This is a genomic window from Paraburkholderia sp. (genome assembly GCF_035656215.1).
GTDB lineage: Bacteria > Pseudomonadota > Gammaproteobacteria > Burkholderiales > Burkholderiaceae > Paraburkholderia.
The window spans coordinates 1-50154 of the sequence record NZ_DASRSY010000129.1 but is presented as its reverse complement, the minus strand read 5'-3'; the positions used below and the strand labels follow the sequence as shown (position 1 = coordinate 50154).

Here is a 50154-nt window from a genome sequence, read left to right as displayed (position 1 = left end):
CATTTTCTTCGGAAGGGCAATGCGGTAACGATCGTCACGATGGCCAGCACCAGCATGCCGTTAATGCAGGAGCGGTTCCCGGGCAGCCAGGCGTTTAGCCGGCCGGGCTCAACCTTGGGATCATCGCTCGCGTGCGACGGTATCATTCAGTTGTCCGTGCGCGGCGATGCTTTCTGTCATTTCCGGGCCTGCAGCTAGACGCCGGGCCGGCGCGTGAAAAAGATTGCGGATCCGACGATCATGGCCCCTCCAATCACAGCAGATATGGCCAGTACTTCGTGCAACACCGACAATCCGAGCAATGTGCCGACTATCGGTTCCAGATTGAGGAAGGCCCCGGAGCGTGCTGCCGCCATCCGGGCAAGTCCCCAATTCCAGAAGAGATAGGCTCCGGCAGTTGCCAGGACTCCTTGCGCTGCGACCGCCCCCCAGACCTCCGGAGAGAACCGAAACCGCAAGGGTTGCCGGAATGCGGTCCAGAACAGCAGCATGACGGTTCCTGTGACAATGATCGCCACCGTCACCTGTAGTGGGTCGTGCCCATCGATCAGGCGCTTGGAAAGCAGAATCATGGCGGCGGCTGCCACCATCGAAAGCAGAACGAGCAGGTCTCCGCGGGTCGTCGGCTGTGGACCTGTCGGCGAATAACTCGACAGTGCGATCAAAGCAGCGCCTATTGCCGAAACGAGAAGCATGCCCCACTCGAAGACAGTCAGGCGTTCGTGGAGGAATACTGCAGAGCCAGCAGCTAACAGCATCGGCAAAGTGGCAACAACGAGGGAAGCATGCGAGACAGTAGTCAATCGGAGTCCCTCGAACTGCACGAGAAACTGCACGGGAACTCCGATCACCCCTGCCAGCAGAAGCAGTGAAAGCTCCTTGAGGCGAAACGGTCTGCGCCGCTTAAGAAGGAAGGGGAATAAGACCACCGAGCCGAAAAGAAATCGGAAGGTGACGTTTTCTGTGACGGACATCTCCTCAAAAGCAATTTTCCCAAAGAAGAAACCTGTGCCCCACAGGCAGCCAGCAAATGCCAGAGACGCGGCGGCCAATCGAGATCCACGGATTCTGGTTCGCATGACTCTCTCCAAGACTTCTTTTTCGCTAGGCCCATCCGCGAGTTGGGAGCCGGTCGTCCCTCGCGAAGGTGACTATCGGCTTCGCCGATAAATATGATATGAAATAGCGATTTTTCCTTTGTCCCCATCATTCTTACGGTACTAGCTAGGTCAGGTCGTGAAGGTCTTTGGCTTGTGGCGGTTCGACGCTGAATGCCGAAAAATCAACCGCCAATCCGCCGCGCTTCGGGCTACAGCAAACAATACCGACGAAGTAACTACCCGATGCAGGGAACGGCGCCAGGCGAAGCAGAGGCCACGTTGCGCCGTCGGTTGAAGACTGAAGTTTCAGCACGCCTCGCTCGACAGTGGCGCGAAGCCAGAATCCATCAGCCGTCGTCATCGGCGATCCTAACGCCCAGTCTGACTGTTCGAGCGTGATCACACTACTCGTTGTCAAAACGCCATCGGTGAGCTCTACGCCTGCCTTTGCCCAGTTCCGCTCGTCGATACGAATCATCAATCCCGCCTGGTCATAAAGCGTTTCGAAGTCTCCACACACGTGGACCTGCGCGGTGAAATCGCCATTCGTGTGGATTCCGTACGAATGTCCGGAATCGTGAATGAAACCGTAGTACGTGTCGCGCCAGAAGTCGGTTTCCGGGTCCGTCACGACGCGCAGGCGATCAGCGTTCAAATTCCAGTTAGCCGGCTCATTCAACCATTGGCAGCGTTCGAACATCGTCTCTCTCCAGTCGTTGTGACCGAACACGTTCGTCCCGCCAATTTCGGGGCTTTCGAGCGCGGTCGCATTGTCATTCCTGGGCGGTCAGTGTTTTCTCTGGCCTTCCGCAGCGGCAATGATGGCCCCAACGCGGTGCAACCGTAAACCCTGGGTACATACGGCTTGAACTCGGTGGGTGCATCGCATATTCTCTGAAACGTTTCAGTCGCTTCTCAATGGGTAATCCATGAGCATTCCTGAAAGGTCGCTTCCAACGCTGCGCGACGTCGCCGACGCCGCGGAAGTGTCTGTTGGCACGGCCTCGAAGGTTTTGTCCGGCGCACCGGGGGTGAGCGCCACGCGCGCACAACGGGTATGGGAGGCCGCGCGCAGCATCGGCTACCGGCGCAATGGTATCGCAGCAGATTTGCGCAGCGGGCGTCCGACATCCATCGGTTTCGTACTGCCGGATCTTACGAATTCATTTTTCATCGATATCGCCCGTGCGCTCGAAGATCACGCGCTGGAAAACGGCTATCGGCTGCTCATGGCGCACGCCAACGAAGACCCGGAGCGTGAACTGGAGCGCATCCGGTTCGTGATGTCGCGCCAGGTGGCGGGCATGATCATTATTCCGTGCAGCGGCTACCTGCATGCGATCGAAGAGGCACGCGAATGCAACGTACCGCTCGTGATGGCCGACAGGGTCGACGACACCTTCCCGGCGAATACGGTGACGACCAATAGCCGCGGGGCGTCGGCGGATGGTACCGCGCATCTGATCGAGCTCGGGCACAAACGCATCACGTTCCTCGTCAACACGCTCGAACTCGTCAATTCGCGCGACCGCGCCGACGGCTATGCCGATGCGATGCGGCGTGCGCACCTCGATCGTTACATCAAGGTTGTCGAATGCGGAATGACGGCTACGCAGATCCACGCGGCAACGCTCGAAGTGCTGAGCGGGTCGGTGCGGCCGACGGCCCTTTTCGCGGCGGGCAACGTAACGACACTCGGTGCGCTGCGCGCCATTCGCGATGCCGATCTGCGCCTGCCTGAAGACATCTCGCTGTTGTCATTCGACGATGCGCCCTGGATGTCGGTGCTTCGCCCGCACCTGAGTTCGATTCGACAGCCGGTGGAGGCGATCGGCCATGCGATCTGGCAACTGATGCTGAAATTGCTCAACGGCGAGCAGAACGAACTGGTGCATCTGAATTTCAAGGCGGAATTGCTGGTGCGCGAAAGCACGACGCGCGTTCCCGCCGAAACTTCCGTGTTGAATCCGCTGTGAACTGGAACGTTTCAGTATTTGGGCGGAATACGACGTGGCTGAAATTGCAGGGCAGGAGGAGATAACCGCGCATCACGTAGTGACACCAGACAGACAAAGGAGACACTGATGAACCGCAACCGTCGCTTGATTACTGGCGCGCTTGTCTCGGCGCCATTTGCAGGGCTCGTTCTCAGGGCAGGGAACGCGTACGCGCAGGGTAAAAAGTATCGTTTCGGCTTTTCACAGGTCACGACGGTTGAACCGTGGCGAGTCCAGTTCAACAAGGACATGCGAGCTGAGGCGGCCAAACACCCCAATGTCGATCTGGTGATCGCGGACGCCGCCGATCGCACCGACAAGCAGAACGCCGACATGGAGAACTTCATCGCACAGAAGATGGATGTGATCTTCATCTCGCCGAAAGAGTCCTCCGGACTGACGGGGGTCGTCGAGAAAGCCTTCAAGGCGGGTATTCCCGTTTTCGTCCTCGACCGCTCGGTGAACGGAGATGCCTATACGCAGTTCATTGGCGGCGACAACGTGTTGATCGGCAAAGGTGCGGGCGAATTCATCGTCAAGACGCTGGGCGGAGCGGGCGCGGCGAAGGGCAACATCGTTGAAGTGTGGGGCGGCTTCGGTGCCCAGGCGTCGCACGACCGCCACGACGGCATGATGCAGTCGGTCGGCAAGGAAAAAGGGCTCAAGCTCGTCGGGCAGCGGGTGGATTGCGACTGGAAGCAGGACAAGGCCTACGACTACATGAAGACGGTGCTGCGGGTCAATCCGGACGTCTCGCTCGTTTTCGGGCACAACGACCCGATGGCCTATGGCGCGTATCTGGCCGCCAAGGACGCGGGCCTCGAGAAGAAGATGAAGTTCGTCGGCGCAGACGGGCTGCCGAACGAAGGGGCGGTATGGGTCGAACACGGCATCCTGACTGCGACCTTCGTGTATCCGACACCCGGCGCGGAAGGCATCCGGCAGGCGCTCAAACTGCTGGCTGGACAGAAGATCGAGAAGAAGGTGATCTTGCCGACGCAAGGTATTTTCCTGGAGAACGCGAAGCAGTTTGTTGCAGCGTGAGCCGCCGTGGACGCGCCTTCAGGAGAGGGAACTCCGAGGGCGCAAGTCGTACAGGAAGCTATCCATGATCTCGTCTGCAGCAGGCAGTACGTCCGCAGTTACGGCGCCGGTGAAGATCTCGCCGCAGGAAGACAGAGTCCCACTGGTTGCTGCGTCTCACCTGTCGATCGCGTTCAGCGGCAGCATGGCGCTGAGCGATGTCGATTTCGATATCCGGGCAGGCGAGGTACATGCGCTAGTTGGCGAGAATGGGGCTGGAAAGTCCACGCTGATGAAGATTCTGGGCGGCCTGTTGCAGCCGGATGCCGGCGCGATCTCGGTAGACGGCGCGCCGGTGGTGTTGCGCTCCAGCGCGGACGGCATGGCCGCGGGCATCGCGATCATTCATCAGGAGTTGAACCTCGTCGACAATCTGTCGGTCGTCGACAATCTGTTTCTCGGCAAGGAAATCACCACCCGTTTCGGCTTTCCGGATCATCCGGCGATGCGCGCGAAAGCGCGTGGGGTGCTCGCACAGCTCGGCTTCAGGCCGGCGCCGGACACACTCGTCGGGCCATTGCGCATCGGCGAGAAGCAGCTCATCGAGATCGCGAAGGCTCTGCTTGCCGAGGCGCGCGTATTGATCATGGACGAGCCGACATCCGCGCTATCAGACACTGAAACACGTGCGCTCGCCGTTCTCGTGAATGCGCTGCGCGCGCGGGGAATGGGAGTCGTGCTGATCAGTCACCGGTTGCAGGAGGTGTTCGATCTGGCCGACCGCGTGACGGTGCTGCGCGACGGCCGGCACATCGCCACGCTGCCGATCGGGCGTGTGGAGTCGGCCGAGCAACTGGTGTCGATGATGATCGGCAAGAACTTTGTCGCGCCGCATCGCGGTGAAGACGCGCTGCGCGCAAGCGCCGGGACGATGATCGCGGTGCGCGATCTCACGCTGCACGCAGAGCACCGGCCGGTTGTCGATCGGGTGTCGTTCGAGGTGCGCCGTGGCGAAGTATTCGGTTTATCCGGGCTGCTCGGTGCGGGCAAGACGGAGATCCTGGAGATGCTGTTCGGCGTTTCGTCGTATCGCGTCGAGGGAGCGATCGAGATCGGCACGGCGCGGCGGCGTGCGTTCACGACGCCTGCCGCAGCAGTGGAAGCAGGCATTGCGTTCGTCACGGAGGATCGCAAGAAGGACGGCTTGCTGCTCGATCAGTCCGTGGAGGCGAATTTCATACTGCCGAGCCTCGCGGACATCGACGGTTTCCCATTCTACCGGCGCCGTGCCGTGGCGTATCGCACGGCGGCCCAGGCGAAGGCGTCGAACGTCAAGTACCGCAGCATCGAGCAGACCGCCGCGACCCTCTCGGGCGGCAACCAGCAGAAATTGATCATCGGCAAATGGCTGATGACGCGTCCCGCCATCCTGCTGCTCGACGAACCCACTCGCGGCGTCGACGTCGCCGCGAAAGGCGAGATCTATAGCCAGATCGTGCAGGCGGCGCGCGACGGATTGACCGTCGTCGTCGCAAGCTCGGAGATCGATGAGTTGATGCTGATGTGCGACCGCATTCTCGTGCTATGCGAGGGGCGTGCGACGGGTGTGCTCAAGAGGGCGGAATTTTCCGCTGAGCAACTCGTCAAGCTTGCCTCGCCTTGATCCGGAGAACTAAATCATGTTGAAAGCGGATGAATCGGCCATCGACACGATGCCCGATACGCGCCAGCAGCGCCTGCGGGCATGGCTGACGAACGCCAAATACTATCTGGGACTGGTCCTGCTGATGGCGATCGGTACGCTCACCTCGCCGCATGCAGCTGATGGCAGCAATATCTTCCTCTCGGCGGCAAACTTCTCTGACGTGTTTCGCCAGGTGGCAAATGTAGGCGTTATGTCGATGGGAATGACGCTTGTCATCATCACGGCGGGAATCGATCTGTCGGTCGGTTCGGTGATGGGTTTCGGCAGCGTGCTGACGGCGATCCTTCTGACTACGCCGGGAAGTAATCCGGCCTCGTGGACTGCGCTCGGGCTCGACGCCGTGAGCATTTTTATCGTGGTGTTCGCATTCGGCGGGATCGTGCTGCGCCGGTCTCGCCGCACTCGGCCTGCGTCCCCGGCGACTTTCGGTGCGGGCGGGCAGGGCGCGCGACGCGGTTTGCGGGCGGCTGTTGCGCTCGGCTGCGCTCTGTTCGCGTGTTTCTTCGCCTGGCATCGGTTGCCGCTCAAGGTATCGCTACTAACGGTACTCTGGATGGTGCCGCTCGCGGGACTTGCGATCGGCGCGCTCAACGGCTGGATTATCACTCGTGGGCGCATGCAGCCCTTCATCGTCACTCTGGCAGCAATGGTCGGGGTAATGGGCGTTGCACGGCTCGTCGCCGGGCAGGACACCGCTGTTTATTCGATCTACAGCGGCACCAATGCGACGACCGACATCGAGTTTCTGCGGGCGCTGCTGTTTGGCGTGGTGCCCGTGCCCGCACTTTTCTTCGTTGTGATCGCTCTGATCATGGATTTCGTCCTGAACCGCACTGTGTTCGGCAAATACCTGTATGCAATTGGTGGCAACGAGAAATGCGCGCGAATTTCGGGCCTGCAGGTCGACCGCCACAAGATTGCCGCATACGCCATTTCAGGGATGCTGTCCGCGCTCGTCGGCGTGCTTTACGCGGCGCAATACCGCCAGGGCAAGGCCGATGCGGGCGTCGGCTGGGAACTCGACGCGATCGCGGCGGTGGTGATCGGCGGCACGAGTCTCATGGGGGGAGTCGGACGGATTGCCGGGACGGTGGCGGGTGTGCTGATCTTCGGATTTCTCGGCAATATCCTGCTGCTCAATAACATCGACAGCAACACGCAACTCGTGATGAAGGGCGTGATTATCGTGGTCGCGGTGTTTCTGCAGCAGACGCGCATGAATCCACGGATGATGCTTGCGCGTTTGCGCGGGCGTCGCGTTTCACTCGGGGTGCCGAAGCAGCGGCAGGGGGGGCGACAGGCGGGAGATTAAGGGCTTGTATTGCCAATGAGTAGAACCGTTAGCAACGGACTGACGGGTCCTGTTGACGCGGTGCGTCCGCCTTTTGGCGATCACGTGTATGACTTCGATCCCGCTCAGTTGAATTCGGGCACAGTGAGACTCTGACCTCCAACGTGGGTCGCGTGCGGCGCTTGATCGTAGAAGACCCTGCCCAAATCGGCCGCCGCGCGTGCATCCAGCCGCCAAACATCGGTGATGTCGGCTCCGGACTCCAGCCCGAACCAAACGTCAAAGCTGCGAATCGAGCAGCGCGGCAGCGCGTTCCAGCAGCTTTTCGAGGAGCGGACGGCGGCGCCAGTCGTCAAGCATGATGCGTTTCGCGTAGACAACGTCGCCGTCGAAAATTGCCGTCTGCTGGCGCGCGAAATTGCGGTCGTAGATGTTGAGATTGGCCTCGTCATTGAGCTTGAACGAGCGGCTGTCGAAGTTAGTCGAGCCGACCGACACCAGATACTCGTCGACGACAATCAGTTTGCAGTGGAACATCGTCGGCTGATACTCGTACATCTCAACCCCCGCAGCGAGCAGGTCGCCCCAGCACGCACGCGACGCCTCGCGCACCGTGTGGGTGTCGATGCGCTTGCCGGGCGTGATGATGCGCACCTTCACCCCGCGCTTCGCCGCCTCGATGATCGCGTTGATCGTCAGCTTGTCCGGCACAAAGTACGCACTCGACAAGTGGATGGAATGCGTTGCGGCGGTAATCGCCATGAGGTACATCAGCTGCATGTCGTCGCTGCCGCCGGAAGGCGAGCTGCTGAACATGTGCGCGAGGCCGTCGCCTGCGGCGTCGATCTCCGGAAAGTATTGCGGGCCGTGAAGCACATTTCCCGTCGCCTTGACCCAGTTGTCCATGAAGACCGCCTGCATCTGTCCTACCGCCAGGCCTTCGACGCGAAAGTGTGTGTCGCGCCAGTGCTTCTCGTCCTGCGCGTGCCCGGTCCATTCGTCAGCGATACCGACGCCGCCCGTAAAGCCGATGCGTCCGTCGATCACGAGCAGCTTGCGGTGCGTGCGGTTGTTCATGCGACCGAGACCGGTCCAGTGCGGCTTGTGATACTGGATGACTTCCACACCCGCCTCGCGCAGCATCCGCAGAGCGCGCCTGTCCATCTTCGACGAGCCGACCCAGTCGAGCAGCACATGCACCGCGATACCCGCACGCGCCTTGTCGGAGAGCGCACGCGCGATTTCCTCGCCGATCGCGCCGGACCAGTAAATGAAGGTTTCGAAGGTGATCGTGTGCCGCGCCGAGCGGATGCCCTCCAGCATCGACGGGAAGATCTCATCGCCGTTCAGGAGCACCTCGAAGCGGTTGCCCCAGACGACGGGCGGCCCGAGCAGCAGCCCCATCGAGCGGGTGAACTGCGGATCGTCACTTGCGTACAGACGTTCGATCTTGTGCTCGATCTTCTTCTCGCCGCTCGTCAGGTTCGCGATCACCAGCACGACGACGAGGGTCATCGCGACCGTCAGGACAATAATGGCAATGGTCGACATGCGCGGGTCTCGCGTAGCGGACATTCGTCCGGAACCAGTAGTGTACTGGTGTTCCGGACCGCGGATGGATGTGCGTGCAATTAAGGTTTCCTTATCGATGTACGGTGGTTGCACACAACCCTCGGAGCAATAAAAACTGGGTGGACCCACGCTGCATTCAGACGCTGGCGCGTATCGCAATTTGCGAATCGGCCTTTGCGGTATTGGTGACCGGCGATCATAACCACGACATCGCTGCGGCACGTTTCCTGCTCTACTGAAAGCACGACCATACGTGCGCCGGATATCTGTTTTCGACTGGTGCGTTGGTCGCACAGCCAAGCGGACAGTCCCATGACGACAGCCCTTCCTCGCCATTCAACGCCTGAGGCGCTCACCGAACTCCTCCGGCGCGTCGCTAGCCAGGATGCCGCGGCATTGCGTGCGCTTTATGATCTCGCATCACCACAACTGTTCGGTATCGCACTGCGCATTTTGCAGAGACGCGAATGGGCGGAAGAAGTGCTGCAGGAAGCATTCGTCAATATCTGGCGATATGCGGGCACCTTCCGGACCGGCCGTTCGACGCCAATGATCTGGATGGCGGCGATCGTCCGCAACCGGGCATTCGACCACCTGCGCCAGCAGAAAGCCTACGGTGCCGAGGCAGAAACGCAATGGTCCGACGCATTCGAGGACATTCTGCGAACGTCAGATGCGGGGCCGCCAGATCTGCTGCTCGTGAGTCAGCAGGCACGACAGCTGACGATCTGCATGGCACGCCTGCGCGCATGCGAGCGCCACGCGGTGGCGCTCGCCTATCTGCGGGATCAGAGTTATATCGAAATAGCCGATGTCCTGAGCGTGCCGGTTGGCACGGCCAAATCACATGTCCGGCGTGGGCTACAAAAACTCAGGGCATATCTTGCGGAGGTGTGATGGTGTGCGTCAGTACACTGACCTGGATGTATACAGGCTACGCTCGCCGACTTATTGCTTCGGTTTCTGATCGCTTGAACTCATCGATCCGCTCGCGCCGCTGTGAGAACCCATGGCGCCGCCGTTCGTCATCATCCCGTTCTTCTTCGTCATCGCGTGATGCTACTTCATGCCCGGCACGGCGCAACAGACGGCCGTCGCGGGACCTCCCGTACCGATAACAAGGTTCGGGATGGGACAGGCGGTTTCCCCCGTTCAGCCGGCGACGACCTGACGTAATGCCGGCGCTCTTGCCGTGTGGGCGAGTGCCGTATAGATGTTCATGTAGTGCTGCGCCATCGCCCTCGAGGTGAAGCGGCGCACGAACGCTGCGCGGATTTCCGTACGGGACAGCGCGTCGAGTCGTGTCACGGCATCGACCGCCCCTGCCACATTATCGACGATATAGCCTGTTACACCGTCGGCAATCACTTCCGGTACTGAGCCCCGATTGAACGCAATGACGGGTGTGCCACATGCCATCGCCTCGATCATCACCAGACCAAACGGCTCAGACCAGTCAACCGGGAACAGCAGCGCGCAGGCACCTGAGAGGAATCCGGATTTCTGCGCGTCATTGATCTCGCCGACGAATTCAACATGCGGCTGCGACAGTAGCGGCTGGATCACGTTCCTGAAGTACGTTTCGTCCGCGCTGTCCACTTTCGCCGCAATCTTCAGGGGCAGGCCGGCGCGTGCGGCGATCTCGATGGCGAGGTCAACGCGTTTTTCAGCACAGATCCGGCCGAGGAAAGCCAGGTATGCCGGGCGTGCCGGCGCCTGCGGTGTCAGCAGACTCTCCGGCAGGCCGTGATAGACGGTATCGAGCCAGTTCACGTTCGGCAACGGAATCCGCTGCGAATCTGAAATCGACACGACGGGCGCCTGCGGGAACATGTCGAAGACGGGCTGCAGTTCCGGCAGATCCAGACGTCCGTGCAACGTGGTCACGAACGGCACAACGAGCTGCGAAAACGTCGGGAACGGCAAATAGCTCAGATGGAAATGCAGGACGTCAAATGTATGGGCGACGCGCCGCACCTTCTCGAGCAGCAATAGGTGCGGGGCCAGGGTATCGCAGATGCCCGGATCGAGACGCAGAGCGTGCGGCCACGCCGGTTCGAGACGCGCACCTGTCCGGGAGTCACCGCTTGCGAACAGGGTAACGTCGTGCCCCAGTTCGACCAGTGCTTCGGTGAGGTACGACACCACGCGTTCAGTACCGCCATAAAGCTTCGGTGGCACCGCTTCGTGCAACGGCGCGATCTGCGCGATACGCATCGGGCAACTCCGTTCAGGTAACTCGCGCAGACCCGTGCGCGTATAAGGACGCAAGCGACGCAAGAGGGCACGCCGCGACTCTGCCGACGGCGCCACTGAGAGCGCCGTCGTTTAAAGCCTGCGTCATGCGACGCCACACCACCCGGCAGCCGCTTTTCCCGCTTCCGTATGATAGGAGAGACGGAAACGGGCCAGCGAAACCGGAACGCCAGGCCCGCGCATCGAGCGTGGTCGTGATCCGCCCGGGCGCCCGTTTCAGACGGGCTTCCGGGTCGTATCCTTGACCGCTTCCTTGACATCGCCAGTCTTCTTCCGTGCTTCGCCGGCTGCCTGCTGGACATCGCCCTTGACTTCCTGTTTCCGGTCGCCAGTTGCGCGGCCGACGGCTTCGTTCACCTTGCCCTTCACCTTCTCCGCCGTCCCCTTGATCTGATCCTTGTTCATGGCCAACCTCCGTGCAAAACTGATCCATGGATGGGTTACCGCCCCTTCCGGGCAGGCTCAATCATTTGCGCAAACGGCGTGCCTGGCTGCGCCGTTGCCGCCACGCCATGGCGCCGTCTCCGTCCTCGCCGGACCGCTAAAACGAGTGCATAGGGAAGTGCGAAATTACATTGCGTGGTACAACCGGCGCGCTCTGCACATGACGATGGGCCGGGTCACCGCAATAAGGCACTAATATGAGAATGACGGGAGGGCGGGCAGTGAGCCGGATGGCTTGGCCTCGAACGGCTCGATCGTGACGCGGCCCCCCGTCGCACCTGTATGTTGACTGTCTGACACATAGCGAGGTTGATATGAAATTCGCGATCGCCACCTGCGCGGTTATGCTAGCCACCGCTTTTTCGACCGGCAACCTCCGCGCCCAGGGGACGGTGCAGTCGATCACCACGACCCGGGTCGATGTCGTTCAACTGGCGTCCGGATACCGGGCTTCAAAGGTCATTGGCGCGACCGTCTACAACGAAAGCAGGGACACGATCGGAACGATCGACGATCTGGTCGTGAGTCCCAAAGATAGCGTGATGTACGCCATTCTGTCCGTCGGTGGTTTTCTCGGTCTCGGTACCCACCTGGTCGCCGTGCCCTTTGGCAGTCTGCACGTGGTCGACAAGCAGATGCGTTTGCCGGGCGCCACGCGGGACTCCCTGAAGGCGTTGCCCGAATTCAGATACGCGTCACCCTGACCGCCTGACCCAGCGTGGCGGGGTTGACCACGAATGCGGCGGATCCCGATGCTGCCCGGGCCGTCAGGGCGGGCCGTCTTTCGTGTCTGGATGCCGTGGCGGCCCGGGCTGGACATACATCGCATGGCGCTCAGATTTTCAGCCGCGTGACCTTGGTGCCTTCGAGCGACACGCCGGCCATGAGGCCGGCATTGGTCAGCACGAAGGCCTGCACCGGCGCGGTCGCGGTTGACGTATCGATATTGCCGTTCGCCCCGACCTTCACCACGGCGACCGTCGCGTCGGCGCCGACCGCCCAGCCATCGCTGTTGCGGAACCGCTCGAGCGCATCCTGGGTCATGAACAGGAAAATGATCGCTTTGGACTGCGCGCCGATCTGCAGGCCAAACGAACCGCCGGCCGTGCTGTAGTAGCCGGCCGTCTGGCCGCCAACCCGCAGCGCACCTTCGCCGTACTGGCCGCCGATCCAGAAACCGGCCTGGATGACCGACGGGAACACCAGCACGCCGCGCGCTTTCCCGACGAGTTCGCGCGAACCGCTGGCGGTGGTGTACAGGCGCGCAAGCGTCGCATCAACGTCGGCATTGATGGACCGGCGTTTGCCGGCATTTTCCGAAGTCTCCGATCCGGATTTCGGAAGCGTAGTCGTGCAACCCCCCAGACCGAAGCCGCCCATCGCGAGCGCGGCGCTCGCAGTCAGAATGAACTTTCTCCTGAGCATCATGATTCTCCCGTGTTATCAACGCGAAGTGCGAGGATCGAGCCGGCGCCTTCAGGTACTGCATCAGGCGGCCCCGTCAGGTCGTCGCGAAATCGACCCGGCGCGCGTGTGGACTATCCACGTCCCGTACACAACCTTCCTACGGTGGTGAGAAAAAGCTGCATGGGCACGGGCTTCTGCAGACAGGCATTCCAGGCGTTACCCTCATTCACCGGAAGCGGAGCCGACGTATGGACGAGGATGGGCACCTGAGCCAGGTGCGGCTGCGTCCGCACACGGCGACACAGTTCAGCCCCGCCCATCAGGGGCATCATCCAGTCCGTGATGATGAGGTCGGGCACACGCTGCTTTACACAGGCAAGCGCCTCGACTCCGTTACCTGCGCACCGCACGTCATATCCCTCGCTGGTCAATATCAGATGCCACACCGCGAGAAGGTCAGGCTCGTCGTCGACAAGCAGAATTGAATACATGTGAACCTGGCCCCGGTTTATGCGTTTCCCCTCAATCTTGGATAGCAAGACATGTTCCATTGGCGTGATTGAAGGATAGTCACGCGCACAGCGGTCCAGACCAGCACACTCGTGGTCCGTCTTGCAAGGCAGGGACGGCCATCGAACGCGATGCCCGTACGCATGGCAAGGTCCGCTGGCAACAGGGCTATCGCATCGATGAACTGGTTCACGAGCTGGACCTGTTCCGGCAGGTGCTGGCAGACGCGGCCGGGACGTTCGCGGAATCGAATGACGCGTTCACGAGGCGCCACGAAGGGCGCGCCCGGCGGCTGATCGATGAAGCGGTGGGCGTCGTCACCTTCCCGTCCGTCCGGGAAGTGGTCACGGAGCGCGACAGGAAAATCGATGAATACACCGGCAGTCTGGAGCGGGCGAACCACGAACTGACGCTGAAGCAGCGGCTGGTGAGCGACCTTTACAGGCACAGAACAACGAAGCGTGACATTCCTACTGAGGTTGACCCGGATGTTAGCGGCGCGAGCGGCCGGTTAGGCGGGGATATGAGAAGCTCGTAGAAAAGTGTCAAGCGGTGGCTGAGGGTCGCCTACGGAAGTTCGTCGCGGACTCGGTTCGGCCGGCTGTGCACGCTGAAGGCAGGCGCGTAAATTACCGACAATCCCCGCACTGCACCCTATCGATAGGTACGCCGAGCGGCGCCGCGCAGTTGCGTTGATGTCGCCGTATTGGCATTACGGGTCCCCGATTGAGCGATTCTAGCCGTCGCCGTGACTGCTCCGATCTACCGGTCTCCAAGCAGAACGAACCTGAGCCCGGGATCATTTGCCCGTCGACAGGATATGCGCCGAGTTGATGTCGCTACGCGGCGCGACGCGCCAGACAGCGTTACCCACGTCGTCCGCAACCAGCAAGGCCCCGTGCGCATCCAGCGCGACGCCAACCGGTCGCCCCACGGCATGGCCATCGGCCGTCAGAAAGCCGCTCAGAAAATCTTCGGGGGCGCCAGCAGGCTTCCCGCCGACAAATGGCACGAACACCACCTTATAGCCGGTGCGCGGCTTGCGGTTCCATGATCCATGCTGGCCAACAAATGCGCCGCCCCGATAGTGCATGGGGAACAGAGTCTGGTCGTAAAAGACAAGACCTAGCGAAGCCGTATGATTGCCAAGGGCATAGTCCGGTGCGATGGCCGTTGCGACCAGGTCGGGGCGTTGAGGTGTGACTCGCGTGTCGACGTGCTGGCCGTAATAGCTGTAGGGAAAGCCATAGAACGCTCCATCCTTTACGGCGGTCATGTAGTCCGGGACAAGGTTGTTACCGAGATCGTCCCGCTCGTTGACCGCCGTCCACAACGCGCCGCTGTCTGGCTGCCAAGAGAGTCCGTTGGGATTGCGCAGTCCTGTCGCATAAGGCCGCAAGCGCCGCGTGTCTACGTCGAACTCAAGGATCCGTGCGCGGCCCTGTTCGGCGTCGAGGCCGTTTTCTCCCGCGTTGCTATTTGACCCTACCGTAATGTATAGATGCTTGCCTGAATGATCCGCGAGGATATTCTTTGTCCAGTGATGATTGATCGGCCCGGCTGGCAAATCGGCAACCTTAAGCCCGGCGCCGGTGATCTGCGTGGCGCCCGGAGCGTAGTCGAAACGCAGCAGGGCGTCTGTATCGGCGACGTAGAGTTTATTGCCAATGAGGGCCATCCCGAACGGCGAGTGCAGGCCGCGGATAAACACGGTTTGCATCCCGGCGACGCCACTGCCGTTCGCGTCGCGTAAGAGCGTGATGCGATCGGGACTCGTCACGCCCGCGCCGGCGCGCTTCATGACCTGCCGTCTGATCCAGCCGAATATGCCACTTCCTTCGTCGTGTTCTTTGGGTGCATCGCTTTCCGCCACCAGTACGTCACCGTTAGGCAACGTGTAAAGCCAGCGTGGGTGCGCCAGGCCGCCGGCGAACTCGGTGACGGAAAAACCGTTTGGAGCGATGGGCATGAAACCGGTGGGCCGCGCCTGAACGGGCGCGATGTTGACCATTGGAATCAACATCGATTCTGGAGCCGGCATGGCGGGCGAGGCGCCAAAACCGGTATCGCTTGAACTTGATGGTCCGATCGCGCAGGCGGCGAGTGGCAAAACCAGTGAAGCAGTCAGACGATTTAGCAGGCGCATTTTTGTTCTCAGCGATCTGTGTCAGTCAATAAGGCTGGAGAAGAGCAGCAAGAAGCCTGCCTGTGAAAATGCTTGCCGATGCACCAACGTCTCCGGGTTCCATCGGTCGTGCTCGCAACCCTATCTTTGCCACGATAGCCTCGCGACCCTGGCAGGTGGTCGACAGCGGAGTTGGGCAGCCGGATGGCTCCGTACGGAGCATCAGGTTTCCTTAAGATACGGTCGTTGGCATTATTTAGTGTTGGCGACGCGCGCTCCGGGCTCGACGCCCGGGCCATGAAATGGGCGATGTGGATGGTTTCTTCGCATGGCTGCTTTTCGCATTGAACGGTCTCTATGTCCGCTCAGCATTGTTCCATCGCTTTGTTCTGAAAGACCCCGTGTTGCAGCGGATGTTGTCCCGAGCAGCGCCGCCGCGCCAGAGCCGTGCCAAGCGAAACGACTGAGCTCAATCGGCTATTCGCGCGAGCCTGGTCGCTGGAACGCCTGTCACGTGGAAGTTACATTTATCGACACTTTTACACGGCAATTGCAAAGTTCGCCGGCTTGTCACACTCATTCCAATTGGCTTGCGCTGGCCAATGCTATTGGGTGGTGGCGTTCGACACGCGGGGCGGCAGCACGCGGGCAAGGTTTTTGCGATACATCACGTCGTGACATTCTTTTCATATTGAAAGTTCAGATCGGCACACGCGATGCAGATGTGAGCAGACAACCGCTTACCAGTAGTCGGCCCAAGGCCGAGCAGGAGAACAAAGATGAGTCAGACGGTCAGCGATTTTCTTGTCGAACGACTGCATCAATGGGGTGTGCGTCGTATCTACGGCTATCCCGGCGATGGCATCAACGGCATCCTGGGCGCGTTGAATCGAGCCGAGGGAAAGATTGAGTTCATCCAGGTCCGGCACGAAGAAATGGCCGCCTTCATGGCCTCGGCGCATGCGAAATTCACCGGGGAGCTTGGCGTATGTCTTGCGACCTCGGGTCCCGGCGCCTCGCACCTCGTCACCGGCCTGTACGACGCGCGTATGGATCACATGCCGGTGCTTGCTATCGCCGGCCAGCAGGCGCGGGCATCACTCGGCGGTCACTATCAGCAGGAACTCGATCTGACTTCGCTGTTCAAGGACGTCGCAGGCGCATTCGTCCAACAGGCGAGCGTGCCGCCGCAGGTTCGGCATCTTGTCGACCGCGCGATTCGCGTCGCGTTATCCGAACGACGCGTGACTGCGATCGTGCTACCTAACGACCTCCAGGACGTGGCTTATCAGGACCCGCCACGCCAGCACGGCACGGTTCATTCGGGCATTGGCTACTCGGCACCCAAGGTCGTGCCGAAGGATGAAGACCTGCGTCGTGCGGCTGACGTGCTGAATGCGGGCGAGAAGATTGCGATTCTGGTCGGCGCGGGCGCCTTGCACGCCACCGACGAAGTGATCGCGCTGGCTGACAAACTCGGCGCAGGCGTCGCGAAGGCGCTCCTCGGCAAGGCGGTGCTGCCCGACGAACTGCCCTGGGTGACCGGATCGATCGGCATGCTCGGCACCAAGCCAAGCTGGGACATGATGACGCAGTGCGACACGTTGCTGATGATCGGTTCCGGTTTCCCCTACTCGGAATTCCTGCCGAAAGAAGGGCACGCGCGCGGCGTGCAGATCGACCTGAAGGCGGACATGCTGAGCCTGCGCTATCCGATGGAGGTCAATCTGGTCGGCGACAGCGTCGATACGTTGAAGGCGCTCCTGCCGCTGCTGAAGGAGAAAACCGACCGTGCATGGCGCAAGAAGATCGAAGGCTGGGTCGGCGAGTGGTGGAAGACGCTCGAAGCGCGAGCGATGGAAAAAGCCGAAACCAACGTGAACCCGCAGCGCGTGATGTGGGAGCTCTCCCCGCGTCTGCCCGAACGCGCAATCATCACGAGCGACTCGGGTTCGTGCGCAAACTGGTATGCGCGTGATCTCAAGATTCGCCGCGGCATGATGTGTTCGTTGTCGGGCGGGCTCGCGTCGATGGGCGCGGCAGTGCCGTACGCGATCGCCGCGAAGTTCGCCTATCCGGACCGGCCGGTGATCGCGCTCGTCGGCGACGGTGCCATGCAGATGAACAACATGGCCGAACTGATCACGGTATCGAAGTACTGGAAGCAATGGTCGAGTCCGCACTGGATCTGTATGGTGCTGAACAATGAGGATCTGAATCAGGTGACGTGGGAACAGCGCGTCATGGAAGGCGATCCGAAGTTCAATGCATCGCAGCAGATTCCCAATGTGCCGTATCACAAGTTCGCGGAACTGATCGGACTGAAGGGAATTTACGTCGACGATCCCGAGCGCCTCGGCGCGGCCTGGGAAGAAGCGCTCGCAGCGGACCGCCCCGTGGTGCTGGAAGTGAAATCGGACCCCAACGTGCCGCCGCTGCCGCCGCACATCTCGCTGAAGGAAGCCAGGGCCTTCGCGGAAACGCTCATCAAGGGCGACCCTCAGGAAGGCGGCATGCTGATGGGGGCGATGAAGCAGGTGTTCAGCGCCGTGCTTCCGCACGGCCACAAGGATCACGACAAGTCCGACGAAAAGTCCGACGAGAAGAAGGGCTGAGGCGATGCCCGCTCACTCAAGTGACGCGCGGCTTGGTCGGATACGGGCGCTGGCGTACACCATCCCAACCGACCAGCCTGAGGCGGACGGCACCATTGCGTGGAACTCGACGACGCTGGTTGTCGTCGAGGTCGACGCGGGCGGCAAGACAGGGCTCGGCTACACCTATGCGAGTGCGTCCGTGGTGCCGCTGATCGAGCATATGCTGGCGAAAGCCATCGACCAGCGCGACGCGTTCGATATACCCGGCGCGTGGCTTGCGATGCAGCGCAGCGTGCGCAATCTCGGACGGGAAGGGCTCGCCGCGACGGCAATCTCCGCGGTCGATTGTGCGCTGTGGGATCTGAAGGCGAAGCTGCTCGACCTGCCGCTTGCACGGTTGCTCGGCCGGCTGCGCGACGCTGTGCCGATCTACGGCAGCGGCGGCTTTACGACCTATACGGACGACGACCTGCGCGAGCAGTTCTCGCGCTGGGTCGCCGACGACGGATGTCGCTGGGTGAAAATGAAGATTGGCTCCGATCCCGCGCGTGATCCGCATCGGGTTGAAGTTGCGCGCGCAGCGATTGGCGAGCACGGCCTTTTCGTCGACGCGAACGGCGCCCTTGACGTTAAGCAGGCCGCCGACCTTGCCGCAGTATTCGGCGAACAACAGGTTAGCTGGTTCGAGGAGCCAGTGTCGTCCGATGATCTCGAAGGGTTGAGTCGATTGCGTGATCTGGTGCCGCACGACATGGAGATCGCAGCGGGCGAATACGGATACACCGCCGACTATTTCCGCCGCATGCTCGAAGCCGGTGCGGTGGACGTGTTGCAGGCCGACGCAAGCCGGTGCGGTGGCGTCACGGGCTTCATGCAGGCAGCGAATCTGGCGGACGCCCATCACATCGCGCTGTCCGCGCACTGCGCGCCGGCGTTGCATTTGCACGTTGCGTGCGCGGTGCCGCGCCTGCGGCACCAGGAGTGGTTTCATGACCACGTCCGCATCGAGCGCATGTTGTTTGACGGCGCACCGACGCCGCACGGTGGCGTGATCACCCCCGACCTCTCACGACCGGGCTGCGGGCTCGAGTTCAAACACGCGGATGCGCAGCGCTATCGCGCCCACTGAAAGGAGTGGCGATGCAAAAGGCGGAAATGATCGGCTTTGGAATCGTGAGCGCGGCCGCCGCGCTGGCGGCAACCGCTGCGCTGACGCGTGCCGGCGGCGCGCGACGGCAGGCACGGCGCCCGCGCTTGATCCATGCCGAGTCCCCGGCGCATCTGGACGCTGCCAGGAAGCTCAACCGCAGTTCTGCGCTGCTTGCGCTATCGGTGCTTGCGGACAGCGGGATGGAACACTATCGCGGCTCGTTCGAGAACCGTGCAATGTATACGCCGCTTGTCGTGTCGCTGCTATCGCTCGGCGCGGGCGTGCACGGCGGCATGGACAGCAACGCGGCGGCCCACCGCGTGCGTGACGCAATCTATCTGACGGCCGCCGCCACCGGTGTCATCGGCAACGGTTTTCATCTGTACAACATATTGAAACGACCCGGCGGCCTTGGCTGGGGCAACCTCTTTTACGCGGCGCCGATCGGCGCCCCGATCGCAATGCTGCTCTCAGGCGCACTCGGCGCGGCTGCCGAGCGGCTGCGCGACGAGCCTGCGCGCGATCCGCGCCTGTGCGGCATGCCTGCTGGCCGCGCGCTGGCCCTGCTTGCAAGTGTCGGACTGATCGGCACGGTCGGCGAAGCTGCGCTGCTGCATTTCAGGGGCGCGTTTCATAACCCCGCCATGTACGCGCCCGTTGCGATTCCGCCAATGGCCGCGGCGCTACTCGCCCATGCCGCGCTCGCTGCGCCGCAGCCGGAGCGCTGGTTCACGCGGCTGTGGCTTCGGTGTACCGCGCTGCTTGGTTTTGCGGGCGTCGGGTTTCATACGTTCGGCGTTGCGCGCAACATGGGCGGCTGGCGCAACTGGTCACAAAACATCTTCAGCGGGCCACCGCTTCCGGCGCCCCCGAGCTTCTCGGCGCTCGCGCTGGCGGGTCTCGCGGCACTTGGTTTGAGGGAAGGGGAAGCGGATGGCTGATCAAAAGAATATCCCGCGCGCTTCGCGTTATCCCGGCTACGACGTGCTGCGGAAACGCCACACGCCGTCGTGGGACGAAACGACCCGCCGCGTCGTCGACGAGCGGCTGGCGATCCGGCGCGAGCCGACGTTTCTCGATGACGCTGCGTGGCGCGCGCTGGACGCGCTGTGCGGGCGCATCGTCCCCCAGCCGGCTGACCGGCCGCCCGTGCCGGTTGCGGCGCTCGTCGATGCGCGCCTGCAGCGCGATCAGGGCGACGGCTATCGGGATGCGCGGCTGCCGCCAACTCGCACCGCGTGGCAGCGGGGCCTCGCGGCACTCGATGCCGAAGCGCGGGCCCGTTACAACGTGTTGTTTTATCAGCTCGACTGCGACGAGCAGGATGCACTGATTACGAAAATGCAGAAGGGCGAGCTGACCGATGCTGCCTGGGGCGAGATGCCGCCGCAACTGTTCTTCGCGGATAGGGTTCTGCACGACATCTGCGGCGCGTACTACTCGCATCCTGCCTCGTGGAGCGAGATCGGCTTCGGCGGTCCCGCGAGTCCGCGCGGCTATGTGCGGCTGGTCGCGGGCAGACGCGACCCCTGGGAAGCGGTCGAAGCCACGCCGGGCGGTGAAGACGAAGCTCGCAAGGAGAACGAACGTGTTCGATGACGCGCTGCATACGCCTCGCGGCAAGGGTGGTCGAGCGCCCGATGTGCACCGCGTCGGCGGGTGGCTGCCGATGCGCGAGTATCCGCAGGACGAGGCCGTCGATTTCGTCATCGTCGGCACGGGTGCGGGCGGCGGCACGCTAGCGTGCCGGCTCGCGCAAAAGGGTTTCTCGGTCGTCGCCTTCGACGCTGGCGCCTGGTGGCGGCCACTCGAAGAGTTTGCTTCGGACGAAACGCATCAGGAGAAGGTCTATTGGACTGACGAGCGCATCGTAGACGGTGAGACGCCGCTGCGCCTTGGCAACAATAATAGCGGCAAGGCGGTCGGCGGCAGCACCGTTCACTTTGCAATGGTGTCGCTGCGCTTTCGTCCCGAATGGTTCAAGGCGCGAACGACGCTCGGCTACGGCGCGGATTGGCCGCTGGATTGGCGCGAGATGTGGCGCTACTACGCGCAGGTCGAAGACGCGTTGAAAATCTCCGGCCCAGTGAACTATCCATGGGGCCCGAAGCGTCCACGTTACCCCTACCGTGCCCACGAACTGAACGCCGCGGCACTGGTGCTAGCGCGCGGCGCCGAGGCGATGGGCATCGACTGGGCACCGACGCCGCTCGCCACAGTGTCGGCGCCGCGAGGCGAATCGCATCAGTGCGTCTATCGCGGATTTTGCGTGACGGGCTGTTCAACGAATGCGAAGCAGAGCGCGCTGGTGACCTGGATTCCGTGGGCGGTACAGGCGGGCGCCGAGATCCGCGATCTGGCCATGGTCGGCCGCATCGAAACGGACGACGCTGGGCACGCGACCGGCGTGCACTACCTGCGCGAAGGTGTGTGGCAATTTCAGCGCGCGCGCAACGTGGTGGTCGCGGGCTATGCGATCGAGACGCCGCGATTGCTTCTGATGTCTGCCAATGCCGCTTTTCCGGACGGGCTCGCGAACAGTTCGGGACTTGTCGGCAAGAACCTGATGGTGCAGACCAACCAGGCGGCATGGGGCGTGATGGACGAAGAAATCCGCTGGTACAAAGGGCCGCCCTCGCTCGCCCTGACCGAGCACTGGAACTACACCGACAAGGGCAAGGATTTCTTCGGTGGCTATTGCTACATGAGCCAGGGGGCGCTTCCGAACGCATGGGCCTCGACGCAGAACGGTCGCGGCCTATGGGGTGACGCGCTGCTTCATGAGATGGAGAAATACAACCATCAGGTAGGGCTGAAGATTGTAGGCGAGACCCTGCCCCAGGAGCGAAACCGCGTCACGCTCGCTGACGAAAAAGACCAGTACGGCTTGCCGATCGCCCGCGTCACGTATTCGCTGTGCGACAACGACACGCGTCTGGTCAGACATGCGCTCGACTTCATGGGCCAGCACCTGCAAGCCGCGGGCGCACGCGAAATCTGGAATCAGGACAACGATACCTGCCATCTGAACGGCACCGCGCGGATGGGCGATGACCCGCGCACCAGTGTGGTCAATAGCGATTGCCGCAGTTGGGACATTTCCAATCTGTGGATCTGCGATGGCTCGGTGTTTCCCACCGTAGGCGGTGTCAATCCATCGCTGACGATTCAGGCGATCGCCTACCGTACCGCAGATCGTATTGAAGCGCTCGCCGCGCGGGGAGAACTGTCGTGCGCCTTGCGTTGATCTCGAGCAGGTGCAAGCTTGCACTTTTGGCGGCGCTCCTCGCACCGCCTCTGGCGCACGCTGATGCACCGCTCGAATATTTCCTGCATTCCGCCGGACCTGCGGCGACGCCCACGATGCATCTTGGCTGGGGCCTGACTGCAATGTGCGTCGCGGTTGTCGCCATCATTGCTGTCCTGCTGGCGGGCGCGCTTGTGCGGCATCGTCCCGCGGCCACGCCGCGCGCGCTGGGCAGGGAGGAGGGCGGAATGGGGTGGATCTACATCGGCGTCGGCGTGTCGACGCTGGCATTGCTGGTGTCGCTCTTCTACACGCTCGTCACGTTGCAGGCGGTCGCACAACCTTCGCCCGTGCCGGGCCTGAGCATCACCGTCACCGCGTACGACTGGTGGTGGAAGATCGATTACGGCGACGACTCCGATCCGGCGCATCATGTCGTGACAGCCAACGAAATTCACATCCCGGTGGGTGTGCCGGTCAGGATCGGACTCAAAAGTGCGGACGTGATTCACGCGTTCTGGGTACCGCGCCTTGCCGGTAAGACCCAGGCGATTCCGGGGCAGGTCAACACGCAATGGATCCAGGCGGATGCGCCAGGCGTCTATCGTGGTCAATGCACGCAGTTTTGCGGCGCCCAGCATGCGCACATGGCGTTCGACGTCGTCGCGCAGCCACAGGCGGATTTCGATGCATGGCGCGACGCGCAGGTCCGTCAGGCAGCGTCCCCTGCCGACGGCCAGGTGCGAACCGGACAGAAGATTTTCATGGATCGCTGCGCCGGCTGCCATACGGTGCGGGGCAGCGACGCTGCCGGTGTGCAAGCGCCGGACCTCACGCATGTGGGCTCGCGCCGGCAGCTTGCAGCAGGCACGTTGACGAATACCCCCGAGCACCTGCTCGACTGGGTCCTGCACGCACAACAGATCAAACCGGATTCGCTGATGCCCAGCTTTACGCTGAACGCGCAGAATGCCGCTGCGCTCTCCGCCTATCTCGCGACGCTCCACTAGCGCAACGCGACCCGACAAGGAAGAACATGGCCGACCTCGCACCCAATCCGCCCGACCTGCGACTCGCACGCCGGCCGGAAATCGGCCGCATGCCGCAAGGTTCGGAGCGCGAGCAGCGTCTGCGCGAACTATGGGAAAGCGAACCTGGCTGGCGCGGCTGGCTCTCGACAGTGGACCATAAGCGGATCGGCATGCGCTATATCGTGACCGCGTTCATCTTTCTGATCGCTGGCGGCATCGAGGCGCTCATCATGCGCGTACAGCTTGCGCGGCCGAACTCACAACTGCTATCGCCAGAGCAATACAACCAGCTCTTCACGATGCACGGCATCACGATGATTTTCCTGTACGCGCTGCCGGTCCTGTCGGGGTTTTCAAACTATCTGTGGCCACTCGTGCTCGGCGCGCGCGACATGGCATTTCCACGCCTCAACGCACTTTCATTCTGGGTCTTCCTTTTCGCGGGCCTCTTTCTCTATGCGAGCTTTCCACTCGGTCAGGCGCCCGACGCCGGCTGGTTCAATTATGTGCCGCTCTCGAGTCTCGAATACAACACCGGGCCGAACGTTGACGTATACGCGCTTGGCATGGTGCTGCTCGGTGTCTCGACAACGGTGGGATCCGTCAACTTCGTCGTCACGCTGCTGCGCATGCGCGCGCCTGGCATGTCGATCGACCGGTTGCCGATTCTGGTGTGGGGCACGCTGACTGCGTCGGCGGCCAATCTGGTGGCGGTGCCATCGGTCAGCCTTGCGTTCCTCATGTTGTGGCTCGACCGGCAGGTCGGCACGCACTTCTTCGACGTCGCCAATGGCGGGCGCCCGATGTTATGGCAGCACATGTTCTGGATATTCGCTCATCCGTGGGTGTACGTCGTCGTGTTGCCGGCGATGGGCATCGTGTCCGACGCACTGCCGACCTTTTGCCGCCGGCCGCTCGTGGGCTATACGCCCGTCGCGATCTCCACGGTTGCAACGATGATGATCGGCTTTGTGGTCTGGATTCATCACATGTTCGCAACGGGGATTGCGCCGCTCGCGCTGGCTTTCTTTGGCGCCGCAAGCACGCTCATCTCGATCCCGAGCGCGGTTGCCACCTTCGCGTGGATTGCAACGATCTGGCTTGGACGTCCGGTCTATCGCGTACCGTTCCTGTTTTTCGCGGGCTTTGTGCTGATGTTCGTGATTGGCGGCGTTTCCGGTGTCATGACAGCCGCCGTGCCATTCGACTGGCAACTCACCGACACCTATTTTGTCGTTGCGCACCTGCACTACGTGCTGCTCGGCATCAACGTATTTCCCGTGCTAGGTGGCATCTATTACTGGTTTCCCAAGTTCACCGGCCGGATGACCAGTGAGCGGCTGGGCAAGCTCTCGTTCTGGGTCACCTTTGTCGGCTTTAACGTCGGCTTTTTCCCGATGCACATTTCGGGGCTGCTGGGCATGCCACGCCGAATCTATACCTACCCGGCGAACATGGGATGGAACACGACCAACATGATCACGACGATCGGCTCGTTCGTGTTCGCCATTGGCATTCTCATCTTTCTGATCGACGTGGCAGTGAGCCTGCGGCGCGGCAAGCCGGCTGGCGATAATCCCTGGGACGGCGCGTCGCTCGAATGGTCGGTGCCGTCGCCGCCCCCGCCGTACAATTTCGCCGTCGTGCCAGTCGTGGCAAGCCGCAATCCGCTGTGGGAAGACCGGATCGGGGAGGGCGCGCACTCAAGGCTCGATGAAGGTTTCCTGCTTGACCATGGCCGCGAGGCGCTAGGCACGACATCGCTTGATGCGAAACCCGACATCATCCTCAAGATGCCGACAGACTCCTACGCCCCGTTTCTGCTCGGTTTGTTCAGTGCGCTGCTGTTCGTGGCCATGCTGCTGCATGCCTGGATCTTCGCGGGATTCATGGTGGCGGCATGCGGCGCGGCGATGCTGCTATGGCTCTGGCCCGAGCGGTTGCTAATACAGCGGGAGCCGGAGCCCGTGCAGGATGTGGGAGCTGGCCATGAGTGAGCTGACCGATAGCGATCTGATCCTTCCGGTCGGCAGTGCGGGAAAGTTATCGAGCGGTTGGTGGGGCATGATGGCGACGGTCGCCACCGAAGCGTCGCTATTCGGCTATCTGATCTTTTCGTATCTATATCTTGGCTCGCAGACCGAGCTGCACTGGCCACCCGAAGGACTACCGAAGATCGGAATCGGGGCACTCAATACATGCGTTCTGCTCTCGAGCAGCGTGTTCGTGTGGCTGTGCGAGCGCCTGGTGCGCCGACGCAGGATTCGCTGGGCGGTTGCGTCGATGGCGTTTGCAATTGTGCTGGGGGTCGTTTTCGTCGGCATTCAGATGAAAGAGTGGCATGACCATCCGTACGGCATCGCGACGCATCTGTACGGGTCGCTGTACTTCACGATCACCGGCTTTCACGTGATTCATGTGCTCGTCGGACTCGTCATGCTGACATGCCTGTTGATCTGGACAGCGCTGGGCTACTTCGACGAAAAGCGTTGCGCCGCGCTGAGAATCGGTGGCCTGTACTGGCATTTTGTCGATGTCGTGTGGCTCTTCATCTTCACGACACTGTACGTCACGCCTTTTCTTTTCTAGGAGAGCGACGATGTTAGCCGCAGTGATTTATCAGAAAGCGCCCGACGAGGCAGCCCCGGCGGCAGCGCGTCCGGCCTCCGGCAACAAGCCTGGACGCCTGGGTCCCTATCGACGGCGCCGCGGGGCGCTGATGATGCTGTTCGGCCTGTTGGGCGCGGCCGCCGCATGGATCCTGCAGACGGAAATCGGCGAGACACTCGCGGCACAGGCGTGTTTCCCGCATCGGACTGCGCTGGCAACCCCTCAATGGTCATGGCTGATGTCGGCGCTGGACGCGATGAGTATCGTCGCGCTGCTGATCGGCGCCGCGGGTGTGTGGGTTGCGTGGCAACGCTGGCGCACGACGCGCGACGCGCGCCCGGATCCTGCTGCGCCCGTATCCGGCACAGGCGCCGGACGAACGCGTTTTCTCGCGATGGCAGGTCTCATGCTCAGCCTGCTCTTTCTCGTCGGGCTGGTCGCGACCGGATTGTCCGTCCTGCTTGTCTCACCGTGCAGCGCGTGGCGATGACCGCCATGAACCGGATCTCGCTGCGCGTGGTTTGCGCCATCGTCGCCGTTACGATGACGGCGATCGTGCTGGGCATCTCTGCTCACACCTTTGCGCAGACAGGTTCTGCTGATGCCAGTCACGCCGTTGCGTTGACGGACCCGGCGCTGATTTCGCGCGGCGAATATCTCGCGAAGCTCGGCGACTGCGCCGGTTGCCATACCGTGCCGAAGCAAGGCGCGCCGTTTGCCGGGGGCCTCGCGATGGGCTCGCCCTTCGGCACGATCTATTCGACCAACATCACACCGGACCCGCAAACCGGGATAGGCCACTACAGCTATGCGGACTTTGAGCACGCGCTGCGTGACGGCGTGGCACCCGGCGGCAAGCGGCTCTACCCAGCCATGCCTTATGCGTCGTTCACGAAGATCAGCGACGCGGATATGCATGCGCTGTACGCGTACTTCATGCATGGCGTGCAGCCGGTCGGCAACCGGCCGCCTGAAACGAAACTGCCGTTTCCTTTCAGCCAGCGCTGGGGCCTGTTCTTCTGGGATTTCGCATTCGTACGGCACGGGCGCTTCACGCCGGACGACAAGCACGACGTGCAGTGGAACCGGGGCGCCTATATCGTGCAGTCGCTCGGACACTGCGGAGCGTGCCACACGCCACGTGGGCCCGGCTTTGAAGAGCGAGGCTACGACGAGTCGTCAAGGCTGTACCTGACGGGCGGCACCAACGATCACTGGTTCGCGCCGAACCTCACCGGCGATCCGGGTTCGGGACTTGGGCGGCTATCGCAGCGCGATATCGCTTCGTTTCTCAAGTCCGGTCACGGCGTCGATGTGCACGTGGTGACATTTGGCAGCATGGTGCAGGTGGTCGAAGACAGCGCGCAATATTTCAACGACGATGACCTGGATGCAATCGCGCACTATCTCAAGAGCCTCCCTGCGCGCGAAGCGTCGGGTGCTTTCACCCCGAACTCCCAAAAGGCGCAGGAGACGGCTGTTTCGTTGAAGACCGGTGATGTCGAACGTCCAGGTGCCGGGCTCTATATGTCGTTCTGCGCGAAGTGTCATCAGGCCGACGGGCATGGCGAATCGCAAAAATTTCCGGCGCTGGCGGGCAATCCCGTCGTACTGGCGCCCGACACGTCGTCGCTGATCCGGCTTGTGCTGGAGGGCGGCAGTAGTCCGCAGACGCTGAACGGACCGACACATCGCAAGATGCCAGCGTTCGAGAATCAGTTCACCGACACCGAAATCGCCAGTGTGCTGAGCTTCGTGCGCACGAGTTGGGGTAATGAGGCAGGGCCGGTTACGACGCGCGACGTTTCGGTGGTGCGCGACAAGCTCGAGAAGAAGTGAATCCAGGATTTATTCGTGACAGCTGAAAGGCTATCCGCACAGGCGAGGCAGAAATGAAAGCGATCAGAAATGGCATGACCGTCGTTATAACCGGGGCGAGCGCTGGCGTGGGCCGCGCGAGCGCCCACGAATTCGCGCGACAGGGAGCAAAAATCGCCCTCATCGGTCGCGACAAAGCAGCGCTTGACGACGTGCGCCGCGAGGTGGAAGAACTCGGCGGGCAGGCGATGGCGATCGCACTGGACGTCTCGGACCCGGCCGCGGTCGAGGCTGCCGCGACGCGCGCGGAAACCGAGTTGGGCGAGATAGACGTCTGGGTGAACAACGCGATGACGACGGTGTTCGCGCCGTTGCATGACATTTCGCCGGATGAGTATCGGCGCGCGACAGAGGTCACGTACCTGGGTTACGTCTGGGGCACGATGTCCGCACTGCGTCGGATGCGCGCTCGAAACCGAGGCATGATCGTGCAGGTCGGCTCGGCACTCGCCTACCGGTCGATTCCGTTGCAGTCGCCCTATTGCGGCGCCAAGCACGCGATTCGTGGCTTCACGGACTCGGTGCGCAGTGAACTGATGCATGACCGCAGCCGCGTCCATCTGACGATGGTGCAGATGCCCGCGCTGAACACGCCGCAGTTCGAGTGGGCTGAGTGCCTGCTGCCGCACCCACCGCAACCCGTGCCGCCGATCTACCAGCCGGAAGTCGCCGCGCGTGCCGTCGTATGGGCCGCTGCTCACCGGCGCCGCGAACTCTATGTCGGTTCGTCCACGATCAAAGCGATCTGGGCAAACAAATTCATCGCGGGCCTGCTTGACCGTTACCTTGCGCATGCCGGTTATAGCGCGCAAATGCAGGACCGCACCGTGGCCGGCGATCGTCCTTCGAATCTCTGGAATCCGGTGCCCGGTTTGCACGCGACCCACGGACCGTTCAGCGATCGCGCGAGTGCATCGAGTACCGCGTTGTGGCTCGACCAGAATCGCAACTGGTTGCTGGCCGGCGCGGCGACCGGGCTTATCGCGACGCTGCTGGCCATTCGCCGCAAATAGGCTGGCGTGTCTTCCCTATGCCGCCGGACACCGCGGACGCACCGCATCGCGCGCGACCGCGCTCCGCCGTTCACACACCATCATGCGGGTCATCCCTATGGCATCGAACATCGAGGACTATGCACTGCTCGGCGACGGTCACGCCGCGGCACTGGTAGCGCGCAATGGCTCTATCGACTGGATGTGCTGGCCGCGCTTTGATTCCGATACCTGCTTTGCCGCGCTGCTCGGTCACGCAGACAATGGCCGATGGCAGATCACGCCGGCGCAGGAGTCTACAGACGTTACGCGCCGCTATCGCGGTTCCACGCTGATTCTCGAAACCCGTTTCAGGACGGCCACCGGCACGGCCACTTTGGTCGACTTCATGCCGATGCGCGCGGAATGCCCGCAACTGATTCGCATGGTCTTCGGGGAGGCCGGAAGCATTGAGTTCGACATGCAGTTGGCGGCGCGCTTCGATTATGGGCGCGCGATTCCCGCGATCCGCCGGCGCGACGACGGAAACGGCCTCTCGATCATGTGCGGACCGAACAAGCTGACGCTGCACACATCCGCAGCGTTGCGCGACGAAGCCGGTAGCGTCCTGGGTCGCTTTGGGGTAGCCGCGGGCGAGTGCGTGTCATTCGTTCTGAACTACAGCGATACCCGTGACATACAACCCGCATGCAACGACGCACAGCGTCAGTTGTCGATCACGACAGCGTTCTGGGAGGCATGGTCAGCCCAGGCGGACACCCAGGGGCCATACGAAGACGCGCTCAACCGCTCACTCATCACCCTCAAGGCGCTGATCTATGAACCGGGCGGCGCGATCGTCGCGGCGCCGACCGCCTCGTTGCCGGAACATCTGGGCGGCTCGCGCAACTGGGATTACCGCTTTTGCTGGTTGCGCGACGCGAGCCTGACCTTGCTTGCGCTACTGCGAGGCGGCTATCCCGATGAGGCGCGGCGCTGGCGCGACTGGCTGGTGCGTTCGGTCGCCGGTGCGCCGTCGCAGTTGCAGATTCTTTACACCATCGACGGAGCAAGGCATGTGACCGAGTGGGCGTGTCCGTGGCTCGATGGCTACCAGGGGGCGAAGCCCGTACGGTTCGGCAATGGCGCGGTCGGGCAGTTGCAACTCGATGTCTTCGGTGAAGTGATGAACGCGCTATACCTCTCGCGTCGCGCGGGTCTCGGCCCAGACGGCGCCGCGTGGACGCTCGAGGACGAACTCGTGGAGCACCTCGCGCAGGTCTGGCAGCAACCCGATCAGGGCATCTGGGAGAGCCGCGGCAAGCCGCAGCACTATACCGTTTCCAAGGTGATGGCCTGGGTCGCGGTGGACCGCGCCATCAGGTCAGCGGCGCAATTCCATCAGGATGCGCCGGTGCGCGAGTGGGAACAGTTGCGCGACCGGATCCACGCCGACGTCTGTTGCCACGCCTTCAGGACTGGCCTCAACTCATTCACGCAGGTGTATGGCGGCAGCGAACTCGATGCGAGTCTGTTGCTGCTGCCGCTCGTGGGCTTCATATCGCCGCACGACCCCCGCATGCAGGGCACGGTGGCCGCGATTGAACAGCATCTGATGACCGACGGCCTCGTCTTCCGCTATCGTCCCGAGCACGCCGACGACGGACTTGGCGAAGGCGAGGGCGCCTTTCTCGCCTGCAGCTTCTGGCTCGCCGACAACCTGTTCCTGCAAGGTAAGCGCGACCAGGCCCGAGCGCTCTTTGAGCGCTTACTCGGCCTGAGGAACGACGTCGGTTTGCTATCCGAAGAATATGATGTCCGTTCGCGTCGGCTTGTTGGAAACTTCCCGCAGGCGTTTTCTCATATTGCATTAGTGAACACAGGCCTGACGCTTATACGAGATCACGCGCGCGCTGGCGCGAACGGCAACATTGTCAATGCAAACGGCGATGACCGGATCACGTCCCAACAGTAGACCAAAGCTTCCATTACGCGGTATTGCTGGATGCCGACGGCGCATGCCAGAAAGGTGGCAGCCCTTCGACGTGGTTGCCATTGCGTCTTTCTCAGTCCGGCTGAAAATTGGTAGCCGTCGTTGGAAAAGCCGCCGGGAATGACAGTCGTCAAACCGAAGTGCTTCCCCGGGATGTCGCCGATGCCGGGCGGCACAAAAAATGCTGTCCGTGCAGATGATTTACCGCATGGCGTCACGATGGTGCCGGATGCATAGGCATAGCGACGTTTTGGAATCGACGAAGACATGGAGGCCGTCAATGAACCACACAAACGATCCGGCGGACCGTACGCTGGCCGCGAACGATCCGGCGCTGTTCGTCCATCAACACGGGGGTGCGGTCTCATGGGGCGCCGTGCTTGCCGGGGGAGTCGGTGCGGCCGCGTTCGCGCTGATCCTGCTGACATTGGGCACGGGCCTCGGTCTAACGTCGATTTCGCCGTGGTCGACGGGCGCCTCGAATGCAAAAGCATTTGGGTTTGCGGCAGTAGCCTGGGTTTGCGTGACTTCGATTCTTACGTCGGGATTAGGCGGCTACCTGGCGGGACGGCTACGCCGCCGCTGGTTGGCAGTCGATGCCGATGAAATCCACTTTCGGGACACCGCGCACGGATTCCTGAGCTGGGCCGTGGCAACGCTTTTCACGGCAGCCATACTGTCATCGGCCGTGTCGGGCATTGTGCGGGTTGGCGCGCAGGCCGCCGCGACAACTGGCGCGGAGGGCAGCTCCGTCACGATGGGGACGATGCAACGCGGCAATGCGGTGGCCGGGATGAATAGTTGGCCGCTCGGCTACTTTGTCGATTCGCTGTTCCGGATGCCAGCCGGTTTGCCACTCGCCGCGCTCGCGACGACGACGGGGAGCAGCGAACCAGCGCGCGTGGAAACGGCACGCATCTTCCTCAACAGTGCGGCAACGGGCGATCAATTGTCGCCGGAAGATACTTCATATTTAAGCCAGCTCGTTGCTCAGCGCACGGGCCTTGCGCCGAACGCCGCGCAGGCCCGCGTGACGACGACCTATACCCGCTTGTTGCAGAAAATCACGGCGCTCGATGCCGCCGCTAAAAATGCCGCCGACAAGGCGCGCAAGGTCACTATCGGCGCGTCGTTGTGGCTGTTCATCTCGCTTCTGTTGGGCGCGTTTTCGGCCAGCCTGACGGCGACCTACGGTGGCCGCGTACGCGAGGTCTGACTGAAACTTCAATTCCTTGTTCGAAGGGGGCTTATATGCGGTCGATTCTTCTTTACCTGCTCGGGGTGCCAATTCCTATCATTATCCTGATCGCGCTGTTTTGGCATTAGGAATCGCCGCGCCGCCGACGGCTGGGCGAAATCCCGGCCGTCGGCGGCGACAATCGCCGAGCGTCATTCACATCGGGCTTGAGTGCACGATGTCTCAATCAGGGGGCTGCATTGGGTATGGTAGTTACAACGGCCCTTCGTCGGGATTTCATAGCAAGTGGCAGCAGCGAGAAGTAGCGCGACGCCACTGGTTGGGGCGCGTGCCGGACATGGCGCGGGTCTTGTGGCGATCGACGACGCGCATGACGTGTCGCGACGGGCCACGCGCGCGGGCATATTCGTTGCGGATAAAGGTTCTCAACCTGATATTCGGGAGTACATCATGAGCACATTGGATCCGAGGGGCAGCGTGTCCGGCAGCGGCGCGCAGATCGTTGGTGGCGGAGAGGGGGAGGGGCCCGGCCCGGATGTAATGGCCGCGTCGACGCTCAAGGGCACGAAAGTGATCTCGTCGGACGGGGAAGACGTCGGCAAGATTTCGGACATCATGCTTGACGTACGTGGCGGCAGAGTCGCGTACGCGGTGTTGTCTGAAGGTGGCTTCCTTGGGATGGGCACGAACCTGCACGCTATACCCTGGAGCGCACTGACCCTCGATACTAACGCGCAATGCTTTCGCGTCAGTATCACCGCCCAGCGCATCAAGGAAGACCCCGGGTTTGACAAGGACCACTGGCCGTCGATGGCGGATGCCGCGTGGGGTAGTACGGTCCACCAGTATTACAACCGCGATCCATACTGGTCAGCTACGCACGTTGCCGACGAACCACGGCAGAACGATATCTAGAAAAACGGGTGTTCGTGCGCAGCCAGGTCTGCACGTTAAACCCGCCTGGCGCTAAAGTTACTTAGGGAGGCAAAATGAAAGCAACACGGAAAGCGGTAGTTTGTTCGGCATTTCTGTTCGCGTTCGCCGGGTCTGCGTTCGCGCAAGGATCAGGGGGCGCCGGGGGCGGTGGGACGGGTGGAGCGGGAGGCGGCACTGCCGGACAGGGAGGCACCGGTATGAGCACGCCTAACAGCGGCGGGACGGCAGGAACGACCTCGACATCGAAGGGCTCGAACACGATGAAATCGCCCACCCGTATGCCGCAAAAGGACCCGCACGCCAAGGGCGCGTCAGACACGGCTGCATCAGGCGCGCAATGAGGTGTGCCCTGCCCCCTGGCATAAACCTTTGAAGCGGGCGGCGCCGGACGAGCTGGATATCCGGGGGACTTTCCGGCCGCGGCTTCGTCGTTTTTGGGAGATGGCCGGCGCGCCGTTCTGGCCGCCGCCACCCCCCTTTAACGGCTTCCTTCGACACCTGCGTACGGACGGTGCGCGACCACCTATGCGGCCGCGCGCTTGCGGTATCGTCTAGTAGTTCTGGGCCTGCATCGAGATTTTGCTTGTCACTGATGTGACGCCGGCTACGCCGCGGGCGACTTCCTCGGCTTTGCTGATCTGCGCGCTGTCCGGTACCGACCCCGTCAGCGTGATCGCACCGCTGCGCGCGCGAACGAAGATATTGGTGACATCAATGCCCCTGGTTTTGCCCAGCGCGTGGCGCACGTCCGCGCTAAGCTTGCGGTCGGCCTTGCGCATGGCTTTCCTGTCAACTTTTGCCGGGGGCGCTGCATTCGGCGTTGACGCAACGTCACTGGATTGCGCGAACGAACATGGCACCGCTGTGAGGCACGCGATCACGCTCAGGACGCGTAGCAGGTAGATTGTTTTCATCGGGATTCCCTTCTGGTTGTTCTGCGATTAATCCTGGTTCAGTTGCTGCGCATGCCGCACGGCTCGTCGGCGAGGCTATCGAAGTCGGCGCTCGGCACATACAGACACCCGTCCATCAGGCGCCGCGCCGTGCGGCCGAAACCCAGTGCGATGAACCGCACTGGCACGTCGCCGCCCGGCACTTCCGTTTCGACGGTTATCTCCATGACGCCGAGCGGGTGGCCGATCCGCAACTGCCGCAGCGCGCGGCTGTTTTCGGACAGCACTTGCGCCACAACAGAGCCTCGTATGCGAGACGCAGCGGCGGTACAGATCGCTCCTGTGCCGGCCATGCTGTCATGGCATTTACCGAGAAAAAGCAGACGCGCGTGCAGGTCGAAGCTGTCAGCTGCCTGCTGGTCGTCGGAAGTGCGCGCGTAGCGGGCTGTCTGCGCCACCAATACGAACAGCGGCAATCCCACCTTGACCGCTTTGCGCCAGTCGTCGTGGAAGCCAAGCAGAACACTTGCCTTCGACTGGATTTCAAGAATACGCGTGAGCGCGGCCTGATTTGTCATGATTTCGGTGGGCAGTTCATTGCCTTCGAGTCCGACGTCGCGCGCGTGAACAAACACACACGGATTGCCCGCATCGCAGAGTGTGGCCTGCACGACGCTACCGTCCTCCAGTTCGACGCGGTCCGCAGGATTCCCGGTCGGCAACAGTTTCCCCGTGCGCGCGCCAATCGTGTCCGTATAGTCCATCAGGATCTCCGCGCCGGTGCCGGGCACACCGGCGATCCGGCAATCGCCGGTCACACGGGCCTTGCCATGCGCCACCGGAACCTGTGCGCGCAGCATCTTGCCGGTGTTCGTGTTGAATATCCTCACTGTCGTGACTGGCTCGGTGGCAACGACGAGCCCTTCGTCGACGGCGAACGGACCGACGCCCGCAGAGATGTTGCCGCAATTGCCGTCGTAGCCGATACCGTCGCGTTCGATCTCCAGTTGCGCGAACGTGTAATCGACATCCGTATCTGGCCTTGTGGAGCGCCCGATGATTGCTACCTTGGAGGTCACCAGCCGTGAGCCGCCAAGGCCGTCGATCTGCATTCCGTCGGGGGTTCCCATCGCCCGTCTGAGAAGACGATCGCGTCGTGGTCCTGACGCTGGAAGATCCGCCTCATGGAAATAAAGCCCCTTGCTGGTGCCGCCGCGCATCAGTACACAGCGCACGGCTAGCTGCTCGGGTGGGGCCGATAAAGCCTGTTCTGTATTCACGCTATCTCCCATTGCCAGGCCGTTCATCACAAGTCGTAACACGTGGGCGGCGCACTCAACAGCCGCGCCAGCCACAATCAGAATTGATGCCGCAGGCCGGCCATAAGCCCAAGTTGCGTGCCTTTCGCCGAGGTGCCGACACCGTTCACACCCTGAATCTGGGCACCGATCAGGTCGCCGCGATAGAGTGCGTAGTTGCCTTCGAGGTACACGTCAGTGCGCTTCGACAGGTTGTAGTCGGCCACCAGTTCGAACTGTGACGCGTTGCCGTCGAGGCGGGCGGTCTTGCCTGTCTGGAGTGTTCTCCAGTAGTTGAACGACAGGCGTAGCGGCCACGAAAACGAGTGGACGACGCCCGCGCTGAACATGCGTCTCGAGCTGAAATCCGTAAATTTCAACGCGGTGAGCGCGGCGGCGGTGAAGGGTCCATTCAGATATTGCTGAAAACCCGCATCAAGCCGGTCTTCGAAGTAACCCACGTGGAATTGGGTGCTTTGCCACGTGTAGGACGCGCCTGCTGTCCAGGACTTCGAATGGGCGCCGTTGGCCGTGTCGCGCGAATCCATGTAGCCCGCTCCCAGTCGCACCGGTGCGGCGGGTACGTACGCAACGCCGACCGCGAGTTGCGAGCCATATGATGTGTTGCCCGCTACGCCGCCAAAGGCATACGAAGCCTCCCCAATAACATCGCCCAGTTTGATCGCGTATTTCGCCATGTTGCTCGACCAGATGCCGCCAAGCATCGTGATTTCCGGCTGGAACGCGAAGTCGTACGGCACCCACGGATTGGACGCGTAGGTGCGCGTCACGGTGTCGATGAGCACGTTAGTCTGGCGGCCCATCGTGAGGCTTCCAAGCGAAGCTGACCTGAGCCCGACGAAGGCCGTATTCCAGAACGGCAACGCGGGGTCCGACTGCCCGTTGTTCAGGTTGAAACGGTTCTCGAGATGGAAAATGGCCGCATTGCCGCCCCCGAGGTCTTCGCTGCCATACATGCCAAAGCGGCTTTCCGACAGCCCTCCTGTCCCCGCGCGTATGACGGAATCGCCGGCGCGATTGACATGCGTCAGATACTGCACGCTGATGTCAGTGAGACCGTACAGTGTGACGCTCGATTGCGCCACCGCGCCGGTCGATCCGAATATCACCATTGCTCCAGCCAGATACTTCACTTTCATTTCGTCTCCGTTTTTTTATAGATGTATATGCCGTGACTTCTGCGGGTTCAGACCACTTACCCCGCCGTGCACAGCGCGAAGATTCCGTCGAGCGTATCGGCGTGTTCGATGGCGTCGATATGTGCAATGAGTTCCATCGCGGCGTCGCGGCTTATCACGCGGGTCGCATTGGCGAGGAACTTGGACTCAAGCGCCGCGCGCGAGAGCGGCACGTCCGGCGTGCCGAGGCTGGTCGCCTTGCGGCAACTGAATACGCGACCGTCTTTCAGCGTCACGATCACTTCGCCAGGGAAGTGTTGCGGGAAGTCGCTATGCGGGTCATCGGTGCAGTATGTTTTTTCGGCGAGTGCGCGCACGTCGGCCGCATCGAGCGGCTCATCGTGAAACGTCGCCAGGTCGACCCGGCCGCGCGCCAGCGCTACCGCGACCACGTACTGCACGCTGAACAGCGCGGCATAGGGGTCCGCCGGATAGATACAACGTTCGCGAGGCTCGGCGACGATCTTGTGCAGGGGGCCGCTGAGGGGGCAGTCGATCCGTTTGATGTCTTCCAGCTCGAACTGGCCGCGCAACTCGAGCGCCGCGTCGACGAAGGAATGAATAAAGTGGCAGCACGGATAAGGCTTGAGCGCGATGCCGAGTGCCTGCCAATGCTGACCCAGTTCGAAACTTGGTGCATCGTCGCCTTCCGGCGTGGATTCAATGTGCGCGGCATAGAATCCACGTGCGGACTCGAATACTGCGGCCGGCCCTTTGAAACCCGCTTTGCCGAGCGCGGCGGCGGCAAGCCCGCTATGTGCGGCCCATCCCGGGTGCAGGCGTTTGAGCCAGGATTTTTCGGCGACCAGAATGCCGGCTGCCATGCTGCCACACAGGCCCAGCGCGGACGTCAGCGCACCCTCGTCGAGTTTCCCGAGACGTCCGGCTGCCACTGCCGAAGCGAAGGTGCCGCACAGCGCCGTGGGATGAAACGACCGGTCATGGAATTGCCCCGCGCCAACTGTGGCCAGTCGGCAGCCAATCTCCAGTGCACTGACGAAGGCAATCAGGACCTCGCGCCCGCTCGCGCGATTCGCCTCGCCGGCCGCGAACGAGGCGGCCATCGCCTGCGCACTCGCATGATAGATGGCGCCGATGTGCGTGTCGTCGAAGTCGAGTCCGTGCGCGAGGACGCCGTTGACAAGTGCTGCGGACGGCGCGGGCAACTTCGCGCCGCTGCCGATCGCGGTAGCCTCGGTGCCATTGCCAAGCGCATGCGCGGCGTCGAGCACAACGCTGCCGAAGTCGAAGCGGGTCGACGCGAGCGCGATGCCCAGCACGTCGAGTAGATGCTCCTTTGCGAGTTGCAGCACGTCGGCGGGAATGTCCTCGAGCGTCAGTCCCGTGACAAAACGGGCGATGCGCTCCGCCTCCGCCGGTCCCGTGCTCACAGTGGAGTGGGATGCACCCGACAATGCGCGTGTTCCGGGTATGGCGTTTCTGTCCAGATTCATGGTTTGTCTCCTTTCTGTTCTGTTATCGGTTCGCTGCGGCGTATCAGGGAATGGCGATGTCCATCAGTGGCACGTGTTGCTGCGCGCCGAACGTGTCGCGTTCATTGACGCTGCCCTGCGCCCATCCGCGTCGCAGTGAAAATTTGAACGCCCGCGCGGGATCGAAAAACATGAAGGCGATGATCTCCGATGGCTCGACGTTGTAGAGACGACACACTAGTTCCGGCGTCAGCACGCCGCTCGCTTTCACGCGCTCGTAGTGCGCCGTGTTCGCGAAGATCACGTCGAAGGTGATTTCGAATGGCCCTGAGTTCTTGCTGCGGATGACCTGCGCGAGTTCTCTTAACGTATCCATCGTCAGGTCTCCATAAGGTGTGCGGGAAACAGTTCGCACGGCGAGTCGACTTCCATCAGGTGATAGATCGAGAACCTGCAGACTGGCCCAAGCGGGTTTTCCGGCGGATTCAGCGGAATCGCGAAGTTGCCGCCTGTCGACATCTGGCCGGGGTAGGGCAGGTGCAGGACTGCGACGCGCGTCAAACCGCAGATCGCGCTCGCCTGTGCCTGGGTTGGAGCAGTGACCTCCGCGAGAAGTCCAACCTCATGCGGTAAGCGGTCCTTGAGCGGTTCCAGCTCGCCCATCACGCCGTTCCTGCCATACACATGAAAATGAAGCGCGGCCTCGCCAGTGCGTAGCGCCTCGAACACGCCCATCATCCGTTCGCGCACCGACGCGAGAAAGTCGTCGATCTGGCCGATCAGGATCGGATCGCGAATGCCGCCCACAAAAATCGTTCGATACCCGACCACTGCCGCGCCTTCCAGCTTCACCTGATAGGTCGGCGACGGGCGGAACACGCTACCGCTTACGCGCACGCGCCGCTCGTCCAGCTGTTCATAGCTGGAGCCGCCCAGATCCAGCACGCCTCCGGGGCCGGGCAACAGATCCGGACGCGTTTTTTCATACAACGTGTGAGCCGCTACCGACGCGGTCGTGCAGCGTTCGAGCGGGCTCATCGGTTCGAGATCGAAGCTGTCGCGCCGGATAGTCGCGAGAATCACCTTGCCTTTGGGCTCCGCACAGAGACCGCCGCATTCCATGATCTTGCCCATGTGCCAGTACACACCGGGTTCGATGTCGTGGAGCATGCAAAACGCAGCGAAGGGCGCGGGATCGTAGGCGCGGCCCGCGACGATCACGTCGACGTCCGGATACCGGCGCAGCACGTCCAGGATAGGTTCGGCGCCCATCTGCGCGACGATATGCGTCGAGCTGTCGATGTCGTCCGATGTCAGGGCCGGCGCCGAGGCACACGGCACGATGCGGCCGTCGTCGAAACGGCGGTGCACCGTGGCGTGTTTTACGTCCGCATAGATCTTTGCGATCTTCAGCGGCCGGCCAAATTCTGTGCCGATCTCGCGAATCGTCGTAGCGATGCTGTCCACGTGCATATCAAGACCGGGGCCGCCGGCCGAGCCGATGAGCAGCGGGATTCTGCGTTCGGACACCGCTTTCAGCATGACGCGCAGATCGCGAGAATAGGCTTCGGACGAGACCAGTGTCGAGCCGAGTCCAAGCTGGTAAGGGCCGGGATCGGTCGAGCCGGAATCAACAACGATCGCATGCGCGCCCGCGTCAATGCCGCGCTGGAAGTCCGCTTCGGGGATACCGTAACCGAGCATACCCACGGGTGTAAGAATCCTGATTTCGCGCATGTGCAGCTCCTTCACGCGCTTCGGCGCCAGGCGCCGGGTGCCGGTTTCGCGAGCCCTAGCGTGTCACGCAGCGTGGTACCCGGATACGACTTGCGATACAGCCCGCGTCGCTGCAGTTCGGGCACAACCATGCGCACGACATCCTCGTATGTTCCAGGTGTCGACAACGCCTGGATGACGAAGCCGTCGCAGGCACCACCAAACCAGGCCTCCATTTCGTCGGCGACCTGCCTGGCGGTGCCGACGAAGGCAGGACCCTCGTTAATGGTGCCGCGACCCGAATGTTCGACGAAGTCACGCACCGACGGATTGCGCTTGCCGCTCTTCTGGATCACGCGATCGCGCAGGCTGTGCCATGAGACCGAAGCGAGTTCTTCATCCGTGAAAGGTTCCTCGTAGGGGCGCGTCGAGAAATCGACGTTAAGCACCTCGCACAGGAGCGCCAGGCTGTCGATCGGCTTCGCGAGCGACGCGATGAGCTCAAACCGGTCCTTGGCCTGCGCTTCGGTTTCCCCCACGACGACCTTTACCGCTGGTGCGATTTTGACCGATCCCGGATCACGTCCTGCCTCAGCCAGCGCGGCTTTTAGTTGCGCATACAACTTGCGGCCCGTATCGAAGTTCGGATATGCAGCGAACACGAGATCGGCCCAGCGCGACGCGAACGCCATGCCGCGACCGCTCTGTCCTGCCTGAAGCAGCACGGGGCTACCCTGCGAAGAGCGCGGTACCGGTAGCGGTCCGCGTGAATTGAAGTAGCGGCCTTTGTGGTCGAGGCGGTGCACCTTGTCAGGATCGGCGAAATGGTCGTTTTCCTTGTCGATGATGAGCGCGTCGTCTTCCCACGTGTCCCAGTGACCCATCACCACTTCCATGAACTCGTCGGCGCGGTCGTAGCGCAGATCATGCTCGAGATGCTCCTCGCGTCCGAAGTTTTCTGCCTCCGAGTCGTTCAGGGAGGTGACAACGTTCCATGCGACGCGCCCCTTTGTCATCAGATCGAGCGTCGCGAACAGGCGCGCGACGTGAAACGGCTCGTAGTAGGTTGTCGAATAGGTTGCACCGAGGCCGAGGCGGCTCGTTGCAGAGGCCATCGCCATCAGGATCGGGGTCGGGTCCATCTTGACCGCGCGCACGCCGTGCGCGACGGTTTCGCGGTGATCGTTGCCGTAGATGTCCGGCATCGCAAGCCGGTCGTCGAAGAACGCCATGTCGAACAGGCCGTCTTCCAGCGTGCGTGCGATACGTTGATAGTATTCGGGCGACATGAAGTCGCTGGTGCTCGCAGGATGACGCCAGGAGCCGACATAGTTCGTGCAGTTCTGCGCCTGCAAGAAGGCGATGAGGCTCATCTGACGGGGAGGATTCGAACTCATGTTTATTTCACTCTTGGGACGGATTTCGATGCCGGCGACGGCGCGTGCGGCTCGGTGAAGCTGACCGACTACAGGGCAGCAACGCCTGGCCGCTGTTGGTGGATTCATTCTTCGGGAATCCCCCCGCTTGAACAAATCATGGTGTGAGATAGACTTATAAATATCGCTAATAGGTGTGTGTCGCCTTCTCCAACTGTTATTCATCCACTATGTCGAGCGCAGCCAAACCGCCAGATCGTGAAATGCTCCCGTCTTCGCTCGGGGTCGATTTGCTCGAACTGGAGACTTTCATCGCGGTGGCTGAGGCGGGCAGTTTCAGTGTGGCGGCAGAGCGTCTGTGCGTGACGCAGCCGGCAGTGACCGGGCGTGTGCAGCGCCTCGAAACCGCGCTCGGCACAGCGTTATTACGCCGCACCACACGCAAGGTCGAAACCACACCGCAAGGCGCGCGGTTACTCACCGAATCAGTTCGCGCGTTGCGCAGCCTGCGCGGGGTCATTGAAGAATTCCGTGCGGATGCGCGCCTCGCGCGGCAGCGCGTGGTCGTCGCGGCCACACCCATGCTGGCTGCGGTGGTGTTGCCAGCGATCATTCACCGGTATTCGGCGCGCTTTCCGGACGTTGAGGTCGAGTTACGCGACCTGCAATATGCCGATGCGCTCGCAGCACTCGATAGCGGCCGCGCCGATCTCGCGTTACTGGCCCTCGCGAGCGACGACGGCCGCTATCATTTCGAACCCGTGCGCAGTGACGGCATGGTGTTGATCGCACCCGCCGACCATGCGTTTGCTGATCGTTTGCACATTGACCCTGCCGAACTCGCCGGCCAGCGGTTGCTCGTAATTGACCAGTATCTGCCGATCATGTCGGGTATTACGGAAGCCCTCAAGGCCCGCGGCCTCGAGCCGCCGTCGTGCAAGGCGGTGGGCAATCTGAACACATTGCTGGGAATGGTCGACGCGGGCCTCGGGCTGACGTTGCTGCCGAGGGTCATGGCGCACCGAAGCACCCAGAACGGCCACAGGCTGATCGAGCTGGACGGGCTGGAACTGCGTCGCACGTTCGGCATCGTGTGGCCCCGCGACGCGCGGTTGAGCGCTTCGTCAAGCAGCTTTTGCCGGTTCCTGAGCGAAGCAATGGCGGGCTGAAGCGCGGGCGCCGGGTCGTCGTTGTCATGCTGCTATTTATTTCAACGGCTGATTAAGGCATCACGACTTGCGAATTGTTGATCCGCGAGGCGATGCCTAGACTTGCCTTCATGACCCATGAAGGAGCATCGCTGTGAGTACCGAAACCGAGTTGTCTCCCGTCGAATTCACTGTGCCCGTTGTTTCGGCCGATCCGGCGGATGCCTTTGATCAACGGCAGTTCCGCAATGCGCTTGGCACATTCGTGACCGGTGTGACCGTCGTCACCACGTGCGACGGCGCGGGCGGGACCCACGGAGTCACGGCCAACTCATTCAGCTCGGTGTCGCTGGATCCACCGCTCGTGTTGTGGAGCCAGGCACTGACTTCCCGCAGTTACCCGGCGTTTCGCGACAGTGATCGTTTTGTGATCAACATCCTTGCCGACGACCAGATTGCGATCTCCAATCATTTTGCGAAGTCTCGCGAAGACAAGTTCAGCGGTATCGAATACCGGCCTGGACTCGGCGGGGCGCCAGTGCTGAGCGGTGTTGCGGCCCATTTCGAATGCGCAAAGGTGGCGAGTTTCCCCGGCGGCGATCACGTGGTCTATGTGGGGCGTGTCGAGCGCATGGGCCACTCGAACCGTCGCGCCCTCGCGTTCGGTAGCGGACGCTACGTGGCGACCTACGCGCATGATCTCGGGCCAGTCGCGTTGAATCTTGGCACGTCGACGCCTTCGGAACTCGAGGCGGTTCGTCTGGTCACAGCGGCGCTGCCAGCTCTGGCGGAAAAGCTGGGCGGACACACGCTGTGCCTCGCCGTATGGGGCAATCATGGGCCGACCGCCATCCATTGGGAGCCTTCATCGAACCCGGTCAGCGACCAGCTACGCGTCGGCCTCGTGATGAGCATCACGCGTTCAGCGACGGGCCGCGCGTTTGCTGCATTTCTTCCGGATGAACAGACACGCGTGTTCGTGAGCGAGGACCTTCGCCTGTCGCGACGCGCGGACCAGGACGAAGCGGCACACCGTCTCGACTTTGAACGCGATGTAGAGGAAGCGAGAACACGGGGATACGCACGGGTCATCGGGGTAGAGCCTTCACCGCTGCATCAGGTGGCGGTCAACGCGTTCAGCGTGCCGATTTTCGATGCGCGCGGGAATATGCTGATGGCGTTGTCGCTAACATCGCAAGCGAACCGGCTTGGCACAGACTGGGACGGTCCGGTGCCGCAGGCGCTGGCCGAGGCAGCGTGGCAGCTTTCAGCGCGAATTCAGGCCCAATGATGCTATCGAGCGACCACTATGATCAGATTTCGGTCCCCTGCACCCTCATGCGGGCGGGCACGAGCAAAGGCGCTTACTTTCATGACGCCGACCTTCCGAAGCCGGGTCCGGAACGCGATGCTTTCCTGATGGCGGTGATGGGAAGCGAGGATCTTCTCCAGATTGATGGTCTCGGCGGTTCCCGCCTCGTTACTGCAAAGATCGCCATCGTCAAGCCATCAGCGAGAGACGACGCGGACGTCGACTATACCTACGCGATCGTTCCACCCGGGCGGGGTGTGGTCGTCTATACGAGCAACTGCGGCAACATTTCGGCGGGTGTGGGTCCATTCGCTATCGATAGCGGACTCGTGAGGGCCGATGGGCCGACGACCAGGGTGCGCATTTTCAACACCAATACGGGCAAGCTGTTGATCGCCCATGTGCCGGTACGCGATGGCCGCGCACGCGTTTCCGGCGATTTCGCTATACCCGGTGTGCCCGGCACCGGTGCCGAGATTCACCTCGACTACAGCCATACGGTTGGCGCAAAAACGGGACGTGCGTTGCCGACTGGTCATGTCGTGGATACGATCCGTCTTGATGATGGTCGCGAGCTCGCGGTGACGATCGGAGATGTCGCGAACCCATGCGTCTTTATTCGTGCGCAGGACGTCGGCGCAACGGGAAGTGAACGTCCTGATGAAATCGATCAATCAGCGCATCTGCTCGCGACAATCCGCGAAGCGCGCGGCAAGGCGGCGCACATGCTCGGTCTTTGCGCCCGGTGGGAGCGCGCCGAAACAGAATCGCCAGCCTTGCCACTGGTTGTGCTAGTGGGCGGCGCAGCTTCGTACACGGACGCGAACGGGGCACACGTGGCCAGTGCATCGATGGATCTCCGTGCACGATTGATCTTCTATAACAGATGTCACGAAAGCATGGCCGGAACCGGGGCGATGTGTACCGCCGCGATGTCACAAGTGGGGGGCTCGATCGTGCACCAGTCGGTATGCGACGCATCGACCGGCTTGCTGCGAATCGGGCATCCGCTGGGCGTAATGACCGTTGCGGTGGAGAGCGAACTTGTGCCGGGCACGAACGAACCGGTCTATCGACGGCTCGGCTTCAGCAGAACCGCACGAAAACTAATGGACGGTCACGTATTCGTACCGGCGGCCGCTTTGCGGAAAGGCGAATGATCCGGCGCGCCACCGCGCTTGGCAACCGCTAGACGATCGCTAGACGATCGCTGCCTGACGGAGAAATTCGCAGAAGCTGCTGGCGGCGGTGCCAAGCTCGGCGGTGAGCGGAAGGACAATTCCGAAGCTGCGGCGCAGATCTACGCCATCCAGCTCGATGATGGTGTGCCTCGCCAGGTCGATGCGCTGCGCGGTGGACCGGGGCAGCAAGGTAACGCCCATTTCGGCTTCCAGCATGCCGACCAGCGTGTTCAGGTTGCTGACGGTCCGGATTTGTGGAAGACGCAAGCCACGTTGCTTCAATGCTTCTGCCAGGCGCGCGACGATATGCTGATACTGCTCTACCACCATGAGCGGATAACTCGCAAGGTCTTCCAGCGACATGTGAGGATGTCCGGACAGTTCATGCCCCGCCGGCGCGACGAATACCATGTCACGGGCCCAGAGCGCTTCGAAGCGGAAACGCCGGTCGGGTTCTTCCAGCGCGAGCACGGCGAGATCGGCCGCGCCTGTCTCCAGCGCGTTTAACGCATCCGCGTATTGCAGATCGCGCAAATCGACCTGCACATCCGGAAAGCGGCCCGAATAATTCTTGATGATTTGCGGAAGCGTCATCGCGGCGAGCGTCGGCGTAGCGGCCACAACCACGCGTTGCCGTGCGAGGCGCGCGCCCTCCCTGAATTTGCCGACGACGCTGCGCAACCCGCGCAGCGCGTGATTTGCCTCGGCCAGAAGAAGGGCGCCATCACGCGTGGTTTCGACTCTGCGTGTGGTGCGCTCAAGCAGCTTCGTGCCCAGTGCGGTTTCAAGACGTTGCACGCGCCCGGTCACTGATGGCTGCGCGACGTGCAATCGCTGTGCAGCAATGCTGAAGCTTCCTGCTTCCGCGACGGCGATGAAGGTCTCCAGCTCGACCAGATCGATTCCCAGCAACGAAGGCTCTGCTTCCTGATCATGGGGATTGATGCGAACTGACATGCTGGACTTTGCGTCGATTAGTTGGTGAACGTTATAAGTGTATCGCACATCGCGATTTGTTCAATCGCAGGAAATCCCCAACAATGGTTCACGCTCTTGCCCGCGCACGTCGCCGCTGTTCATCACGACAGGCTTTGCGGGCCTCCGCGGCGTAAGGATGATTCCCGCGCGAGAATCCTGAACAACGCAGCCTGGGCTAGCCGAAATTGATGTCACAGAAAGACGCAGGGGCTGGAAGACTGGTAATTCACTGACGAATCCGGAGACGAAGCAATGAATGTAGACGCAACACAGCGACAGTCCATGACTGGCGAATCGAGCGCAGCAGAAAAGCCCGGAAGGACTGACATCCAGCTAAGCGAGTCCGAGCAGATCGCCCGATTCGCGCTGGGCCTGACGCTCGACGCGGTTCCGCCCGAAGTCGTCACACTCGCCAAGGAGCATTTGCTCGACGTGATTGGCATCGCACTCGCTTCGACGCAGTTCGAATTTGGCCGTGTCGTACTCGATGCGGCCTGTGCGTTGGGCAGCGGCTCGCAGGCGACGGCCATTGGCAGCGGTGCGGCTCTGCCGGCCAGCTCCGCGGCCCTCGTCAACGGCGTGCTTGCACACGGGCTTGATTTCGACGACACGCACATCGGCGCAATCTACCATGCAAGCGCACAGGCAATGGCTGCCGCGTTTGCGTCGGGCCAGGCCAATCGCTCAAGCGGACGGGAAGTCCTGCTCGCATTTATCAGCGCGCTGGAGACCGGTTGCCGCCTCGCGACCGTCGGCGCCGGAAAACTGCATGCGCGCTCATTTCATCCGACCGCGCTGTGCGGTACATTCGCGGCCGCGGCCGCTGCCGGCCGTCTGTCCGGGCTTGGCGAAGCGGCGCTGACGTCCGCATTGGGGCTGTGCGGCAGCATGGCGTCCGGCATCCTTGTGAGCGAGAAATCCTGGCTCAAACGCCTGCATCCGGGTTGGGCCGCGCACAGCGGAATCGCCGCCGTCGCACTGGGCGGCGCTGGCTTCAGGGGACCGGCGACGGTGTTGGAGGGGCAACGTGGTTTCTACGCCGCGCACATCGAAAGCGTTCCCGAGGGCGATGCGCTACCGTCGTTCGAACTGGGCAAGCACTGGCAGACGCTGGGCATCGCGCTCAAACCTTACCCGTGTTGCCATTTCATTCACTCGTTCGTCGATGCTGCGCTCGAATTGCGCGGACAGTTCGCACTGGAGGACATCGAGCGAGTCGAGTGCCCGCTGACAGGCGCGTTGCACAAGATCGTCGCTGAACCGCGCGAACGCTGCATTCGACCCGCCGAGCCGTATGCTGCGCTATTCAGTGTGCAATACGTGGTCTCGGTCGCACTGGCGAAGGGGCGTGTCGACCTTGCGACGTTCTATGACGAGCCGCTAGACGCGCCGGATGTCCTTGCAATCGCAGCGCGCACGCACTGTATCGATGACCCGCAAAGCGACTATCCGAAACACTTTCCCGGCGAGGTGATCGTGACGCTCAAAGATGGCCGCGTGCTTCGCAGCCGGAAAGCCATGAGCCTTGGAACGCCCGAGGTGCCGTTGTCGCGTGAGGCGATCGAGGCGAAGTTTATGTCCAACGCGACGCGCGCCATTGGCGAAGACGCCGCGCGTCAGGTGATCGAAAAAATCGCATCGCTGGAGAATGCCGGATCGCTCGACGAAATCATGGCGCTTTGCACGGCGAAGTGACACGACTAACAGGCTCGTGAAGGCGGGCTGATCGCACAGCAGTCCGCCGGTGAAAAAAGCAGGCAACGACAAAGATTATGGAGGGAGACATGCAATATACCGCCGCTCAAAGGCTGGATCGGTTACCCGCGTCGCGATTTCATCGACGCCTCGCGCTGATGATCGGGTTGGGTTTGTTTTTTGATGCGTTCGATCTGTATATGGCCAGCGGTGTCATGGTTGGGTTGGTGGCGTCCGGATGGGCGACCATGGCTTCGAATGCACACTTCCTGTCAGCTGGCGCACTGGGCGCGTTGATCGGCGCGTTCTTCGCTGGTTGGCTCGGTGATCGTTACGGACGCAGGTTCACGTTCCAGTTCAATCTGATGCTGTTCGGCGTCGTGTCGATCGCGGCGGCGCTTGCGCCGTCGATGACATGGTTGATCGTGCTGCGTTTCATCATGGGTCTTGGACTCGGTGCGGAGATCGTGGTCGGCTACGCAACCATTTCGGAGTTCGTACCGCCCGCAACGCGCGGCAGGTGGAACGCAGTGCTTTTTTTCCTGTCGACGTCGTCGCTGCTGATTTCGACTGCACTCGGCTATCTGATCATTCCGCATCTGGGCTGGCGTTGGATGTTCGCAATCGCAGGAGCGGGCGCGCTGGTCGTCTGGCTGATGCGCAAGAAAATGCCCGAGTCGCCGCGCTGGCTGGAGTCGGTCGGGCGACATGCAGAAGCGGACGAAATCGTGACTCGCATTGAAGCCGAAGTGATCCGCGCTGAAGGAAGACCGTTGCCGGATCCTGAACCGGTCGCCGCAGCGCCAGAGCGCGTTCGACATTACCGGTTCGGGGATCTCTTCCGATTGCCTTTGCTGATTTCCACGATCGTTGGCATCACTTTGAACGTGGTGGGCCTCGCGGGCGTGTATGGATTCATCATCTGGTTGCCAACGTTTCTGATGAAGAGAGGACTGACGCTTCACACGTCCCTGGGGTATTCCGCGTTGATGGCAACGGGCAGCCTGATCGGCATTGCGCTGGCTGGCATCGTATCGGACCGGTTGGGTCGCAGGCGCGGCGTGGTGATCATGTCGCTCGTCGCAGCGTTGTTGGGATGGATCTATCCGCAAATGGCAACCGTGTCATCCACGACGCTGGTAGGCGTGTTGCTAACCACTGCGCTGTACTTTTGCGGCGCGCTCGGCTTCTCCGCGTATGTGCCCGAACTTTTTCCGACTGAGTTGCGTCTGCGGGGTTGTGGCGTAGCGAGTGTGGCGGGGCGGGCAGGATCGATCGTTGCGCCTCAACTGGTCAGCGTGCTGTACGCGTATGGCGGCGGTGTGACGGCTGTGACCCTGACATTAATCGGGCTTCTGCTAGTGCAGGCCGCAGTCGTGGGTTTCTTCGGCAAGGAGACGACAAATCGCTCGCTCGATGACCGCTTTGATGAACCGGCGGCAGTTCCGGGCGATGACCATCCGGTCCCGCCCGCTATGCGCGCGTCTGCGCCTGCGGACCGTTGATCGAAGCCCGTCGGCCGATAGGCGCATCGTGCGCCTATCGGAGTAACAGCCACGCGCGGCGAACTTTGAACCAAAGCGCGTTGTCCCCCGGCGTGCGGGTTGTCAGTTGCAGTCGGATAGGAGCTGGCGCAATTAGTATTGCGTTAGGTGACGTGAAAATAGCCCTTCTTTCACGCAAGCGGGCGGCAATTTCACCAAGGCATCGGGAGGTGCGCTGACGCAGTTTTCGCTGCGGTTCGCCGCAGGGAGACTCGATCGGGCGAGGGGACGCATATGACGTGGCAAAGCACGCCATATGCAATTCAACCTGGCTCAGTTCACAATTTCTGCAGTCAGTTCGGGCGCGGCGCTGAATTCACTGGCACCAGGATTTTCATAACCGTCTCCTGCATGGAGACTCAAAGTCCGAACGCCAGCAATCAGATAACATCAGATCACGCCTGAACGCTTCAACGCCTGCAATCGTTCGTCCGGGAGTCCGAGCATCACGCCCAGCACCTCGGCAGTTCCTTCGCCCAACGTCGGCGGTATGCGACGCACGGGCGGTCGTTCACCGTCGAACCGGTAAGGGGGCGATAGCAGGTCGATACGTCCCGCTGCCGGATGCTCATATTCGTCCACGAGGCCGGATTCCCTCGCGCGCGTGGACGTCAATGCCTGGTGCAGACCCGCGACCTCACCGCAAGGAATGTTCGCGCAAGCGAGTTTCTTCAGCAGATCATCGCGATTGCGTGCGCGCAATTCGCGCTGGATCTCCGGTAACAACGCGTCCCGATGTTTCGACCGGTCGAGGTTGGTCAGGAAACGCGTATCGGCCGCGAGATCAGGCCGGTCGATGACTTCGCGGCAGAAGCGCTGGAACTGCGAGTTGTTGCCAACGGTGATGACGAGCGGACCGTCGGCCGCATCGAATACGCCGTACGGCACAATCGAAGGGTGCGCGTTGCCGTAGCGGGGCGGATCTTCGCCGAGCAGCAACGCTTCGAGTCCGTAGTAGGAAGTGATCATCAGACCGCAGTCATACAGCGCCATCTCGATTTTGCGGCCGCGGCCGGTGCTCTGCCGCTGAAACAGGGCGGCCAGAATTGCCTGTGCGGAATACATGCCGGTGAACAGATCGACCACCGCGACCCCGAACTTGAGCGGCGGCTGGTTCGCTTCGCCGTTCATGCCCATTAGCCCGGCCTCACCTTGTACCACCAGGTCGTAGCCGGGGCGGGTCGCTTCGCGACCGGTTGGATCGTAGCCTGAAATCGAGCAGTAGATCAGATCGTCGCGCCCGGCGCTCAGGTCTTCGTATGAGAGGCCGAGTTTTGCGGCGCCGCCAACCTTGAAGTTCTGAATCACCACGTCGCATTTGCTGGCGAGTGCACGGGCGA

The 50154-nt window shown here is 61.9% G+C and carries 45 protein-coding genes and 2 pseudogenes; 29 read left to right on the top strand and 18 right to left on the bottom strand.

The window, feature by feature from the left end:
* A partial coding sequence (locus tag VFE81_RS07655; protein ID WP_325044018.1) for a hypothetical protein occupies window positions 1-198 on the top strand: 198 nt, incomplete at its 5' end.
* Here VFE81_RS07655 and VFE81_RS07650 read toward each other — a convergent pair.
* Together VFE81_RS07650 and VFE81_RS07645 are read right to left on the bottom strand one after the other, a co-directional pair.
* Window positions 195-1079, bottom strand: coding sequence for a DMT family transporter (locus VFE81_RS07650; RefSeq protein ID WP_325044017.1), 885 nt, complete (start codon window positions 1077-1079; stop codon window positions 195-197). The two genes, VFE81_RS07655 and VFE81_RS07650, sit on opposite strands and share 4 nt — an antisense overlap.
* A 145-nt stretch (window positions 1080-1224) precedes the next feature.
* On the bottom strand, window positions 1225-1800 hold the full coding sequence (locus tag VFE81_RS07645) for a DUF1349 domain-containing protein (RefSeq protein WP_325044016.1): 576 nt from the start codon (window positions 1798-1800) through the stop codon (window positions 1225-1227).
* 229 nt (window positions 1801-2029) lie between these two features.
* Between VFE81_RS07645 and VFE81_RS07640 the strand changes: the two genes are divergently transcribed.
* The 4 genes from VFE81_RS07640 to VFE81_RS07625 all read left to right on the top strand — a co-directional run bounded on the left by VFE81_RS07640 (window position 2030) and on the right by VFE81_RS07625 (window position 7137).
* Entirely contained in the window at window positions 2030-3076 is a 1047-nt protein-coding gene (locus tag VFE81_RS07640; RefSeq protein ID WP_325044015.1) for a LacI family DNA-binding transcriptional regulator, read from the top strand.
* Window positions 3077-3184: 108 nt separating this feature from the next.
* A complete protein-coding gene (locus VFE81_RS07635; protein ID WP_325044014.1) occupies window positions 3185-4141 on the top strand; it encodes a substrate-binding domain-containing protein in 957 nt (318 codons plus the stop codon).
* A 64-nt stretch (window positions 4142-4205) separates the two neighbouring features.
* Window positions 4206-5783, top strand: a complete 1578-nt coding sequence (locus tag VFE81_RS07630; RefSeq protein WP_325044013.1) for a sugar ABC transporter ATP-binding protein — start codon at window positions 4206-4208, stop codon at window positions 5781-5783.
* 16 nt (window positions 5784-5799) lie between these two features.
* Window positions 5800-7137: an ABC transporter permease gene (locus tag VFE81_RS07625; protein ID WP_325044012.1), complete on the top strand. Its 1338-nt coding sequence runs from the start codon at window positions 5800-5802 to the stop codon at window positions 7135-7137.
* A 258-nt stretch (window positions 7138-7395) separates the two neighbouring features.
* On the opposite strand, the gene cls is transcribed toward VFE81_RS07625, so the two are convergent.
* The gene (gene cls, locus VFE81_RS07620) at window positions 7396-8667 is read right to left on the bottom strand and encodes a cardiolipin synthase (protein ID WP_325044011.1); all 1272 of its coding nucleotides are present in this window, start codon (window positions 8665-8667) and stop codon (window positions 7396-7398) included.
* A 333-nt stretch (window positions 8668-9000) separates the two neighbouring features.
* On the opposite strand from cls, the gene VFE81_RS07615 reads away from it, so the two are divergent.
* Window positions 9001-9585 carry an RNA polymerase sigma factor gene (locus VFE81_RS07615; RefSeq protein WP_325044010.1) on the top strand — a complete coding sequence of 195 codons (585 nt, stop codon included), beginning with the start codon at window positions 9001-9003 and terminating at the stop codon, window positions 9583-9585.
* A 255-nt stretch (window positions 9586-9840) separates the two neighbouring features.
* Here VFE81_RS07615 and VFE81_RS07610 read toward each other — a convergent pair whose 3' ends face one another.
* Both VFE81_RS07610 and VFE81_RS07605 read right to left on the bottom strand, forming a co-directional pair.
* A complete protein-coding gene (locus tag VFE81_RS07610) occupies window positions 9841-10905 on the bottom strand; it encodes a glycosyltransferase family 4 protein (RefSeq protein ID WP_325044009.1) in 1065 nt (354 codons plus the stop codon).
* Window positions 10906-11160: 255 nt separating this feature from the next.
* On the bottom strand, window positions 11161-11349 hold the full coding sequence (locus tag VFE81_RS07605) for a CsbD family protein (RefSeq protein WP_325044008.1): 189 nt from the start codon (window positions 11347-11349) through the stop codon (window positions 11161-11163).
* A gap of 353 nt (window positions 11350-11702) precedes the next feature.
* Here VFE81_RS07605 and VFE81_RS07600 point away from each other — a divergent pair, with 353 nt between their 5' ends.
* The gene (locus VFE81_RS07600; protein WP_325044007.1) at window positions 11703-12092 is read left to right on the top strand and encodes a PRC-barrel domain-containing protein; all 390 of its coding nucleotides are present in this window, start codon (window positions 11703-11705) and stop codon (window positions 12090-12092) included.
* 130 nt (window positions 12093-12222) lie between these two features.
* Here the strand turns inward: VFE81_RS07600 and VFE81_RS07595 are convergent, their stop codons facing one another.
* Both VFE81_RS07595 and VFE81_RS07590 read right to left on the bottom strand, forming a co-directional pair.
* Window positions 12223-12813: a BPSL1445 family SYLF domain-containing lipoprotein gene (locus VFE81_RS07595; RefSeq protein WP_325044020.1), complete on the bottom strand. Its 591-nt coding sequence runs from the start codon at window positions 12811-12813 to the stop codon at window positions 12223-12225.
* A 113-nt stretch (window positions 12814-12926) separates the two neighbouring features.
* Entirely contained in the window at window positions 12927-13286 is a 360-nt protein-coding gene (locus tag VFE81_RS07590; protein ID WP_325044006.1) for a response regulator, read from the bottom strand.
* A gap of 137 nt (window positions 13287-13423) precedes the next feature.
* Between VFE81_RS07590 and VFE81_RS07585 the strand changes: the two are divergent.
* Window positions 13424-13756 (top strand): annotated as a pseudogene (locus VFE81_RS07585) (histidine kinase); the annotation flags it as partial.
* 348 nt (window positions 13757-14104) lie between these two features.
* On the opposite strand, the gene VFE81_RS07580 reads toward VFE81_RS07585, so the two are convergent.
* Window positions 14105-15451 (bottom strand): sorbosone dehydrogenase family protein, encoded by a 1347-nt coding sequence (locus tag VFE81_RS07580; RefSeq protein ID WP_325044005.1) that lies wholly within the window; start codon window positions 15449-15451, stop codon window positions 14105-14107.
* A gap of 272 nt (window positions 15452-15723) precedes the next feature.
* Here VFE81_RS07580 and VFE81_RS07575 point away from each other — a divergent pair.
* From VFE81_RS07575 to VFE81_RS07515, 13 genes and pseudogenes are all read left to right on the top strand, one after another.
* A pseudogene (locus VFE81_RS07575) lies at window positions 15724-15897 on the top strand (cytochrome b); the annotation flags it as partial.
* 312 nt (window positions 15898-16209) lie between these two features.
* Window positions 16210-18045 (top strand): thiamine pyrophosphate-requiring protein, encoded by a 1836-nt coding sequence (locus VFE81_RS07570; RefSeq protein WP_325044004.1) that lies wholly within the window; start codon window positions 16210-16212, stop codon window positions 18043-18045.
* Between the two features lie 4 nt (window positions 18046-18049).
* On the top strand, window positions 18050-19156 hold the full coding sequence (locus VFE81_RS07565; protein WP_325044003.1) for an enolase C-terminal domain-like protein: 1107 nt from the start codon (window positions 18050-18052) through the stop codon (window positions 19154-19156).
* An 11-nt stretch (window positions 19157-19167) separates the two neighbouring features.
* A complete protein-coding gene (locus VFE81_RS07560; RefSeq protein ID WP_325044002.1) occupies window positions 19168-20118 on the top strand; it encodes a hypothetical protein in 951 nt (316 codons plus the stop codon).
* Window positions 20111-20776, top strand: coding sequence for a gluconate 2-dehydrogenase subunit 3 family protein (locus tag VFE81_RS07555; RefSeq protein WP_325044001.1), 666 nt, complete (start codon window positions 20111-20113; stop codon window positions 20774-20776). The genes VFE81_RS07560 and VFE81_RS07555 overlap by 8 nt, the downstream gene beginning before the upstream one ends.
* Window positions 20766-22424: a GMC family oxidoreductase gene (locus tag VFE81_RS07550; protein WP_325044000.1), complete on the top strand. Its 1659-nt coding sequence runs from the start codon at window positions 20766-20768 to the stop codon at window positions 22422-22424. The genes VFE81_RS07555 and VFE81_RS07550 overlap by 11 nt, the downstream gene beginning before the upstream one ends.
* Window positions 22409-23434 (top strand): cytochrome c oxidase subunit II, encoded by a 1026-nt coding sequence (coxB, locus tag VFE81_RS07545; RefSeq protein WP_325043999.1) that lies wholly within the window; start codon window positions 22409-22411, stop codon window positions 23432-23434. Before VFE81_RS07550 ends, coxB begins: the two co-directional genes overlap by 16 nt.
* Window positions 23435-23460: 26 nt before the next feature.
* On the top strand, window positions 23461-25452 hold the full coding sequence (gene ctaD, locus VFE81_RS07540) for a cytochrome c oxidase subunit I (RefSeq protein ID WP_325043998.1): 1992 nt from the start codon (window positions 23461-23463) through the stop codon (window positions 25450-25452).
* On the top strand, window positions 25445-26044 hold the full coding sequence (locus VFE81_RS07535) for a cytochrome c oxidase subunit 3 (RefSeq protein WP_325043997.1): 600 nt from the start codon (window positions 25445-25447) through the stop codon (window positions 26042-26044). Before ctaD ends, VFE81_RS07535 begins: the two co-directional genes overlap by 8 nt.
* Before the next feature lie 10 nt (window positions 26045-26054).
* Entirely contained in the window at window positions 26055-26555 is a 501-nt protein-coding gene (locus VFE81_RS07530) for a hypothetical protein (RefSeq protein WP_325043996.1), read from the top strand.
* A 5-nt stretch (window positions 26556-26560) separates the two neighbouring features.
* Window positions 26561-27904 carry a cytochrome c gene (locus VFE81_RS07525; RefSeq protein WP_325043995.1) on the top strand — a complete coding sequence of 448 codons (1344 nt, stop codon included), beginning with the start codon at window positions 26561-26563 and terminating at the stop codon, window positions 27902-27904.
* A gap of 53 nt (window positions 27905-27957) precedes the next feature.
* Window positions 27958-28956 carry an SDR family oxidoreductase gene (locus VFE81_RS07520; RefSeq protein WP_325043994.1) on the top strand — a complete coding sequence of 333 codons (999 nt, stop codon included), beginning with the start codon at window positions 27958-27960 and terminating at the stop codon, window positions 28954-28956.
* Between the two features lie 97 nt (window positions 28957-29053).
* Entirely contained in the window at window positions 29054-30889 is a 1836-nt protein-coding gene (locus VFE81_RS07515) for a glycoside hydrolase family 15 protein (protein ID WP_325043993.1), read from the top strand.
* Here the strand turns inward: VFE81_RS07515 and VFE81_RS07510 are convergent.
* Entirely contained in the window at window positions 30817-31176 is a 360-nt protein-coding gene (locus tag VFE81_RS07510) for a hypothetical protein (protein ID WP_325043992.1), read from the bottom strand. The genes VFE81_RS07515 and VFE81_RS07510 overlap by 73 nt on opposite strands.
* 11 nt (window positions 31177-31187) lie before the next feature.
* On the opposite strand from VFE81_RS07510, the gene VFE81_RS07505 reads away from it, so the two are divergent.
* The 3 genes from VFE81_RS07505 (at window position 31188) to VFE81_RS07495 (ending at window position 33382) form a co-directional block, all read left to right on the top strand.
* Window positions 31188-32123: a hypothetical protein gene (locus VFE81_RS07505; protein WP_325043991.1), complete on the top strand. Its 936-nt coding sequence runs from the start codon at window positions 31188-31190 to the stop codon at window positions 32121-32123.
* A 432-nt stretch (window positions 32124-32555) separates the two neighbouring features.
* Window positions 32556-33020: a PRC-barrel domain-containing protein gene (locus VFE81_RS07500; protein ID WP_325043990.1), complete on the top strand. Its 465-nt coding sequence runs from the start codon at window positions 32556-32558 to the stop codon at window positions 33018-33020.
* A gap of 218 nt (window positions 33021-33238) precedes the next feature.
* Window positions 33239-33382 (top strand): hypothetical protein, encoded by a 144-nt coding sequence (locus VFE81_RS07495; RefSeq protein ID WP_325043989.1) that lies wholly within the window; start codon window positions 33239-33241, stop codon window positions 33380-33382.
* Window positions 33383-33592: 210 nt separating this feature from the next.
* Here VFE81_RS07495 and VFE81_RS07490 read toward each other — a convergent pair whose 3' ends face one another.
* From VFE81_RS07490 to VFE81_RS07460, 7 genes are all read right to left on the bottom strand, one after another.
* Window positions 33593-33820, bottom strand: coding sequence for a BON domain-containing protein (locus tag VFE81_RS07490; RefSeq protein ID WP_325043988.1), 228 nt, complete (start codon window positions 33818-33820; stop codon window positions 33593-33595).
* Between the two features lie 173 nt (window positions 33821-33993).
* A complete protein-coding gene (locus VFE81_RS07485; protein WP_325044019.1) occupies window positions 33994-35226 on the bottom strand; it encodes a 2-methylaconitate cis-trans isomerase PrpF family protein in 1233 nt (410 codons plus the stop codon).
* Between the two features lie 65 nt (window positions 35227-35291).
* The gene (locus VFE81_RS07480; protein WP_325043987.1) at window positions 35292-36392 is read right to left on the bottom strand and encodes a porin; all 1101 of its coding nucleotides are present in this window, start codon (window positions 36390-36392) and stop codon (window positions 35292-35294) included.
* Window positions 36393-36448: 56 nt separating this feature from the next.
* Window positions 36449-37885: an MmgE/PrpD family protein gene (locus VFE81_RS07475; protein WP_325043986.1), complete on the bottom strand. Its 1437-nt coding sequence runs from the start codon at window positions 37883-37885 to the stop codon at window positions 36449-36451.
* Between the two features lie 43 nt (window positions 37886-37928).
* Window positions 37929-38240 (bottom strand): DUF4387 domain-containing protein, encoded by a 312-nt coding sequence (locus VFE81_RS07470; protein WP_325043985.1) that lies wholly within the window; start codon window positions 38238-38240, stop codon window positions 37929-37931.
* Window positions 38241-38242: 2 nt separating this feature from the next.
* The gene (locus tag VFE81_RS07465) at window positions 38243-39601 is read right to left on the bottom strand and encodes an acyclic terpene utilization AtuA family protein (protein ID WP_325043984.1); all 1359 of its coding nucleotides are present in this window, start codon (window positions 39599-39601) and stop codon (window positions 38243-38245) included.
* Between the two features lie 11 nt (window positions 39602-39612).
* Window positions 39613-40977: an LLM class flavin-dependent oxidoreductase gene (locus VFE81_RS07460; protein ID WP_325043983.1), complete on the bottom strand. Its 1365-nt coding sequence runs from the start codon at window positions 40975-40977 to the stop codon at window positions 39613-39615.
* A gap of 242 nt (window positions 40978-41219) precedes the next feature.
* Here VFE81_RS07460 and VFE81_RS07455 point away from each other — a divergent pair, with 242 nt between their 5' ends.
* From VFE81_RS07455 to VFE81_RS07445, 3 genes are all read left to right on the top strand, one after another.
* Window positions 41220-42125: a LysR family transcriptional regulator gene (locus tag VFE81_RS07455; RefSeq protein ID WP_325043982.1), complete on the top strand. Its 906-nt coding sequence runs from the start codon at window positions 41220-41222 to the stop codon at window positions 42123-42125.
* 133 nt (window positions 42126-42258) lie between these two features.
* Window positions 42259-43395: a flavin reductase gene (locus VFE81_RS07450; protein WP_325043981.1), complete on the top strand. Its 1137-nt coding sequence runs from the start codon at window positions 42259-42261 to the stop codon at window positions 43393-43395.
* The gene (locus VFE81_RS07445; RefSeq protein WP_325043980.1) at window positions 43392-44576 is read left to right on the top strand and encodes a 2-methylaconitate cis-trans isomerase PrpF family protein; all 1185 of its coding nucleotides are present in this window, start codon (window positions 43392-43394) and stop codon (window positions 44574-44576) included. Before VFE81_RS07450 ends, VFE81_RS07445 begins: the two co-directional genes overlap by 4 nt.
* A gap of 39 nt (window positions 44577-44615) precedes the next feature.
* Here VFE81_RS07445 and VFE81_RS07440 read toward each other — a convergent pair whose 3' ends face one another.
* The gene (locus tag VFE81_RS07440; RefSeq protein WP_325043979.1) at window positions 44616-45554 is read right to left on the bottom strand and encodes a LysR family transcriptional regulator; all 939 of its coding nucleotides are present in this window, start codon (window positions 45552-45554) and stop codon (window positions 44616-44618) included.
* Window positions 45555-45827: 273 nt separating this feature from the next.
* Between VFE81_RS07440 and VFE81_RS07435 the strand changes: the two genes are divergently transcribed.
* Both VFE81_RS07435 and VFE81_RS07430 read left to right on the top strand, forming a co-directional pair.
* A complete protein-coding gene (locus tag VFE81_RS07435) occupies window positions 45828-47270 on the top strand; it encodes an MmgE/PrpD family protein (protein WP_325043978.1) in 1443 nt (480 codons plus the stop codon).
* Between the two features lie 89 nt (window positions 47271-47359).
* Complete coding sequence (locus VFE81_RS07430; protein ID WP_325043977.1) at window positions 47360-48775, top strand: MFS transporter; 1416 nt, start codon at window positions 47360-47362, stop codon at window positions 48773-48775.
* Between the two features lie 429 nt (window positions 48776-49204).
* On the opposite strand, the gene VFE81_RS07425 is transcribed toward VFE81_RS07430, so the two are convergent.
* On the bottom strand, window positions 49205-50154 hold a 950-nt coding region (locus tag VFE81_RS07425; RefSeq protein ID WP_325043976.1), incomplete at its 5' end, for a CaiB/BaiF CoA-transferase family protein.

Excerpts from the sequence above, each read along its gene's own strand:
- VFE81_RS07565 (WP_325044003.1), top strand. The coding sequence starts at position 18,050 with ATGCCCGCTCACTCAAGTGACGCGCGGCTTGGTCGGATACGGGCGCTG.
- VFE81_RS07460 (WP_325043983.1), bottom strand. The coding sequence starts at position 40,977 with ATGAGTTCGAATCCTCCCCGTCAGATGAGCCTCATCGCCTTCTTGCAG.
- VFE81_RS07530 (WP_325043996.1), top strand. The coding sequence starts at position 26,055 with ATGTTAGCCGCAGTGATTTATCAGAAAGCGCCCGACGAGGCAGCCCCG.
- VFE81_RS07615 (WP_325044010.1), top strand. The coding sequence starts at position 9,001 with ATGACGACAGCCCTTCCTCGCCATTCAACGCCTGAGGCGCTCACCGAA.
- VFE81_RS07590 (WP_325044006.1), bottom strand. The coding sequence starts at position 13,286 with ATGTATTCAATTCTGCTTGTCGACGACGAGCCTGACCTTCTCGCGGTG.
- VFE81_RS07515 (WP_325043993.1), top strand. The coding sequence starts at position 29,054 with ATGGCATCGAACATCGAGGACTATGCACTGCTCGGCGACGGTCACGCC.
- VFE81_RS07640 (WP_325044015.1), top strand. The coding sequence starts at position 2,030 with ATGAGCATTCCTGAAAGGTCGCTTCCAACGCTGCGCGACGTCGCCGAC.
- VFE81_RS07470 (WP_325043985.1), bottom strand. The coding sequence starts at position 38,240 with ATGGATACGTTAAGAGAACTCGCGCAGGTCATCCGCAGCAAGAACTCA.
- VFE81_RS07555 (WP_325044001.1), top strand. The coding sequence starts at position 20,111 with ATGGCTGATCAAAAGAATATCCCGCGCGCTTCGCGTTATCCCGGCTAC.
- VFE81_RS07650 (WP_325044017.1), bottom strand. The coding sequence starts at position 1,079 with ATGCGAACCAGAATCCGTGGATCTCGATTGGCCGCCGCGTCTCTGGCA.
- VFE81_RS07635 (WP_325044014.1), top strand. The coding sequence starts at position 3,185 with ATGAACCGCAACCGTCGCTTGATTACTGGCGCGCTTGTCTCGGCGCCA.
- VFE81_RS07465 (WP_325043984.1), bottom strand. The coding sequence starts at position 39,601 with ATGCGCGAAATCAGGATTCTTACACCCGTGGGTATGCTCGGTTACGGT.
- VFE81_RS07610 (WP_325044009.1), bottom strand. The coding sequence starts at position 10,905 with ATGCGTATCGCGCAGATCGCGCCGTTGCACGAAGCGGTGCCACCGAAG.
- VFE81_RS07430 (WP_325043977.1), top strand. The coding sequence starts at position 47,360 with ATGCAATATACCGCCGCTCAAAGGCTGGATCGGTTACCCGCGTCGCGA.
- VFE81_RS07525 (WP_325043995.1), top strand. The coding sequence starts at position 26,561 with ATGAACCGGATCTCGCTGCGCGTGGTTTGCGCCATCGTCGCCGTTACG.
- VFE81_RS07485 (WP_325044019.1), bottom strand. The coding sequence starts at position 35,226 with ATGGGAGATAGCGTGAATACAGAACAGGCTTTATCGGCCCCACCCGAG.
- cls (WP_325044011.1), bottom strand. The coding sequence starts at position 8,667 with ATGTCGACCATTGCCATTATTGTCCTGACGGTCGCGATGACCCTCGTC.
- VFE81_RS07490 (WP_325043988.1), bottom strand. The coding sequence starts at position 33,820 with ATGCGCAAGGCCGACCGCAAGCTTAGCGCGGACGTGCGCCACGCGCTG.
- VFE81_RS07505 (WP_325043991.1), top strand. The coding sequence starts at position 31,188 with ATGAACCACACAAACGATCCGGCGGACCGTACGCTGGCCGCGAACGAT.
- VFE81_RS07520 (WP_325043994.1), top strand. The coding sequence starts at position 27,958 with ATGAAAGCGATCAGAAATGGCATGACCGTCGTTATAACCGGGGCGAGC.
- VFE81_RS07605 (WP_325044008.1), bottom strand. The coding sequence starts at position 11,349 with ATGAACAAGGATCAGATCAAGGGGACGGCGGAGAAGGTGAAGGGCAAG.
- VFE81_RS07535 (WP_325043997.1), top strand. The coding sequence starts at position 25,445 with ATGAGTGAGCTGACCGATAGCGATCTGATCCTTCCGGTCGGCAGTGCG.
- VFE81_RS07560 (WP_325044002.1), top strand. The coding sequence starts at position 19,168 with ATGCAAAAGGCGGAAATGATCGGCTTTGGAATCGTGAGCGCGGCCGCC.
- VFE81_RS07570 (WP_325044004.1), top strand. The coding sequence starts at position 16,210 with ATGAGTCAGACGGTCAGCGATTTTCTTGTCGAACGACTGCATCAATGG.
- VFE81_RS07480 (WP_325043987.1), bottom strand. The coding sequence starts at position 36,392 with ATGAAAGTGAAGTATCTGGCTGGAGCAATGGTGATATTCGGATCGACC.
- ctaD (WP_325043998.1), top strand. The coding sequence starts at position 23,461 with ATGGCCGACCTCGCACCCAATCCGCCCGACCTGCGACTCGCACGCCGG.
- VFE81_RS07495 (WP_325043989.1), top strand. The coding sequence starts at position 33,239 with ATGAGCACGCCTAACAGCGGCGGGACGGCAGGAACGACCTCGACATCG.
- VFE81_RS07625 (WP_325044012.1), top strand. The coding sequence starts at position 5,800 with ATGTTGAAAGCGGATGAATCGGCCATCGACACGATGCCCGATACGCGC.
- VFE81_RS07455 (WP_325043982.1), top strand. The coding sequence starts at position 41,220 with ATGCTCCCGTCTTCGCTCGGGGTCGATTTGCTCGAACTGGAGACTTTC.
- VFE81_RS07445 (WP_325043980.1), top strand. The coding sequence starts at position 43,392 with ATGATGCTATCGAGCGACCACTATGATCAGATTTCGGTCCCCTGCACC.
- VFE81_RS07500 (WP_325043990.1), top strand. The coding sequence starts at position 32,556 with ATGAGCACATTGGATCCGAGGGGCAGCGTGTCCGGCAGCGGCGCGCAG.
- VFE81_RS07510 (WP_325043992.1), bottom strand. The coding sequence starts at position 31,176 with ATGTCTTCGTCGATTCCAAAACGTCGCTATGCCTATGCATCCGGCACC.
- VFE81_RS07600 (WP_325044007.1), top strand. The coding sequence starts at position 11,703 with ATGAAATTCGCGATCGCCACCTGCGCGGTTATGCTAGCCACCGCTTTT.
- VFE81_RS07595 (WP_325044020.1), bottom strand. The coding sequence starts at position 12,813 with ATGCTCAGGAGAAAGTTCATTCTGACTGCGAGCGCCGCGCTCGCGATG.
- VFE81_RS07580 (WP_325044005.1), bottom strand. The coding sequence starts at position 15,451 with ATGCGCCTGCTAAATCGTCTGACTGCTTCACTGGTTTTGCCACTCGCC.
- VFE81_RS07435 (WP_325043978.1), top strand. The coding sequence starts at position 45,828 with ATGAATGTAGACGCAACACAGCGACAGTCCATGACTGGCGAATCGAGC.
- VFE81_RS07645 (WP_325044016.1), bottom strand. The coding sequence starts at position 1,800 with ATGTTCGAACGCTGCCAATGGTTGAATGAGCCGGCTAACTGGAATTTG.
- VFE81_RS07630 (WP_325044013.1), top strand. The coding sequence starts at position 4,206 with ATGATCTCGTCTGCAGCAGGCAGTACGTCCGCAGTTACGGCGCCGGTG.
- VFE81_RS07440 (WP_325043979.1), bottom strand. The coding sequence starts at position 45,554 with ATGTCAGTTCGCATCAATCCCCATGATCAGGAAGCAGAGCCTTCGTTG.
- VFE81_RS07475 (WP_325043986.1), bottom strand. The coding sequence starts at position 37,885 with ATGAATCTGGACAGAAACGCCATACCCGGAACACGCGCATTGTCGGGT.